The sequence below is a fragment of the Novosphingobium aquiterrae genome (assembly GCF_042434435.1).
In the GTDB taxonomy this organism is placed as follows: Bacteria; Pseudomonadota; Alphaproteobacteria; order Sphingomonadales; family Sphingomonadaceae; genus Novosphingobium; species Novosphingobium aquiterrae.
Window position 1 is genome coordinate 387,313 of sequence record NZ_JBHLTL010000001.1, and the last position, 57,671, is coordinate 444,983.

At 64.7% G+C, this 57,671-nt stretch carries 42 protein-coding genes, 1 tRNA gene and 1 pseudogene (2 of these 44 only partly in view); 22 read left to right on the forward strand and 22 right to left on the reverse strand.

Annotation, left to right across the window (positions count from 1 at the left end):
• The 11 genes from ACFFF7_RS01955 to ACFFF7_RS02005 all read left to right on the forward strand — a co-directional run.
• On the forward strand, positions 1–1,855 hold the 3' portion of the coding sequence (locus ACFFF7_RS01955) for a putative bifunctional diguanylate cyclase/phosphodiesterase (RefSeq protein WP_379479677.1). It extends 68 nt beyond the left edge of the window; only the last 1,855 of its 1,923 coding nucleotides appear in the window; the start codon falls outside the window, past its left edge; the stop codon is at positions 1,853–1,855.
• A 211-nt stretch (positions 1,856–2,066) separates the two neighbouring features.
• On the forward strand, positions 2,067–3,029 hold the full coding sequence (mdh, locus tag ACFFF7_RS01960; protein ID WP_379479678.1) for a malate dehydrogenase: 963 nt from the start codon (positions 2,067–2,069) through the stop codon (positions 3,027–3,029).
• Between the two features lie 92 nt (positions 3,030–3,121).
• Positions 3,122–4,006, forward strand: coding sequence for a succinate--CoA ligase subunit alpha (gene sucD / locus ACFFF7_RS01965; protein WP_379479679.1), 885 nt, complete (start codon positions 3,122–3,124; stop codon positions 4,004–4,006).
• A gap of 70 nt (positions 4,007–4,076) precedes the next feature.
• Positions 4,077–6,890, forward strand: a complete 2,814-nt coding sequence (locus ACFFF7_RS01970) for a 2-oxoglutarate dehydrogenase E1 component (protein ID WP_379479680.1) — start codon at positions 4,077–4,079, stop codon at positions 6,888–6,890.
• Positions 6,891–6,900: 10 nt separating this feature from the next.
• On the forward strand, positions 6,901–8,157 hold the full coding sequence (gene odhB / locus ACFFF7_RS01975) for a 2-oxoglutarate dehydrogenase complex dihydrolipoyllysine-residue succinyltransferase (RefSeq protein WP_379479681.1): 1,257 nt from the start codon (positions 6,901–6,903) through the stop codon (positions 8,155–8,157).
• Positions 8,157–8,417, forward strand: coding sequence for a hypothetical protein (locus tag ACFFF7_RS01980; protein ID WP_379479682.1), 261 nt, complete (start codon positions 8,157–8,159; stop codon positions 8,415–8,417). Before odhB ends, ACFFF7_RS01980 begins: the two co-directional genes overlap by 1 nt.
• 18 nt (positions 8,418–8,435) lie before the next feature.
• Positions 8,436–9,827 carry a dihydrolipoyl dehydrogenase gene (gene lpdA, locus ACFFF7_RS01985; protein WP_379479683.1) on the forward strand — a complete coding sequence of 464 codons (1,392 nt, stop codon included), beginning with the start codon at positions 8,436–8,438 and terminating at the stop codon, positions 9,825–9,827.
• Between the two features lie 75 nt (positions 9,828–9,902).
• Positions 9,903–11,393 (forward strand): DUF4403 family protein, encoded by a 1,491-nt coding sequence (locus ACFFF7_RS01990; protein ID WP_379479684.1) that lies wholly within the window; start codon positions 9,903–9,905, stop codon positions 11,391–11,393.
• A 92-nt stretch (positions 11,394–11,485) separates the two neighbouring features.
• Complete coding sequence (locus ACFFF7_RS01995) at positions 11,486–11,689, forward strand: hypothetical protein (RefSeq protein ID WP_379479685.1); 204 nt, start codon at positions 11,486–11,488, stop codon at positions 11,687–11,689.
• Positions 11,690–11,691: 2 nt separating this feature from the next.
• A complete protein-coding gene (locus ACFFF7_RS02000; RefSeq protein WP_379479686.1) occupies positions 11,692–12,318 on the forward strand; it encodes a trimeric intracellular cation channel family protein in 627 nt (208 codons plus the stop codon).
• 98 nt (positions 12,319–12,416) lie between these two features.
• A complete protein-coding gene (locus tag ACFFF7_RS02005) occupies positions 12,417–13,013 on the forward strand; it encodes a hypothetical protein (protein ID WP_379479687.1) in 597 nt (198 codons plus the stop codon).
• Positions 13,014–13,104: 91 nt separating this feature from the next.
• Here ACFFF7_RS02005 and ACFFF7_RS02010 read toward each other — a convergent pair whose 3' ends face one another.
• Positions 13,105–14,328, reverse strand: a complete 1,224-nt coding sequence (locus tag ACFFF7_RS02010) for an NAD(P)/FAD-dependent oxidoreductase (protein ID WP_379479688.1) — start codon at positions 14,326–14,328, stop codon at positions 13,105–13,107.
• Between the two features lie 180 nt (positions 14,329–14,508).
• Between ACFFF7_RS02010 and ACFFF7_RS02015 the strand changes: the two genes are divergently transcribed.
• From ACFFF7_RS02015 to ACFFF7_RS02025, 3 genes are all read left to right on the forward strand, one after another.
• Positions 14,509–16,056, forward strand: a complete 1,548-nt coding sequence (locus tag ACFFF7_RS02015; RefSeq protein ID WP_379479689.1) for an acetolactate synthase large subunit — start codon at positions 14,509–14,511, stop codon at positions 16,054–16,056.
• 1 nt (position 16,057) lies between these two features.
• On the forward strand, positions 16,058–17,224 hold the full coding sequence (locus ACFFF7_RS02020) for an L-lactate dehydrogenase (protein ID WP_379479690.1): 1,167 nt from the start codon (positions 16,058–16,060) through the stop codon (positions 17,222–17,224).
• A 108-nt stretch (positions 17,225–17,332) separates the two neighbouring features.
• Positions 17,333–17,746, forward strand: coding sequence for a hypothetical protein (locus ACFFF7_RS02025; RefSeq protein ID WP_379479691.1), 414 nt, complete (start codon positions 17,333–17,335; stop codon positions 17,744–17,746).
• A 65-nt stretch (positions 17,747–17,811) separates the two neighbouring features.
• Here ACFFF7_RS02025 and ACFFF7_RS02030 read toward each other — a convergent pair whose 3' ends face one another.
• From ACFFF7_RS02030 to ACFFF7_RS02055, 6 genes are all read right to left on the reverse strand, one after another.
• Positions 17,812–18,600, reverse strand: a complete 789-nt coding sequence (locus tag ACFFF7_RS02030) for an enoyl-CoA hydratase/isomerase family protein (RefSeq protein WP_379479692.1) — start codon at positions 18,598–18,600, stop codon at positions 17,812–17,814.
• A gap of 74 nt (positions 18,601–18,674) precedes the next feature.
• Positions 18,675–19,922 (reverse strand): acetyl-CoA C-acetyltransferase, encoded by a 1,248-nt coding sequence (locus ACFFF7_RS02035; protein WP_379479693.1) that lies wholly within the window; start codon positions 19,920–19,922, stop codon positions 18,675–18,677.
• Between the two features lie 13 nt (positions 19,923–19,935).
• Complete coding sequence (locus tag ACFFF7_RS02040; protein ID WP_379479694.1) at positions 19,936–20,913, reverse strand: NAD(P)H-dependent flavin oxidoreductase; 978 nt, start codon at positions 20,911–20,913, stop codon at positions 19,936–19,938.
• Positions 20,914–21,036: 123 nt separating this feature from the next.
• Positions 21,037–21,112, reverse strand: a tRNA-Val gene (locus ACFFF7_RS02045).
• Positions 21,113–21,173: 61 nt separating this feature from the next.
• Positions 21,174–22,184: a winged helix DNA-binding protein gene (locus tag ACFFF7_RS02050; protein ID WP_379479695.1), complete on the reverse strand. Its 1,011-nt coding sequence runs from the start codon at positions 22,182–22,184 to the stop codon at positions 21,174–21,176.
• A gap of 43 nt (positions 22,185–22,227) precedes the next feature.
• Entirely contained in the window at positions 22,228–23,517 is a 1,290-nt protein-coding gene (locus ACFFF7_RS02055) for an adenylosuccinate synthase (protein WP_379479696.1), read from the reverse strand.
• Between the two features lie 160 nt (positions 23,518–23,677).
• On the opposite strand from ACFFF7_RS02055, the gene ACFFF7_RS02060 reads away from it, so the two are divergent.
• Together ACFFF7_RS02060 and ACFFF7_RS02065 are read left to right on the forward strand one after the other, a co-directional pair.
• Positions 23,678–24,607: an alpha/beta hydrolase gene (locus tag ACFFF7_RS02060; protein WP_379479697.1), complete on the forward strand. Its 930-nt coding sequence runs from the start codon at positions 23,678–23,680 to the stop codon at positions 24,605–24,607.
• A 97-nt stretch (positions 24,608–24,704) separates the two neighbouring features.
• Positions 24,705–25,520 (forward strand): hypothetical protein, encoded by an 816-nt coding sequence (locus ACFFF7_RS02065; protein WP_379479698.1) that lies wholly within the window; start codon positions 24,705–24,707, stop codon positions 25,518–25,520.
• Here ACFFF7_RS02065 and ACFFF7_RS02070 read toward each other — a convergent pair.
• The 3 genes from ACFFF7_RS02070 to ACFFF7_RS02080 form a co-directional block, all read right to left on the reverse strand.
• A complete protein-coding gene (locus ACFFF7_RS02070) occupies positions 25,517–26,641 on the reverse strand; it encodes an ATP phosphoribosyltransferase regulatory subunit (protein ID WP_379479699.1) in 1,125 nt (374 codons plus the stop codon). The genes ACFFF7_RS02065 and ACFFF7_RS02070 overlap by 4 nt on opposite strands.
• Positions 26,642–26,806: 165 nt before the next feature.
• Positions 26,807–28,390 (reverse strand): phosphoglycerate dehydrogenase, encoded by a 1,584-nt coding sequence (serA, locus tag ACFFF7_RS02075; protein ID WP_379479700.1) that lies wholly within the window; start codon positions 28,388–28,390, stop codon positions 26,807–26,809.
• A 96-nt stretch (positions 28,391–28,486) separates the two neighbouring features.
• A complete protein-coding gene (locus ACFFF7_RS02080; RefSeq protein WP_379479701.1) occupies positions 28,487–29,608 on the reverse strand; it encodes a phosphoserine transaminase in 1,122 nt (373 codons plus the stop codon).
• A gap of 162 nt (positions 29,609–29,770) precedes the next feature.
• Between ACFFF7_RS02080 and ACFFF7_RS02085 the strand changes: the two genes are divergently transcribed.
• Positions 29,771–30,439 carry an extensin family protein gene (locus ACFFF7_RS02085; protein WP_379479702.1) on the forward strand — a complete coding sequence of 223 codons (669 nt, stop codon included), beginning with the start codon at positions 29,771–29,773 and terminating at the stop codon, positions 30,437–30,439.
• A 219-nt stretch (positions 30,440–30,658) separates the two neighbouring features.
• Here the strand turns inward: ACFFF7_RS02085 and ACFFF7_RS02090 are convergent, their stop codons facing one another.
• The 6 genes from ACFFF7_RS02090 to ACFFF7_RS02115 all read right to left on the reverse strand — a co-directional run bounded on the left by ACFFF7_RS02090 (position 30,659) and on the right by ACFFF7_RS02115 (position 36,011).
• A complete protein-coding gene (locus tag ACFFF7_RS02090) occupies positions 30,659–31,402 on the reverse strand; it encodes a proteasome-type protease (protein ID WP_379479703.1) in 744 nt (247 codons plus the stop codon).
• Positions 31,403–31,430: 28 nt separating this feature from the next.
• Positions 31,431–32,246: a transglutaminase family protein gene (locus tag ACFFF7_RS02095; protein ID WP_379479704.1), complete on the reverse strand. Its 816-nt coding sequence runs from the start codon at positions 32,244–32,246 to the stop codon at positions 31,431–31,433.
• Positions 32,246–33,190: an alpha-E domain-containing protein gene (locus ACFFF7_RS02100; protein WP_379479705.1), complete on the reverse strand. Its 945-nt coding sequence runs from the start codon at positions 33,188–33,190 to the stop codon at positions 32,246–32,248. The genes ACFFF7_RS02095 and ACFFF7_RS02100 overlap by 1 nt, the downstream gene beginning before the upstream one ends.
• A gap of 16 nt (positions 33,191–33,206) precedes the next feature.
• Positions 33,207–34,643: a circularly permuted type 2 ATP-grasp protein gene (locus ACFFF7_RS02105; RefSeq protein WP_379479706.1), complete on the reverse strand. Its 1,437-nt coding sequence runs from the start codon at positions 34,641–34,643 to the stop codon at positions 33,207–33,209.
• An 82-nt stretch (positions 34,644–34,725) separates the two neighbouring features.
• Positions 34,726–35,466 carry a lipase family alpha/beta hydrolase gene (locus ACFFF7_RS02110; RefSeq protein WP_379479707.1) on the reverse strand — a complete coding sequence of 247 codons (741 nt, stop codon included), beginning with the start codon at positions 35,464–35,466 and terminating at the stop codon, positions 34,726–34,728.
• Between the two features lie 11 nt (positions 35,467–35,477).
• A complete protein-coding gene (locus ACFFF7_RS02115; RefSeq protein WP_379479708.1) occupies positions 35,478–36,011 on the reverse strand; it encodes a DUF3617 domain-containing protein in 534 nt (177 codons plus the stop codon).
• A gap of 285 nt (positions 36,012–36,296) precedes the next feature.
• Here ACFFF7_RS02115 and ACFFF7_RS02120 point away from each other — a divergent pair, with 285 nt between their 5' ends.
• Together ACFFF7_RS02120 and ACFFF7_RS02125 are read left to right on the forward strand one after the other, a co-directional pair.
• The gene (locus ACFFF7_RS02120) at positions 36,297–37,490 is read left to right on the forward strand and encodes an acyl-CoA dehydrogenase family protein (RefSeq protein WP_379479709.1); all 1,194 of its coding nucleotides are present in this window, start codon (positions 36,297–36,299) and stop codon (positions 37,488–37,490) included.
• 127 nt (positions 37,491–37,617) lie between these two features.
• Positions 37,618–38,748, forward strand: coding sequence for an acyl-CoA dehydrogenase family protein (locus ACFFF7_RS02125; protein WP_379479710.1), 1,131 nt, complete (start codon positions 37,618–37,620; stop codon positions 38,746–38,748).
• Positions 38,749–38,754: 6 nt separating this feature from the next.
• Here ACFFF7_RS02125 and ACFFF7_RS02130 read toward each other — a convergent pair whose 3' ends face one another.
• Positions 38,755–39,123, reverse strand: a complete 369-nt coding sequence (locus ACFFF7_RS02130) for a response regulator (protein WP_379479711.1) — start codon at positions 39,121–39,123, stop codon at positions 38,755–38,757.
• 141 nt (positions 39,124–39,264) lie between these two features.
• On the opposite strand from ACFFF7_RS02130, the gene ACFFF7_RS02135 reads away from it, so the two are divergent.
• A complete protein-coding gene (locus tag ACFFF7_RS02135; protein WP_379479712.1) occupies positions 39,265–39,975 on the forward strand; it encodes a Crp/Fnr family transcriptional regulator in 711 nt (236 codons plus the stop codon).
• Positions 39,976–39,979: 4 nt separating this feature from the next.
• Here ACFFF7_RS02135 and ACFFF7_RS02140 read toward each other — a convergent pair whose 3' ends face one another.
• Positions 39,980–43,096, reverse strand: a complete 3,117-nt coding sequence (locus tag ACFFF7_RS02140; protein WP_379479713.1) for a TIR domain-containing protein — start codon at positions 43,094–43,096, stop codon at positions 39,980–39,982.
• Positions 43,097–43,358: 262 nt separating this feature from the next.
• Between ACFFF7_RS02140 and uvrB the strand changes: the two genes are divergently transcribed.
• Positions 43,359–45,548, forward strand: a complete 2,190-nt coding sequence (gene uvrB / locus ACFFF7_RS02145; protein ID WP_379479714.1) for an excinuclease ABC subunit UvrB — start codon at positions 43,359–43,361, stop codon at positions 45,546–45,548.
• Between the two features lie 274 nt (positions 45,549–45,822).
• Here the strand turns inward: uvrB and ACFFF7_RS02150 are convergent, their stop codons facing one another.
• The 4 genes and pseudogenes from ACFFF7_RS02150 to ACFFF7_RS02165 all read right to left on the reverse strand — a co-directional run bounded on the left by ACFFF7_RS02150 (position 45,823) and on the right by ACFFF7_RS02165 (position 55,589).
• Positions 45,823–51,153, reverse strand: coding sequence for a putative Ig domain-containing protein (locus ACFFF7_RS02150; RefSeq protein WP_379479715.1), 5,331 nt, complete (start codon positions 51,151–51,153; stop codon positions 45,823–45,825).
• 722 nt (positions 51,154–51,875) lie between these two features.
• Positions 51,876–52,112 (reverse strand): annotated as a pseudogene (locus ACFFF7_RS16135) (IS6 family transposase); the annotation flags it as partial.
• 57 nt (positions 52,113–52,169) lie between these two features.
• Entirely contained in the window at positions 52,170–53,906 is a 1,737-nt protein-coding gene (locus ACFFF7_RS02160; RefSeq protein ID WP_379479717.1) for an N-acyl-D-amino-acid deacylase family protein, read from the reverse strand.
• 105 nt (positions 53,907–54,011) lie between these two features.
• Positions 54,012–55,589, reverse strand: a complete 1,578-nt coding sequence (locus ACFFF7_RS02165) for a methyltransferase regulatory domain-containing protein (RefSeq protein ID WP_379479718.1) — start codon at positions 55,587–55,589, stop codon at positions 54,012–54,014.
• A gap of 307 nt (positions 55,590–55,896) precedes the next feature.
• Between ACFFF7_RS02165 and ACFFF7_RS02170 the strand changes: the two genes are divergently transcribed.
• Positions 55,897–57,671: the beginning of a type VI secretion system tube protein Hcp gene (locus ACFFF7_RS02170; RefSeq protein ID WP_379479719.1), read on the forward strand. 3,316 nt of this gene lie beyond the right edge of the window; only the first 1,775 of its 5,091 coding nucleotides appear in the window; it begins with the start codon at positions 55,897–55,899; its stop codon lies beyond the right edge, outside the window.

Sequence of the window (57,671 nt, forward strand, 5' to 3'; positions counted from 1 at the left end):
TACCAAGCCGGGCGCCCTGTTCCTTGGCGCTGCCAACGGCATCATCGCCGCCCTGATCGCCGCATCCTATTCCGATGTACCGTTGCTGCGCAACACGGCAATTCTGCTGTCGGTGATCGGCATGGGCCGGGTCATCATGGCGCTGGCCCTGCCGCGGCTGGTCAAGCGTGACACGGCCTGGCTGGAAACGGCCTATCAGATCGGCGCCTTCTCGTTCTGCCTTGTCGTTGGCGTCCTTGGCGGGATGACCGTCATGTACCAGCTGCCAGGCGCGGCGCAGATGCTGATCATCTGCTATGCCATCGGCTATGGTAGCGGAATGTCGTCGCGCAATGCCGGGCGTCCATCGATTGCCATCGGCGGCATGGTGCTTACTTTCGCGCCGATCTGCTATGCCTTGCTGCAGCAGCCCAGCCTGGCCCATCGCGCTTTGGCCGTGGCTATCATAATCGCGTTTCTCGGCATGATGACGATCGCAACACAGATTTTCCGCACGCTGCGGGATTCGGTTGCCGCAGCGGAAACCAGCGCGCGACTGGCCGAGAAGATGCAGGTCCTCGCCCGCAGCGATGTGGTCACCGGACTGCTCAACCGGGCCGGTCTCAACCACTTTCTGGTCGAGCATCTGGCCCGCTGGCGCAATTCGTCCAGCATTGCGCTGTTCTGGTTCGACCTCGACAAGTTCAAGGAAGTCAACGACGCGCTGGGCCACCAGACCGGCGACAAGGTGCTGTGCGAGGTTGCCCAGCGGCTGCGCAGTCAGGCCAAGCTCGACGCCGTGATCGGCCGCTTTGGCGGGGACGAGTTCATCCTCGCCTGCGATGTTCGCGACCGGCGTGAGGCCGAAACGATCGCGCTATCGCTGCTGGGCGAAGTCAGCCGCCCGCTGCGGATCGACGAAAACCGCCTGGAAGTGGCCTGCTCGATGGGCATCGCGCTGTACCCCGATGACGGGACCGATATCGAGACGATGATGCAGGGCGCCGACCTGGCGCTCTATCATGCCAAGGTCAACGGCCGGAACCAGGCCAGCTTCTTCGACCCGTCGATGACCCGCGACCTGGTCCGCCGCCGCGAGATCGAGGCCGAATTGCGCCTGGCGGTGCAGCGCGACGAACTGTCGATATTCTTTCAGCCAATCGTCGATCTCAAGAGCGGTAAGATCCGCGCCTTCGAGGCGCTGGTCCGCTGGTTCCATCCCGAAAAGGGCGAGCTGCGGCCCGACGAATTCATTCCGGTGGCCGAGGAAACCGGCGCGATCATTACCCTGGGCAACTGGATCACCGCCCAGGCCGCCCGCGCCGCGGCGCAGTGGCCTGACGATGTCACCGTGGCGGTCAACCTTTCACCCTTGCAGATCAAGGCGCCCGGCGCGGCGCTGGGTATTCTCAACGCCCTGCGCGAGGCGCGACTGCCGCCGCACCGGCTGGAACTGGAAATCACCGAGACCGTGCTGCTCGACCATTCGAAGCAGACCGAGGACTTCATGGCGGAACTGTCCGCCGCCGGGGTGCGCTTTGCCCTCGACGATTTCGGCACAGGCTATTCCTCGCTCAGCTACATAAACAAGTATCCGTTCGGCAAGATCAAGGTCGATCGCAGCTTCGTCTCGGGCGTCAATGCCGGCAAGAAGAGCGAGGCGATCATCCGCGCGGTTTCGGAAATGGCGCTAACGCTCGACATGCAGATCGTTGCCGAAGGACTGGAAACGATCGAGCAGGTCGACGCAGTGCGCAAGGCCGGCTGTACTCTGGGCCAAGGCTACTACTTCAGTCGCGCCGTGCCGGATTACCTGGCCGGAATGCTGCTGGCGCAAGAACGCGAAAAGCTCAATCCGATGCAGGCGATTGGCTGAGCGCGACGCGCTCCGCCGCAATTTTTGCAATTGCGAACCATTATCATAAATTAGTTGACGTTACGGCCCTTTAGCACCTTGCAATCGCGAGTTCTGCGGCTTAGGGCACCCCGGTTAGCCGGGTCGTCCGCTTTTCCAGCGGGATGGAATGGACGTTGCCCCCTTTGGCCGGATGCTGATCCCGCTTTTCAGGGAAGGACATCGTCGCACTATGGCTCGCAAGAAGATTGCCCTTATCGGCGCCGGTAATATCGGCGGAACGCTGGCACACCTCGCCGCGCAGAAGGAACTGGGCGACATCGTCCTGTTCGACGTGGTCGAAGGCGTGCCCCAGGGCAAGGCGCTCGACCTGTCGCAGTGCGGCCCGGTCGAAGGCTTCGACGCCAAGATCACGGGCAGCAACGACTACAAGGACATCGCCGGGGCCGACGTGATCATCGTCACCGCCGGGGTCGCCCGCAAGCCGGGGATGAGCCGCGACGACCTGCTCGGCATCAACCTCAAGGTGATGAAGGCGGTCGGCGAAGGGATCAAGGCCAACGCGCCGAACGCCTTCGTGATCTGCATCACCAACCCGCTCGACGCGATGGTCTGGGCGCTGCGCGAGTTTTCAGGCCTTCCCCACCACATGGTCGTCGGCATGGCCGGCGTGCTCGATTCGGCGCGCTTCAGCCACTTCATCGCCGACGAGTTCAAGGTCTCGGTCCGCGACGTGAACACCTTCGTGCTCGGCGGCCACGGCGATACGATGGTCCCGGTGGTGCGCTACTCCACCATCAACGGCATCCCGGTGCCCGACCTGGTCAAGATGGGGCTGAGTTCGCAGGACAAGATCGACGCGATCGTCAAGCGGACCCGCGGCGGCGGCGGCGAGATCGTCGCGCTGCTCGGTACCGGCTCGGCGTTCTACGCCCCCGCCGCCAGCGGCATCGCGATGGCCGAAGCCTACTTGGGCGACCAGAAGCGCATCCTGCCCTGCGCCGCCTATGTCGACGGCCAGTACGGCCAGAACGGCCTCTACGTCGGCGTCCCGGTGCAGATTGGTGCCGGCGGGGTCGAGAAGGTGATCGAGATCGAACTCGACGAAGCCGACAAGGCCGGCCTCCAGGTCAGCGTCGATGCGGTCAAGGAACTGCTGGCGGCGTGCAAAGGCATCGAACCTAGCCTCGCATAACGGGCGTCCCCGCGCAGGCGGGGAGCGCAGGCAGGGTCGCGCCAAGTCGACCGAGGTGCCCGTCTTCGCGGGGACACAAGAAAGAGATTTGCATGTCGATCCTCATCAACAAGAACACCAAGGTCATCACCCAGGGGATGACCGGTGCCACCGGCACCTTCCACACCGAACAGGCGCTGGCCTATGGCACGCAGATGGTCGCTGGCGTGACCCCCGGCAAGGGCGGGACCGTCCACGTCGGGCTGCCGCAGTTCGACAGCGTTGCCGAAGCCAAGGCCGTGACCGGCGCGACCGCTTCGTGCATCTACGTGCCGCCCCCGGGCGCGGCCGACGCCATCCTTGAAGCGATCGACGCTGGAATCGAGCTGATCGTCTGCATCACCGAGGGCATTCCGGTGCTCGACATGGTCCGGGTCAAGCGCGCGCTGACTGGCACCAAGAGCCGCCTGATCGGCCCCAACTGCCCCGGCGTGCTGACCCCCAATGAATGCAAGATCGGGATCATGCCCGGTTCGATCTTCAAGCAGGGCAGCGTCGGCGTTGTCTCGCGCTCGGGCACGCTGACCTATGAAGCCGTGTTCCAGACCACCAACATCGGCCTGGGCCAGACCACCGCGGTCGGCATCGGCGGCGATCCGGTCAACGGCACCAACTTCATCGACGTGCTCGAACTGTTCCTGGCCGACGACGCGACCAAGTCGATCATCATGATCGGCGAGATCGGCGGCGATGCCGAGGAAGAGGCGGCGCAGTTCCTGATCGACGAGGCCAAGCGCGGCCGCAAGAAGCCGATGGCCGGCTTCATCGCCGGGCGCACCGCCCCTCCGGGCCGCCGCATGGGCCACGCCGGGGCGATCGTTTCGGGCGGCAAGGGCGATGCCGAAAGCAAGATCGCGGCGATGGAAGCCGCCGGGATCCGCGTCTCGGCCTCGCCCAGCCTGCTGGGTGAAACCCTGGCCGAAGCGCTCAAGGGCTGAATGCAATAGGGTTTTGCGCGGGGGCGCGATTGCGCCCCCGCTCTAACCTTTCCTCCCCAGGATAGGCAGCATGGGTAACGAAGCACACGATTTCCTCCCAGAGGATCCGCAACCCGGCCCGAGCTGGGGCCGTGCCGACTGGCGCGGCATGTCGGACGATCTGACCGCGGCGCTCGACCCGACGCAGATGCAGGTGGCGATCAAGGCCGCCGCGGCAAAAGCCGGTGCGCCGCTCGACGGCAAGGCGATCGAGGAAGCCGCGGGCGATTCGATCCGGGCAATGATGCTGGTGCGGACCTACCGCGTGCGCGGCCACCTGGGGGCCGATCTCGATCCGCTCGGCCTGTCCAAGCAGGACTTGCCCGCCGATCTTTCGCCCGAATATCACGGCTTCACCGGCGCGGCGCTGGACCGCAAGGTCTACCTTGGCGGCACGCTGGGGCTGCAATGGGCAAGCGTGCGCGAACTGGTCGACGTGCTGAAGCGCAATTACTGCGGCAAGGTCGGCTATGAATACATGCACATCAACGATGTGGAGGAACGCCGCTTCATCCAGGACCGGATCGAGGGCGGCGACAAGGCGATCGACTTCACCCCCGAGGGCAAAAAGGCGATCCTCCAGGCGGTGATCCGCGGCGAGCAGTACGAGAAGTTCCTCGGCAAGAAGTACGTCGGGACCAAGCGCTTCGGGCTCGACGGCGGGGAATCGATGATCCCGGCGCTGGAAGCGGTGATCAAGTACGGCGGCCAGCGCGGGGTGCGCGAGATCGTTTACGGCATGGCCCACCGCGGCCGGCTCAACGTCCTCGCCAACGTGCTGGCCAAGCCCTACCGCGTGATCTTCCACGAATTTTCGGGCGGCACCGCCAATCCCGAGGACGTCGGCGGATCGGGCGACGTCAAGTATCACCTCGGCACCAGCACCGACCGTGAATTCGACGGGATCAAGGTGCACATGAGCCTGGTCCCCAACCCCAGCCACCTCGAAACGGTCGACCCGATCGTGCTGGGCAAGGCCCGCGCCCAGCAAGTCGTGCGCGATGACATCGGACCGGGCAAGCACAAGCAGGTGCTCCCCGTACTGATCCACGGCGACGCCGCCTTTGCCGGGCAGGGCATCGTTTGGGAATGCTTCGGCTTTTCCGGGGTGCGCGGCTACAACACCGGCGGCTGCATCCACTTCGTCATCAACAACCAGATCGGGTTCACCACCAGCCCGCAGTTCTCGCGCGGATCGCCCTACCCCTCGGATGTCGCCAAGGGCATCCAGGCCCCGATCCTTCACGTCAACGGCGACGATCCCGAAGCGGTGACCTTCGCCTGCAAGCTGGCGATCGATTACCGCCAGACCTTCGGCCGCGACATCGTGGTCGACATGTGGTGCTATCGCCGCTTCGGCCACAACGAAGGTGACGAGCCGGGCTTCACCCAGCCGCTGATGTACCAGAAGATCCGCGCCCATCCTGCGGTCAGCAAGCTCTATGCCGATCGCCTGGCCAAGGCCGGAACGATCGACGGCAGCTATGCCGCGGAAGTCGAGACCCGCTTCACCGCCGCGCTGGAGGCAGAGTTCGACGCCTCGAAAAGTTACAAGTCGAACCAGGCCGACTGGTTCGCCGGACGCTGGACCGGGCTGCACGCCCCGGCCGATCCGGAAACCGCCCGGCGCAACGTGCCGACGGGGATCGAATCCAAACTGTTCGACAGCCTGGGCCGCACCCTGACCACGGTTCCTGAAGGGCTGACGATCCACAAGACGCTGGCCCGCGTGCTCGACGCCAAGCGCGAGATGTTCACCAGCGGGGTCGGGTTTGACTGGGCCACCGGCGAAGCGCTGGCCTTTGGCAGCCTTGCCTCGGAAGGCTACAACGTGCGCCTCTCGGGCCAGGATTCGGGCCGCGGTACCTTCAGCCAGCGCCACGCGGTGTGGGTCGATCAGACCGACGAGCACAAGTACGTGCCGCTGTCGACAGTGCCCCATGGCAAGTTCGAAGTCCACGACAGCCCGCTGAGCGAATACGGCGTGCTGGGCTTCGAATATGGCTATGCCAGCGCCGATCCCAAATCGCTGGTGCTGTGGGAAGCGCAGTTCGGCGATTTCGCCAACGGGGCGCAGATCGTCATCGACCAGTACATCGCCAGCTCGGAATCGAAGTGGCTGCGCGCCAACGGCCTGGTCATGCTGCTTCCCCATGGCTACGAAGGCCAGGGCCCGGAACACAGTTCGGCGCGGCTCGAACGCTATCTGCAGCTCTGCGCCCAGGACAATATCCAGGTCTGCAACATCACCAGCCCGGCCAACTATTTCCATGTCCTGCGCCGGCAGATGCACCGCCCGTTCCGCAAGCCGCTGATCATCATGACACCCAAGTCGCTGCTGCGCCATCCGATGGCCAAGAGCGAGGCGAGCGAGTTCATCGGCGAAGCGCACTTCAAGCGGATCCTGTCAGACCGCAACGGCGCGCCGGACAAGGATACCCGCAAGGTCATCCTGTGTTCGGGCAAGGTCGCCTATGACCTGATGGAGGCGCGTGACGCCGCCGAAATCACCGACACCCAGATCATCCGTCTGGAGCAGCTTTACCCGTTCCCGGGCGAGCCGCTGGCCCTGCGCTTCTCGCGCATGCCCAATCTGGAAGACGTCGTCTGGTGCCAGGAAGAACCGAAGAACAATGGATCATGGTTCTTCGTCGAGCCGTTTATCGAGGAAGCCCTGATCGCCGCCAAGCGTGCGGTGACCCGCCCGCGCTATGCCGGCCGCGTTGCCAGCGCCTCACCCGCCACGGGCCTGGCCAAGCGCCACGAGGCCGAACAGGGCGCGCTGATCGGCAACGCCCTTGGCACCTCCGTCCGCTCCGAAATCCGCCGCCGCAAGAAGGCCTGAGGAAACACGCATGTCCACCGAAGTCAAAGTCCCGACCCTGGGCGAGTCCGTATCCGAAGCGACGATCGGGGAATGGCTGAAGAAGCCCGGCGAGGCCGTGGCGCTTGATGAGCCGATTGCCAGCCTGGAAACCGACAAGGTCGCGATCGAAGTCGGCGCGCCGGTCGCCGGGGTGATGGGCCAGTACGTGGTCAACGTTGGGGACAACGTTGCGGTCGGCGCGGTGATCGCGACGATCGAGGATGGCGCGCCCTCGGCCGGGGCAGAGCCGGTGGCCGAGCGCAAGGAAACCGCGGTTGCACCCGCTTCCGACAGCGCTGCCTCGCCCGCGGCGCCCACGCCCGCGCCAACTCCGGTCGCTGCCGCGGTTGCATCCGATGCCGCGGCATTGTCCCCGGCGGTGCGCCGCGCGGTGCTGGAACATGGCATCGATCCCGCGACGATCAAGGGATCGGGCAAGGACGGCCGGATCACCAAGGACGATGTCGTCGCCGCCGCCGAAGCCAAGAGCGCCGCCCCGGCCCCCGCGGCCCCGGTCGCTGCCGCACCGGCTGCCCCGGCCGGTGAGCGCGGAGAGGAACGGGTCAAGATGACCCGCCTGCGCCAGACCATCGCCCGCCGCTTGAAGGACGCGCAGGACACGGCGGCGCTGCTGACCACCTTCAATGACTGCGACATGTCGGCGGTGATGTCCGCGCGCGAGAAGTTCAAGGATAGCTTCGAGAAGAAGCACGGGGTCAAGCTGGGCTTCATGAGCTTCTTCGCCAAGGCGGCGTGCCTGGCGCTGAAGGACATCCCCGCGGTCAACGCCCAGATCCAGGGCGACGAGATCGTCTACTTCCCCTACGTCGATCTGTCGGTTGCGGTCTCAGCCCCCAACGGGCTGGTCGTGCCGGTGGTCCGCAATGTCGACCAGATGGGCTTTGCCGAGATCGAAAAGGCGATCGGCGCGTTGGGCAAGAAGGCCAAGGACGGTACGCTGACCATGGCCGACATGCAGGGCGGCACCTTCACTATTTCCAACGGCGGGATCTTCGGTGGGCTGATGTCCACCCCGATCATCAACCCCCCGCAGAGCGCGGTGCTCGGCCTCCACCGGATCGAGGACCGCCCCGTGGTCCGCGACGGCCAGATCGTGATCCGCCCGATGATGTACCTGGCGCTGTCCTACGACCACCGCCTGATCGATGGGCGCGAGGCGGTGACCGCATTGAAGACGATCAAGGAAGCGATCGAGGATCCCACCCGCCTGCTGATTGATCTCTAATGCCCGGATGGACGCTCGAAGGTTTGAAGTCGGCGCTAATTCGTGCCGGAGTCGATAACGGCAGATGGGCAATTGCCTACTCAAAGGTCGATCTCGCCCCCGCCAACGAATGCTATTGCCTCTACGACGATGGCGCGCTCTGGACAGTGTCATACATAGAGCGTGGCAAGTGGAATCTTATTGCGCAGTTCGATTCCAAATTTGAAGCGATGCGTTATTTTTGGTGGTCACTGACTGAGGCGCCAACCCCATTTGATTGATCCGGCAGGAAATGAAACATGGCTGACTACGACTACGACGTCCTCATCATCGGTGCCGGTCCCGGCGGCTATGTCGCGGCGATTCGCGCGGCGCAGCTGGGGCTCAAGACCGCCTGCGTCGAAAGGCGCGAGACTCTGGGCGGGACCTGCCTCAACGTCGGCTGCATTCCATCGAAGGCGATGCTCCACGCGAGCGAGTATTTCGATGCCGCGAAGAACGGCGCGATGGCGGAAATGGGGATCGAGGTCACCCCCAAGCTCAATCTCGCCAAGATGCACGCCCAGCGGCTCGACGCGGTCGGCGGGCTGACCAAGGGGATCGAGTTCCTGTTCAAGAAGAACAAGGTCGACTGGCTGAAGGGCTACGCCGCGTTCGAAAGCGCCGACACCGTCGCGGTCGGCGGCAAGTCATACCGCGCGAAGAACATCGTCATCGCTACCGGGTCGTCGGTCACTCCCCTGCCCGGCGTGACCATCGACCAGAAGGTCGTGGTCGACAGCACCGGCGCGCTCGAACTGCCCAAAGTGCCCAAGCGGATGGTGGTGATCGGCGGCGGGGTGATCGGGCTTGAGCTCGGCTCGGTCTGGCGGCGGCTCGGCTCCGAGGTGACCGTGGTCGAATTCCTCGACCAACTGCTCCCCGGCATGGACATGGACGTCCGCAAGGAAGCGGCGAAGATCTTCAAGAAGCAGGGCATGACCATCAAGCTGGGCACCAAGGTGACCGGCGTTGCGGTCAAGGGCAGCAAAGCCACGCTCACGCTGGAACCCGCCGCCGGCGGTGCCGCCGAAACGCTCGAGGCCGATTGCGTGCTGGTCTCGATCGGGCGCCGTCCCAACACCGAAGGGCTGGCGATCGACAAGGCGGGCCTTGAACTCAACGCACGCGGCCAGATCGAAACCGATCACGAGCTGCGCACCAAGGTCCCCGGCGTCTGGGCGATCGGCGATGTCATTCCCGGCCCGATGCTGGCCCACAAGGCCGAGGACGAAGGCATTGCCGTGGCTGAGAACATTGCCGGGCTGACCGGGATCATCAATCACGCGGTGATCCCCGGGGTGGTCTATACCTGGCCGGAAATCGCCGGGGTCGGCCTGACCGAGGACCAGGCCAAGGAAAAGGGCGAGATCAAGGTTGGCAAGTTCCCGATGCTCGCCAACAGTCGCGCCAAGACCAACCACGAGCCTGACGGCTTCGTCAAGATCATCGCCGATGCCAAGACCGACCGCGTGCTCGGCGTCTGGGCGATTGCCTCTGTCGCGGGGACGATGATCGCCGAGGCCTGCCTGGGCATGGAATTCGGCGCGACGAGCGAAGACATCGCCTATACCTGCCACGCCCACCCGACCCATTCGGAAGCGATCAAGGAAGCGGCGATGGGCGTGCGCGGCAAGGCCATCCACATCTGACCCTGCCGTAGCCAGCGGGAACCCAAGCCGCCTGCCCGGCGTTATTGACGCCAAGGGCACACAGGGCAGCACACCATGGGGTTTTCGATCATACGGCTGCGCGGCGCGGCACTGCTTGCGGCGGCAGGGGCAAGCCTGCTGGTCGCGGGATGCAATCGCGGCAGTGCTGGCGGGGCACCGCCGCGCTCTGCCGAGCAGATCGAGACCCCGGCGCAGACATCGCTGATCGCGGTGCCGATCGAGGCCGATCTGGCCGCCTTGTCGGCCGTGCTTGAACGCGAAATTCCGCGCCAGCTGTGGACCATCGATCAGGACGGCCAGACCTGCGTACCGTCGAAAAAGGTCAAGGTCCTGATCGTCAAGGTCAAGACCCCGACGCTGAAGTGCCGGCTGGTCGGCCAGGTCACCCGCGGCGGGCTGGCGTTGTCGGGCCGGGGCAGCGACATTGTTGTGACCATGCCGATCAGCGCGGTGATCCACGCCCGCGACATCGGCGGCGTGCTCAAGCAGGAAACCGCCACGGCGCGCGCGCAGGTCCATGCGGTGATCCGCATGGCGCTCAATCCCGACTGGTCGCCGCGCGCCAGCATCGATCTGGACTATGACTGGGCGCAGCAGCCGACGGTCGAATTCCTCGGCAAGAAGATCATGCTGACCGACAAGGCCGACCAAAAGCTGAAGGGCGTAATTGCCAGGCTGGAGCGCACCCTGCCCGGCGAGATCGCCAAGCTCGATTTTCGCGGACAGGTCGAACGCTCGTGGCGCAAGGCCTTCACGTCGCTGCTGCTCAACCGCGACAACCCCCCAGTGTGGATGCGGATCACCCCGCAGGAATTGCAGTTCGGCGGCTATGCGGTGCAAGGGCGCAAGCTGGTGCTGCGGCTGGGGATGAAGGCGCGGACCGAGACTTTCGTCGGCGCGCGCCCGCAGGATCCGGCGCCGATCGCCCTGCCCCCGGTCCGCCCGCTCCAGGCCAATGCCGGTCACCTCGAATTCTTCATCCCGGTGCTGGCCGACTATGCCGAGCTGGAACCGGTGATCCTGAAAGCCTTGGTCAAGCGTTCAGCCCGGCCATTCGATGTCCCCGGGATCGGCCCGGTGGCGGCGCAGTTCGGCAAGGTCACCACCTATGGCACCGACAAGGGCCGGATCGCAGTGGGGCTGCAGTTCACCGCGGTCGATCCCTCGGCAAAAACGAAGCGCGCCGCGGGGACGATCTGGTTCACCGGCCTGCCGGTCAATCCGCCCAACACCCAGCAAGTGCTGTTCCAGGACGTCACAGTTGACGGGGTGACCGACAGCACCGGCACCAACCTGCTGCTCAAGCTGGCCAACACGCCCGCCGTTTCGGAGACGATTGCCGAGGCGCTCGCCCAGAACTTCACCAACGATTACAACGAACTGATCGGCAAGATCAGCCGTGCGATCGACGACAAGCGCGAAGGCGACCTGCTGATCCAGGCGCGGATCGACAACCTGCGCACCGGATCGCTGAAAGCCGCTGGCAACGGGCTGTACCTGCCGGTCTGGGGCACCGGCACCGCGGCGATCCGGCTAGTCCGCTAGAGCGCACTTTCCCCGCCGCAACGCGGTTTCGGCCTTTTCGCAGGCGCTCCAGGCACTATGAAGGGCGGCCAAGCCCAACAAAGGAACGACCCGTGGCCGACAAGCATACCATTACCCTGACCAGCGATGAGATCGAGATCCTGGTCGACGCGCTCGAAGCCGACATGGAAGGCTATGTCGAAGCGGCCAAGGAAGCCCGCGGCAACAGCCGGCGCGAGGAAGTGGCGACCTTCACCGAAGCGGCGCAGCGGATCCTGGCGGTCAAGACCCGGCTGGAAGAGCTGGTCGAAGACTGAACGTGACACCCGCCGTCCTGCCTACGCTGCCGCCGCTGCTCGACCTGGCCGGGACCGCGGTTTTCGCGCTGAGCGGGGCGCTGCTGGCGGCGCGGCTCAAGCAGACCTTCGTGACGATGACCTTCTTCGCGCTGATCACCGGGGTTGGTGGCGGCACGGTGCGCGATCTGCTGATCGGCGCGCCGGTGTTCTGGGTGCGCGATCCGTGGGTCGCCCCGGTGTGCCTCGGCACGGCCCTGCTCGCCTGGTTCACCCCGCGCAGCTGGTGGGAAGGATTGTTGCTCGAATGGGCCGATGCGCTGGGCCTTGCCGCCTATGCGGTACTCGGCACCGCCAAGGCGCTGGCCTTCGGCGTGGCCCCGGTTCCGGCGATGATGATGGGGGTGATCACCGGCTGCGTCGGCGGGGTGATCCGCGACGTGCTGGCGGCGCGCCCCTCGATCATCATGCGCCCCGAAATCTACGTCACTGCCGCCGCGCTGACCTCGGCGCTGGTCGTCGCCGGCAGCATGGCCGACCTGCCCCGCCCCCCGGTGTGGATCGCCGCCGCGCTGGCCGGCTTCGCCCTGCGCGGCCTGGCCATCACCCGCGGACTGGCCCTGCCGAGCTACAAGCGCAGCGAGGGGTAGGGCTTGGCGAAGTGAAGTCAGACATCAAGTGTTCGTAGATCTTTTTAGCGAGATTTTTTGAGCTTGCGGGAGTTTGATAGCACAACTATTTTCTCAAGATGTTTAGCAATTCCAGATTCGATCGGGTTCGACAACTTTTTGTCGATCAGTTTACCCCTGACGGCAACGGTTATTTCTACAGAAAAAGCTATAAAGGTGCGCAATTCCGCGTCAGCAAGGCTGAACGGGATAGTTTCATCGCAGATTTTAACAGACGCATTCGTTATTCGAGTTGGTCGACTGTCGCTGCGACCATCATCCTGGTCCTACTTGTAGTCTGGCTCGTTCCTGACAGCGACAGCACTGCGGCAAAAGTAGCAGTCTGGATCGGGGTGGGTGCGATCTTATGCCCGTTCTTGCTATTTTACTACTGGGCGTGGAACGCCCCGGCCCGAGAGCTTCAGCATCGGATGCCTGCTGGCGCTGCATTGACTAAGATCGAGGCACGTGCGCTCGCGTTTTCAAAAATCACGTACGGACAACTAGTTTTGGCTGCGGCGTTCGGCGTCTGGTTGGTTTGGAGTCAATCGCTGAAAACGGATGTGTTCCACGGCTTGGGATTGATCTGGCTTGCGATGGGAGGCGGATTGATTTTGCTTTCCACCGTTCAGGCTTTCCGAAAATGGCATTTCAGTCACAGACAAGCTGGCGACTAATTTTACGTATGAGATGTTGTCGTAGCTGAAACGTCTGCATCTAAACCGAAGTGGCAGATAGCGGACGCATTGTCCGCGATTGCAATCCCTCCTAAAGCCGGTCCAGCTCCTTCAGCGGCCTCCCGGCATCGGCCAGGTCTGCCTCGGCAATCACCGCGCCTTCCTCGACCAGCTTGCGCGCCTGGACGTAGTCCTTGATCATGTTCACCGCATCGACCGCGATGATCTGCCCCTGCCGCAGGTAAATCACCGAGAAGCTGCGCGTCGCCGGATCGCCGCGGACGATCTCGGCATCGTAGCCGGTCGACACGCCGACGGTCTGCAGTTTGAGGTCGTACTGGTTCGACCAGAACCACGGGGTCGCCTTGTAGGGATCGCTGCCGCCGAGGATCGCCTTGACCGCGGTGGTGGCCTGGTCGTTGGCGTTCTGGACCGATTCCAGGCGGATTATCGCGCCGTCGGCAAAGGCATTGGTGTGCGCCGCGCAGTCGCCGATCGCATAGACATGGGGCAGGCTGGTGCGGCACAGTTCGTCGACATCGACCCCGTTGCCCCCCGCCGCCCCGGCGCTGAGCAGCGGGCCGACCGCGGGGATCACGCCGATCCCGACGATGACCATCTGGCAGGCGATCTCGCTGCCGTCGGCCAGCCGCACGCCGCTGACCGTGCCCACACCCAGGATCGCCTCGACCCCGGTCTCGGTGCGCAGGTCGACCCCGTGGGCGCGGTGCTCGGCCTCGTAGAACGCGGAAAGCTGCGGCCCGGCAACCCGCGCCAGCACCCGCGGCAGCACTTCGAGCAAGGTCACTTCCTTGCCCAGCTTGCGCAGCACCGCGGCGGCTTCCAGCCCGATATAGCCGCCGCCGATCACCACCACGCGCTCGACGCCCGGCAGCTCGCCCAGGATCGCGTCGGCATCGGCGCGGGTGCGCACGGCGTGGACCCCGGCCAGCTCGGCCCCCGGGATCATCACCCGCCGCGGATCGCCCCCGGTCGCCCAGATCAAGTCGCCATAGCCGACGCTCCGCCCATCGTGCAGCGTCACGCACTGCGCCTTGGGATCGAGCGCGGTGACCTCGCAGCCGAGCAGCAGATCGATCTGCTTGCTCGCCCAGAATTCGGGCGGGCGGATGTACAGCCGCTCAAAGGTCTTTTCGCCGAGCAGGTATTCCTTGGACAATGGCGGGCGTTCATAGGGCGGCTCGCTCTCGCGCCCGATCATCGCCACGGTTCCCGTGAAACCCTGCTGGCGGAGCTGGATCGCTGCGGCACCGCCGCCCTGCCCCGCCCCGACAATCACCACATCATACTGCATCGCCGCGCCGCCTCCCTGCGAATGTCCCGGCATTAGCCCACCCGCGCCGTCCGGCAAGCCCGTTACGCAGATTCATATCGATCATCAGCCGAACGGACGCTTGGCAAGGCCCGGCGGGGTCCATAAGCTGGCCGCAACAAGACGCGCCGCGCGGGCGCCGGGGGTATGAGGAGCATGACAATGAACGGGGCCGAAGCCTTTATCCAGACCCTCAAGGATTGCGGGGTCAACACCTGCTTCGCCAACCCCGGAACCTCGGAAATGCAGCTGGTTGCCGCGGTCGACCGGACCCACGGGATGCGCGCGATCCTGGGGCTGTTCGAAGGCGTCGTGACCGGCGCGGCCGACGGCTATGGCCGCATGGCCGACAAGCCGGCGGTGACGCTGCTGCATCTTGGCCCGGGCCTGGGCAACGGCCTCGCCAATCTGCACAATGCCCGCCGCGCCGGCAGCCCGGTGATCAACATGGTCGGCGATCACGCGACCTATCACCTGCACTATGACGCGCCCTTGACCTCCGACGCGGCCGGCGTGGCGCGGCCGATGTCCGACTGGGTCCGCGTTTCGCGCAGCGAGCGCGACCTGGCTCAGGCCGGCGCCGAAGCCTTCGCCGTGGCGCAAAGCTATCCGGGCAAGATCGCCACGGTGATCGTGCCCGCCGATCACGCCTGGACCGAAGGTTCTGCAACGGTTTCCGTGCCCGCTGCCACCACCCCGGCCCGCGCGCCGGCCGAAGCGATCGCAGCCGCCGCCGCTGCCCTGCGTGCGTGCACAGGTCCGAAGTGCCTGTTTCTGGGTGGCCGCGCGCTGCGCGAGGATGCCCTGATCGAAGCCGGGCGTATCGCCGCTGCCACCGGGGCGCGGCTGGTCTGCGAAACCTTCGCAACCCGCCATCAGCGCGGCGCGGGCCGGGTCGCGGTGGAGAAGCTGCCCTATTTCGGCGAAATGGCCGAAGCCTACCTCAAGGATTTCGAGGCGATCGTGTTCTGCGGGACCGAACCGCCGGTGTCGTTCTTCGCCTATCCCGGCAAGCCCAGCTTCCTCTCCCCGCCGGGTGCCACGCTGGTGCGTCTGGCCTCGCTGCGCGAGGATGCGCTGGCGGCGCTGGGCGACTTGGCCGCCGCTTTGGACGCCCCCGCGCAGCCGGCACTGGTTCAGGCCCCGACCAGCTTCGCTGCCGAGCCGGGCAAGCTGACCAGCGCCAGCCTGGGCGCGGTTCTGGCCGAGCTGCTGCCCGATCAGGCGATCGTTTCCGACGAAAGCGCGACCAACGGCGCGGCCGCGTTCGGGATGTGCGCCGGGGCGAAACCGCACGACTGGCTGCAACTGACCGGCGGCGCAATCGGCCAGGGCCTGCCGCTTGCGGTCGGCGCGGCGGTCGCCTGTCCGCAGCGCAAGGTGATTGCGCTCCAGGCCGACGGCGGCGGCATGTACACCTGCCAGGCGCTGTGGACGATGGCGCGCGAGCAGCTCGACGTGGTCACGGTGATCCTCAACAACGGCTCCTACGCGATCCTCAATATCGAGCTGATGCGGGTCGGCGTGCAGAACGCCGGGCCCAAGGCGCTGTCGATGCTCGACCTGACCAACCCGGCGATCCAGTGGACGCAGATCAGCGAAGGCATGGGCGTGCCGGCGGTGCGGGTCGAAACGGCCGAGGCGTTCCGCGAGGAGTTGGCGAGTGCAATTGCCGCCAAGGGGCCCAGGTTGATCGAGGCGATGCTCTGACATGGCCGGTACCCTCAACCTGCTCGACGTCACTTATGCCGATTTCCGCCGCAAGGCCGAACGCCGCCTGCCGCGCTTCCTGTTCGACTACATCGACGGCGGATCCGGGACCGAGACCACCCTGCGCCGCAACACGGCCGATTGGGAGGCGCTGCAGCTGACCCAGAAGGTCCTCGTCGACGCCTCGAAAATGGACTGCTCGGTCGAGCTGTTTGGCGAAAAGCTGGCCCTGCCGCTGGTCCTCGCGCCGATCGGCATGGGCGGCATGACCAGCCGCCGCGGCGAGGTCCAGGCCAAGCGCGCCGCCGACAAGGCCGGCATTCCGTTCTGCCTTTCCACCGTCGGGGTCTGCCCGATGGAGGAAGTGGCCAAGGTTTCAGGCACGCCGTTCTGGTTCCAGCTCTATATGCTGAAGGATCGCGGGATCGTGCAGGACGTGCTCAGCCGCGCCGCCGCGCAGGGGGTGACGACGCTGGCCTTCACGATCGATCTGGCCGTGCTCGGCACCCGCTACCGCGATTTTCGCAACGGCATGCAGGGCGGGCTCAGTCCGTGGGGCCGCGCACGCAGCGGGCTGATCGACTATGCCCTGCACCCCGGCTGGCTGTGGGATGTCGGGATCAGGGGCGCGCCGCACGGCTTCGGCAACCTGGCCCCTTACGTGAAGCAATCGGCGAACCCGCGCGATTACCTGCACTGGACCGGCAGCCAGTTCGATCCTTCGGTAACCTGGCAGGACATCGAATGGCTGCGCAAGGTGTGGCCGGGCAAGCTCGTGCTCAAGGGCATTCTCGACCTTGACGATGCGCGCGCTGCGGTGGCGATCGGCGCGGACGGCCTGATCGTTTCCAACCACGGCGGACGCCAGCTTGACGGCGCCGCCTCGACCGCGGCCATGCTGCCGCGCATCGCCGATGCGGTGGGCGACCGGACTACGCTGCTGGTCGACGGCGGCGTGCGCACCGGGCAGGATCTGGTCAAGGCGCTGGCGCTCGGCGCCAAGGCCGCGCTGGTCGGGCGTCCGTGGGTGATGGCCCTGGCCGCCGGCGGCGAAGCCGCGCTGACCCGCTACCTCGCCATGGTCAAACAGGACATGCGCACCGCACTTGGGCTGAGCGGCGCGGTTAATGCACGGAATGTCGGGCGCGGGGTGCTGCTGGGGAAATAAGGAGAGACAATGAATTCAGCGTAGCGAATATTGCAATTTATTGCTCGAAGTTGTCATACTGAAACCTGAGCCATTGCGAAAATCCGCACTTTCTGCAATTTGAAGCCCATGTTTCGCAGCCGCCTACTCAAACGTCTCCGTTCTCCGTTGGTTGGGGAACGTATCGCTGCGACCTACGAACTGGATTATAAACACTTTCTGGACGAGAACATCAGGAATGCTGTCAGAGAAAATCTGAATTCTAATGATGACGATCTTGTAGAAATTTCCGTCATGCGGATCTTAATCCGTGGGCGAGATGTTCCTTCAGTTCACAAAGTACGTGCGATTTTAAATGAAACTAATAACAATTTAGTTTTTAACGTATCCGTGTCTTCATTAGAATGCCTTGCTGAGAATTGCCCCGAAACAGCGCCCTATACTTTACGTGAATTTGAGCGATTGGCTGCCGCAAACGTGCCAGCAGAATTCAAGGAAAGGCTTGAGAAAGGCATTCGCGAAATTCAGCGCATCTTTGTCTGAGCTCCTTAGCTCCACTACAGCAATGCCAAGTCAATCTGGCTGAATTGCCCGCGCAGTATCGATTCTCAACGCCCGGCAAACGCAGCGGGCCGCTTTTCCAGGAACGAGGCCACGCCTTCCTTGAAGTCATCGCTGGCGAACAGCGGGAGCAGCTGCAGGTAGACGTGCTGGACGTGGGTGTCGAAAGTCTCGTTCAGCCCCATCCGCATCAGCCGCTTGGCCCCCTGCACCGCCAGCGGGGCGTTGGCGGCGATCTCGCGGGCCATGGCCAGCGCCACGGCAGCGACCTGGTCGGTCGGGACGACCTTGTTGGCCAGCCCTTCCTCGAGGCACTGCGCCGCGCTCAGCGTGCGGCCGGTGAAGATGATCTCCGCCGCCTTGGCCCAGCCGAGCATTCGCGGCAGGAACCAGGTGCCGCCGCTTTCGGGCAGGACCCCGCGCTTGACGAAGGCCGCGGCGAGCTTGGCATCCTCGGCCATGATGCGGATGTCGCAGCCCAGCGCCAGGTCCATGCCATAGCCCGCAGCCGATCCGTTGAGCGCGCAGATCACCGGCTTGTCCATGGCGAACAGCACGGTCGGCGGGGTGTTGCGCAGGTCGATCGTCGCCGGGGCCTTGCGCGTGCCGCCGCCGATCCCCTGCCCGCTCGACGCTTCGTTGAGGTCGAGCCCGGCGCAGAAGGCACGGCCGGTCCCGGTCAGGATCACCACCCGCACCGCCTCGTCCTCGTTGGCCCTGACCAGCGTGGCGGTCAGTTCGTCGAGCATCGCCGAGGAAATCGTGTTCATCCGCTCGGGCCGGTTGAGCGTGATCGTCGCCACGTGATCGGCAACGGCATAGGTCATGGCGCTCATGTCGCGGGCTCCTTTGGTCAATGCCGTCAGGGGTGACCAGGTCCCTTCCCCTGACAGGAAGGGACCTGTCGGCCTCAGATCCGTTCGATGATGATCGCAGGGGCCATGCCGCCCGCAGCGCACATCGTGACCAGGCCATACCGGCCGCCGGTCCGTTCCAGCTCGTCCAGCGCCGTGCCGATCAGGATCGATCCGGTCGCGCCGATCGGGTGGCCCAGCGCCATCGCACCGCCGTTGGGGTTGACCTTGCTGCGGTCGAGATCGAGGTCGCGGATGAACTTTTCGGCGACCACGGCAAAGGCCTCGTTGATTTCCCAGACGTCAATATCGTCCTTGGTCAGCCTGGCCTTCTCCAGCACCTTCTTGGCCGCCGGAACCGGGGCGTTGAGCATCAGCGTCGGATCGTCGCCCTGGTTGGCATAGGCAACGATCCGGGCCCGCGGCTTGAGATCGTGGGCCTTGGCATATTCGGGCGAAGTGATCAGGATTGCTGCCGCGCCATCGACCACGCCCGAGCTGTTGCCGGCATGGTGGAAATGCTGGATCTCGAGATCCGGATAGCGCCGGTTGATCTGCTTGCGGAAAGTGGTGCCGCCAATGTCGAAATCGGCAATGCCGGTGAAGCTGGGCTTCAGCGCGGCCAGACCTTCGGCCGTGGTTTCGGGCCGGGGAAACTCCTCACGGTCCAGCGCGACCGTGCCATCGGGGTTCTTGACCGGGACCACCGACTTGTTGAAGCGGCCTTCCTTGATCGCCACGTCGGCGCGCTGCTGGCTGACCAGAGCCAGCGCGTCGAGCGCTTCGCGGCTGATCCCTTCCATTGTCGCGATGGCATCGCCGCAAACGCCCTGGTGGCTTTGCGGATGAAGCGCATCGAGCTCCTCATTGCCCGAGCCCATCAGCCGCGGCGGCAGGCCGGCATTGGCCTGCTCGGCCCCGTGCGCAGCGACATAGCTCATCATCTCGGTGCCGCCGGCAATCACGCAGTCTTCCATGCCCGACATGACCGAAGCCGCCGCCATGTTGACCGAGGTGATCCCGCCGCCGCAGAACCGGTCGAGCGTGGTGCCACTGGCGGAAATGTCATAGCCCGCCGCAAGCGCGGCCATGCGGCCAAGATCGCCGCCCTGCTTGCCGACCTGCGAACTGGTCGACCAGACGATGTCATCGACGGTCTTGGTGTCGAGGTGGTTGCGCTCTTTCAGCGCCCCCAGCACGGTTGCAGCCAGATGCTGCGGGTGAAGGTGCGACAGCGCGCCCTTGCCGGGCTTGCCCACCCCGCGCGGGGTGCGAACGGCGTCGATGATATAGGCTTCGGGCATTGATGATCTCCTTTCAGGCCAGCATGCCGGTCAGGCGCTGGCGGATGATGGCTTCGGCATCGGCTACGATGCGGGTGATGAGGACTTCGCAGGTCGGAATGTCGTGGATCAGACCCTGGATCATACCGGCCGACCAGATCCCGTGGTTGGTATCGCCGCTTTGCAGACCTTCGCGGCCGCGCACGCCCTTGACCAGATCGGCCACCGCGGCGAAATCCTTGCCCTCGGCCTCGGCCGCGACAACGGCCTGACTGATTTCGTTCTTCGCCACGCGCGCGGTGTTGCGGAAGGTGCGGAAGATCAGGTCGGTGCCGCGCTCGTCATTGGCGACCATCGCGTCCTTGAAGCTCTGGTGGATCGGCGCTTCGACCGTGGCGGTAAAGCGCGTGCCCATGTTGATCCCGTCGGCACCCAGCGCCAGCGCCGCGACCAGGCCGCGACCATCGCCGAAGCCGCCACTGGCCAGCATCGGGATCTTGACCTTGTCGGCAGCGGCCGGGATCAGGATCAGCCCCGGGATATCGTCTTCGCCGGGGTGGCCGGCGCATTCGAAACCGTCGATCGAAATCACGTCGACCCCGGCCCGTTCGGCCGACAGCGCGTGGCGCACCGCGGTGCACTTGTGCAGAATCAGGATGCCGTGGGGCTTCATCATCTCCCACAATTCGCGCACGGCAGGGGTGCCGGCGGTTTCGACGATCTTGACCCCGCTATCGATGATCGCCTGGGCATAGGCCTTGTAATCGGGCGGATTGATCGTCGGAAACACGGTCATGTTCACGCCGAAAGGCTTGTCGGTCATCGACCGGCACCGCTCGATCTCGGCAGCCAGGGCAGCGGCATTGGGCTGGGTCAGGCCGGTCAGAATACCCAGGCCCCCGGCGTTGGAAACGGCGCTGGCCATTTCCGCCACGCCAACCCACTGCATCCCGCCCTGGACGATCGGATGTTCGATTCCGAGCATTTCGGTGATGCGGGTCTTTATCGCCATGTCTCTCTCCCAGCCAACGCTTTGCGACTCGTTTAATCGCTCAATTAAATTTGGCAACGGCAATGACGATCGGCAAGCGGAATACGCAGCCGGGCAGGTGTCGGACGCTGTGACGGGGAAACGTGGTGGGCGCTGACGGGCTCGAACCGCCGACCCTCTCGGTGTAAACGAGATGCTCTACCAACTGAGCTAAGCGCCCCTCGCGGGAAGCGGCGCTTTAGGCTGGGCGGACTGCAGCGTCAATCACTCGCCGCGCACATTCAGAGCGCACGCGCCGCGTTGGTCCCAAGTTCTGCGAAATAGCGGGCCATGCAGTCGGCGGCCTTGTCGGTCAGGGTGATGAAGGCGCGGCGGCGGTCGCTGTCATCCTCGACCCGCTGGAACAGTCCGGCATCGGTCAACTGCCCGATCCAGCGCAGCGCGGTGGTCGGCGGGACACCGCTGGCGATGCACAGGCTGGTGACCGATACCCGGGTGTGTTCGGCCCGCGCTGCGGTCAGATCAAGCAGCATGTCCCAGGCCGGATCGCCGAACAGATCGCCATCGAAAAAGCGCGCGCGCATCTGACGCTGGCGGATAATGCGGCGGACCAGCCGCGGATCGGGCAAAGGCGGCCGCGCGGCGCGAACCAGCCGGTCGCTCGCCTCGGCTTCATTCTGGGCAAAGGCGGGGCGCGGGCTTTCGAAGCGAAAGGCACCTTCGCGGTCCTGCGCCTCGACCGCGCGCAGTGGCGCTTCAAGCCGCTCAAGCCGCTGGGCGATCTGGCCAACCTGCTCGGTCAGGCGCAGTAGCACCAAACGGTCCTCCTCGCTCAGCTCGCGAAGCCGTGCGCCCGAAACCTGGCCCAGTACGCGGCCAAGTGCGATCACGCGGTCGGCCCGGGTGGGTTCGACCAGAATCTGCGGGCCCGACTGGTCAAGACAGCCGAACACGTCCTCCAGCCCTGCGACATTGGTTGAGACGATCAGGTGGGCACCGGTGTGGGCAGCGCGCAGATCGATCCGGGTCAGGGCGGCGAGCGCCGCGCCGTCGGGCTGCGGGCAATCGACCAGGACCACGTCGCCCAGCGCCCGCGCCTCGTCATCGAGAAGCGCGGCAACCTTGCCCCCGGCAACCAGCCGGAAACCCGCTGCCTCGGCATCGTCGCGCACCTGCGCGGCGACATGATCGCGATCGGCAAACACGCTGATGGTCAAAGGCAGCCCCGCGGCGTCATTGGCTGCGCTGGTGTAGACGAAATTGGCCTGGCCCATGTGTTCCGACTCCTGCATTGCGAACAGGAGTAGAACAAACAGAGACTATGTCAAGAATGGATCAATCGACGAATGGATCCCGCACCAGGATCGTGTCTTCCCGTTCCGGGCTGGTGCTGACCAGTGCCACCGGGGTTTCGATCAGTTCCTGGACGCGCTGGATGTACTTGATCGCCTGGGCGGGCAGGTCGGCCCAGCTGCGGGCGCCAGCGGTGGTGCCGCTCCAGCCTTCGATTTCCTCGTAGATCGGTTCGACCGCAGCCTGGTCGGCGGCATGGCTGGGGAAATAGTCCAGAACCTTGCCGTTGAGGCGATAGCCGGTGCAGATCTTGACCGTCTCGAACCCGTCGAGCACGTCGAGCTTGGTCAGGGCAATGCCGGTGACGCCCGAAATCGCGCAGGACTGGCGCACCAGTACCGCGTCGAACCAGCCGCAGCGGCGCTTGCGCCCGGTGACGGTGCCGAATTCATGCCCGCGTTCGCCCAGCTGCTGGCCAGTGGCATCGTCGAGTTCGGTCGGAAACGGGCCCGAGCCGACCCGGGTGGTATAGGCCTTGACGATACCGAGCACGAAGCCGGTGCTCGACGGCCCCAGCCCCGATCCGCTGGCGGCGGTGCCGCTGACCGTGTTGGAGCTGGTGACGAACGGATAGGTGCCGTGATCGACGTCGAGCAGCACGCCCTGCGCGCCTTCGAACAGGATCCGCGCCCCGGCCTTGCGCACGGTGTTCAGCCGCTTCCACACCGGCTGGGCATATTGCAGGACCGAGGGAGCAATGTCCCTCAGCTGTTCAAGCAGGGCAGCGCGGTCGACCGGTGGCTGGCCAAAGCCGGCGCGCAGGGCATCGTGGTGCGCACAGAGCCGGTCGAGCTGGCTGTCGAGTGCATCGAGGTGAGCCAGATCGCAGACCCGGATCGCACGGCGCCCGACCTTATCCTCATAGGCCGGGCCGATCCCGCGCCCGGTCGTGCCGATCTTGCCCGATCCGGCGGCGGCTTCGCGCAGGCCGTCCAGATCGCGGTGGAGCGGCAGGATCAGGGGGCAATTGTCGGCGATCGCGAAATTGTCGGTGTTGATGACCACGCCCTGGCCTTCGAGCTTTTCGATCTCGCTCTTGAGATGCCACGGATCGAGCACCACGCCGTTGCCGATGATCGACAGCGTGCCGGTGACGATCCCCGACGGCAGCAGGCTAAGCTTGTAGACCTGATCGCCGACCACCAGGGTATGCCCGGCGTTGTGGCCACCCTGGAAGCGGACCACGGCATCGGCGCGGCTGGCCAGCCAATCGACGATCTTGCCCTTGCCTTCATCGCCCCACTGGGCGCCGATCACGGTTACGTTGGCCAACTGAAGGCCTTTCTGTGCTGCTGCAAACCGTGCCGCGCCCTAGGGGAAGGCGCGGCCAAGGGCAAGGCGCAGGGTCCAACAATGTGGTTACAGCGCGCGACAATTCGCGACTGGACCGGCAAGGCTCGATCAATAGTCTGTGTGCGAAAGGGAGCACATGATGAAAAAGTCCGCACTACTCTCGCTCGCTGCCATGGCGCTGATCGCTGGCTCCATGGCGGAAGCGCGCCAAGACAGCATGCGCGAACGCCTGGCCGAACGTCTTGCCGCGAAGCGCGGGCAGCGCGGCGATGTGCCGACGGCACCGGCCAAGCAGACGCTGGCCTATGGCCGCGATCCCCTGCAGCGGCTGGACTTCTATCCGGCGCAGAACGCCAAGGGCCCCGCCCCGTTGATCGTCTTCGTCCACGGCGGCGGGTGGAAGCGTGGCAGCAAGGACACTGCCGACGGCGGCTGGAAGGCCCCGCATTACACTGCGACCGGCTATGCCTATGCCGCGATCAACTATCGGCTGGTGCCCGATGCGACAGTCGAACAGCAAGGCGCCGATATTGCCGCGGCGCTCAAGCTGCTGCGCGAGCGGGCGCGGACACTGGGCATCGACAGCAGCAAGGTGGTGCTGATGGGCCACAGCGCCGGGGCCCACCTGGTCGCGCTGGTCGGGACAGACGAGCGCTATCTCAAGGGTGCGGGGCTGTCGTTCCGCGATCTGTCCGGCGTCCTGCCGATCGACGGCGCGGCCTATGACGTACCGCGGCAAATGACCGAGGGGCCGAAAATGATGCAGCAGACCTATGCCCAGGCCTTCGGCAGCGATCCGGAACGACAGCGCGCACTGTCGCCGACACTGCAGGCCGCCGCGCCCAATGCCCCGCGCTTTCTGATCATCCACGTCCAGCGCCCCGACGGGATCGCGCAGTCGAAGGAACTGGAAGCCGCGCTGCGTCGGGGCGGGACGACCACCGAGCGGCGGGACTTTCCTGGGACCGGCCTGTCCGGCCACGGCGAGATCAACCGCCAGCTTGGCAATCCCGCCTATGCCGCGACGCCGGTGGTCGATGCCTGGCTGAAATCGGTGTTCGGGCGTTAAGGACAAGCCTTAAGCCGGGCGTGCATTGCTGTCCGATCCAAAGACAGTGGCGCGAATTGCCTAGGAACGCGCAGTTGTTTTCGGTTAGACAACGGCCATGGGGCACGTAGCACAAACCGAGGCAGCCTATGTCATCAAGGCGGAAGAGATTTCCGCGTTGAATTACCTTGACCCCGATCATCCCCGCCCGCTGCTGACCGAATGGATCAATCGCGGCACCGACCAGAAGATGCGCCGCACCTCGATCGACCTGCTGCTGCGCACCATGACCGAGGACAGCCCCTCGCCTTCGGTCGCGCGGCTGCACCAATCGTCCGGGCTGCGGGTGATCTTTGCCACCGCGAAAGATCGCGATGCCTTTGCCAACGCCTTTGCCGGTGCGCGCACCCAGCTGGCGTTGCGCCGCGACTTCATCATCGCCACGATCTTCGACAGTCTGGACAGTGCGCAACACGCGGTCGGCGAACTGACCGCAGCGGGCATTCCCGAAGAATCGATTTCGCTGCTCCACCGCGCCGGCGATTTTTCGGTAAATGGCGATGAAAGCTGGAAGGGCCACAGCAAGATGAGCGTCGCCGCCGCAGTGGCGGGCGGCGGCATTGCCGGGGCCTTGCTGGGCATCGGGATGATGGTCATTGTCCCCGGCCTTGGCGCGGTTGCTGCGGCCGGGGCGATTGCGTCGAGCCTGACCTCGGTCGCCTCGCTCAGCGGGATCTTCGGCGCCACCGGCGGGGCTATGGCCAAGATGCTGACCGACCACGACGTCGACGGGCGCGAGGCGAATTATTATGAACGCCAGATCCGCCGCGGGCGCGTGTTCGTTTCGGTCGACACCCGGCTTGCGCCTGGCCAGGAAGAACTGGCGCGCCGCATCCTCAAGGATCGCGGCGGACAAACCGCCAAGGCAGCCTAAAGCCTGATCGCTTCGCCGTTCTCAAGCCGGTGCGTGCAGCCCAGCGCGCGCGCATCGCAGCTGTCGCACAGCGCCGCCACCGTACGCCAGCCGATCGCGCGCAACCGCGCGGCGTGGACCGGATCGTGGTCCAGCGGCAGGAACAGGGTGTCGCGCACCGGTTCTGTTCCGGCCAATGCATCGATCAGTGCGTCGGGATAGAGCGAAAAGCCTACCGCTGGCTCGTCCGGGCCGCCCGGCGCATTCGACTTGATCGTGTAACTGCCGCCGCGGCCCAGCACGCCGCCAAGGCCGTCGGCGTAGATCGAGAAGCCGAACCAGGTCTGGTATTCAAAGCCATGACGCTCCGACGGATCGAGCGTGACCCGCGCTGCATCGCCGACCCGCGCCGCGATGGTGCGCAGCGCGGCAATGCGTTCGGCCAGGGCACCGCCGGCATCGATCTCGGCCAGCCGCTCGATGGCGTCTTCGAAAGGTCCGATCGCGGTCAGCAGCGGCAAGTAGGCCTCACCCCCGGCCGCGACCAGGCCGCCGGCATCCTTGGCGTCAAGCTCGCGCCGGACCGCCTCGATACGGTCGCTGGGCAGCGGCAGTGCCTTGACCGCCAGAGTATCGACCAAGTCGGGCAGGGTGAAATCGACCGACAGCCCGGTCGCCCCGGCACTGCGCAGCGCCTCGATCGCCACCGCGACCACTTCGCCAACCGCAGCAACGCTCTCCAGCCCGATCAGCTCTGCACCCAGCTGCAGCCGCTCACGCGTCGGGTCGAGCCCGTCGCCCTTGATCGTCACAACCTGCCCGGCATAGCACATCCGCAGCGGCCGCGGCGCGGCGGCCAGGCTGGTCGAGGCGATCCGGCCAAGCTGCGGCGTCATGTCGCTGCGCAGCGCCAGGGTGCGCAGGCTGGCGGGATCGACGAAGCGGAACATCCGCCGCGGCTGAACCCCGGCCATCCGGCTGGCCAGCGACTTCTCGAATTCGATGCTCGGCGGCTGGACCCGGTCATAGCCGTGGGCGTCGAGCACGTCGATCACCGCACGCGTGACCCGCGCCGCTGCCGCCGCGGCGGGCGGCAGCCGGTCTTCAAGCCCCTCGGGCAATAGATCGCGATCGGTTTCCATAGCTCAAGCCCTGAAAGTGGCTTCCACCAATCTCCCCTCCCGCACACGGGAGGGGTCGGGGGAGGGTCTGTTAGGCATGGTTGCCCAGCAAAGCAACAGGCCCTCCCCTAGCCCCTCCCGCAAGCGGAAGGGGGACCATGATGCGCCGACTTCACAGCGCGCCGGTCAGAACCCCAGCGCCATCACCCGCTTGACCCCGGGGAGCGCGCGGGCCTTTTCGACCACCGCGGCCGGCACGGGCTCGTCGACCGAAAGCAGCAGCACGGCTTCCCCGCCGGCTTCGCGGCGGCCGAGGTTGAACGTGCCGATGTTGATGGCGTTTTCGCCCAGCAGGGTGCCGATCCGGCCGATGAAGCCCGGGGCGTCCTCGTTGACGATGTACATCATCGGCCCGTCGAGCTCGGCCTCGACCTTGATCCCGAACAGTTCGACCAGGCGCGGCTCGCTGTTGGAAAACAGCGTGCCTGCAACCGAACGTTCGCCGCTGTCGGTCTTGACCGAGACGCGGATCAGGGTGTGGTAATCGCCGGCCTTCTCGGTCTTGACCTCGCGCACTTCAAGGCCGCGCTCCTTGGCCAGGAACGGCGCGTTGACCATGTTGACCGTGTCCGACTGGGTACGCAGGAAGCCCGCCAGCACTGCCGCCACGATCGGCTTGGCATTGAGTTCGGCTGCGGCGCCTTCGGTGTGGATCGAGATCCGCGCCAGGCTGCCGGTGGTCAGCTGGCCGACCAGGCTGCCCAGCCGCTGCGCCAGCGCCATGTAAGGCTTGAGCTTGGGCGCTTCCTCGGCGCTGAGGCTTGGCATGTTGAGCGCATTGGTAACGCCGCCGTTGACCAGGAAGTCGGCGATCTGTTCGGCCACCTGTAGCGCCACGTTGACCTGGGCTTCGTTGGTCGAGGCACCCAGGTGTGGGGTACAGATAAAGCCGGGGGTGCCGAAGAGCGGCGATTCCTTGGCCGGTTCGGTCTGGAACACGTCGAGCGCGGCGCCCGCGACCTGGCCCGAATCCAGTGCATCCTTGAGCGCCGCTTCGTCGATCAGCCCGCCGCGCGCGCAATTGACGATGCGCACGCCCTTCTTGGTCTTGGCCAGGTTTTCGCGGGACAGGATGTTGCGTGTCTGATCGGTCAGCGGGGTGTGCAGCGTGATGAAGTCGGCGCGGGCGAGCAGGTCATCCAATTCGACCTTTTCGATCCCCAGTTCGACCGCGCGTTCGGGGCTGAGGAACGGATCGAAGGCAACGACCTTCATCCGCAGACCCAGCGCGCGGCTGGCGACGATCGAGCCGATATTGCCCGCGCCGATCAGGCCCAGGGTTTTGCCGGTCACCTCGATCCCCATGAAGCCGTTCTTGGGCCACAGGCCCTGCTGGGTCTGGGCATTGGCTTCGGGGATCTGGCGGGCCAGCGCGAACATCATCGCGATGGCATGTTCGGCGGTGGTGATCGAGTTGCCGAACGGGGTGTTCATCACCACCACGCCCTTGGCCGAAGCATAGGGGATATCGACATTGTCCACGCCGATCCCGGCGCGGCCGATGACCTTGAGGTTCTTCGCGGCGTCGATGATCTCCTTCGTCACCTTGGTCGAGGAACGGATGGCCAGGCCGTCGTAATCGCCGATCCGGGCGATCAGCTGTTCAGGGGTTTCACCGGTGATGACATCGACGTCGCAGCCGCCTTCGCGCAGCAGGCGCTCGGCATTGGGGTCCATCTTGTCGGAAATGAGTACACGGGGCTTGGTCATTCTATCCTCGTCATTCCCGCGAAAGCGGAAACCCAGTTCCCGCATTCGCGATTTGAGATGTCACGTGATGGGTCCCCGCATTCGCGGGGAAGACGGTCAGTTTTTGAGCGTTGCCCAGGCCCAGTCGAACCACGGTCCGAGAGCTTCGATATCGGCGGAATCGACGGTCGCGCCGCACCAGATCCTGAGGCCCGGCGGAGCATCGCGGTACCCTGCGATGTCAAAGGCCGCGCCTTCCTTCTCGAGCGCGCCGGCGAAGGCCTTGATAAAGGCTTCGTCCGCGCCTTCGACCGTCAGGCAGACCGAGGTCTTCGAGCGGCTGGCCTCATCCCCGGCAAGGTTTCCGAGCCAGTCGCGCTCCGCGACGATCTTCTGCAGCGCTGCGGCATTGGCATCGCTGCGCGCCTGCAGGCCCTTGAGGCCGCCAAGGCCCCTGGCCCATTCGAGCGCGAAGATGGCGTCTTCGACCGCGAGCATCGAGGGGGTGTTGATTGTCTCGCCCTTGAACACGCCTTCGGCAAGCTGGCCCTTGGAGACCAGGCGGAACACCTTGGGCAGCGGCCAGGCCGGGGCATACGTTTCCAGCCGTTCGACCGCGCGCGGGCCGAGGATCAGCACGCCATGGCCGCCCTCGCCGCCCAGCACCTTTTGCCAGGAGAATGTGGCAACGTCGATTTTCGACCAGTCGATGTCATAGGCAAACACCGCGCTGGTCGCGTCGGCGAAGGTCAGCCCCTCGCGGTCGGCCGGGATCCAGTCCGCGTTCGGTACGCGCACGCCGCTGGTGGTGCCGTTCCAGGTGAACAGCACGTCGTCGGCGAAGTTGACCTGGCTGAGATCGGGCAGCTGGCCGTAGTCGGCGCGGATCACCGTAGGGTCGAGCTTCAATTGCTTGGCGGCGTCGGTTACCCAGCCTTCGCCGAAGCTTTCCCAGGCCAGCGTGGTCACGCCGCGCGCGCCGAGCATGGTCCACATCGCCATTTCGAACGCGCCGGTGTCCGATCCGGGGACAATGCCGATGCGGTGGCTCTCAGGAAGTTGCAGCACTTCGCGCATCAGATCGATGCAGTACTGCAGGCGCGTCTTGCCGATCTTGGCGCGGTGCGAGCGGCCAAGCGATTCGGTGGCGAGTTTGGCGGGGGCATAGCCCGGAGGCTTGGCGCAGGGGCCCGAGGAAAAATACGGGCGCGCCGGCAGCGCCGGCTTGGTATCAGTCATGTATTCTCTCCTTGCAGAGAGCACGCGCGGCGTTGGGACCGCGTGGCCCGGAGCCGCACCTAGTGGCGGCTGGTCGCATGTCAAGCGAATGCTGGCGCGCAGTCGCTCCATTCGCCGCGCCGGTTACTTTCCGTTAACCATATCGGCCTTAGCCTGGCGGACGTGACCAAGCCCTATGCCTTGCTTCCCCTTGTGGCCCTGCTTGCAGCCTGCAATTCGATGATTCCGCAGGGCAATGAGGCTGTGCGCGCGCCGATCAAACGATCGACCACCATTTATACACCGCGCCCCGAAGTGGGGCGGTGTCTGGCGACGCTGGGCGCATCCCGGGCCAATTTCACCCCCCTGCCCGATCAGTATTACGGCGCCGGCTGTTCGACCCTGGGCACCGTGCGCCTCGCCAGCCTGCGCAGCGACGAAGCGAATCTGGCCTTGTCCAATCTCGGCCCGGTCACTTGCCCGCTGGCCGAAACCTTTGCCGGCTGGGCTCGCTTCGGGGTCGACCGGGCGGCGCAGCAGGTACTGGGCAGCCCGCTGGTGCGGATCGAGACGATGGGCAGCTACAATTGCCGCAATGTCGCGGGATCGGCCCGGCGCAGCGCCCATGCCACGGCCAGCGCGATCGACGTGTCGGGCTTTGTTTTGGCCGACGGGCGGCGGATCACCGTCTCGGGCAACTGGAACGACCAGTCACCGCGCGTTCGCCAGTTCTTCACCGCGATCCACACCAGCGCCTGCAAGCGCTTTGGCACGGTGCTGGGTCCGGCTTACAACGCCGCGCACCGCGATCATTTGCATCTGGAACTGAGCGGCAGCGCTTACTGCCGCTAATGCTCGATCGATCGAGGCCGGCCCGACGCAACAGCTGCGACCTGCAGACGACCCGAAAGGCGGGCCGGGCCTCGATCAACCAGTCGCGCGCCGCGGAGGGGGTATTGAACAGCGCGCCGCCGCAGCAATCGGAGTGCGGCCGACCATATCAATGCGCCGCCCTGCCGACCTGCACGAGATGGCTTTAGGTGCAGGTCGCCGCAGTCGCGGCAGACCGGGCTATTTGCTGTAGAGGCTGTAGTCAGGCAGGGCGTGGAACGCGTTCTTGAGCGCCTCGCTCCAACCCGCCGATACCGCCAGAAAATACGGATCCTGCGCATCGACCCGGCGCTGGTGCAGCGGTTCGAAGCGATCCTTCTCGATCACCATCAGATCGAGCGGCGGCCCGACCGAGAGGTTGGCCTTGATCGTCGAATCGAAGCTGACCATCAGCAGCTTGACCGCATCTTCGAAGCTCATCGCCGGATCATAGCCGCGCAGGATGATCGGGCGGCCGTACTTCGTTTCGCCGATCTGGAAGAAAGGCGTATCCGCGCTGGCCTCGATGAAATTGCCTTCGGGATAGACCAGGAACAGCCGTGGCTGCATGCCCTTGATCTGTCCGGCGACGATGATCGATGCGGTGAAGGTGCTGGCCGCCTGCTGACCATTTGTGGCATTGCTGCGGGCGATCGTCTCGCGCAGCAGCTTGCCCACCATTGATGCGACTTCGAACATGGTCGGCGCGGTAAGCAGCGAATTGAGCCGCTCTTCCGGGGCCTTGTTGCGCTCTTCGAGCAGGCCGATGACATTCTGCGTCGTGGCGAGGTTGCCCGCGGTCATCACCGTGATGATGCGCTCGTCCGGGACGGTCCACGAATGCATCTTGCGGAACACCGAGATGTTGTCGACGCCAGAATTGGTCCGGGTGTCGCTCATCAAGACGAGCCCCTGGTCAAGCAGCATTCCGACACAATACGTCACAGGCGAATCCCCCAGATTCGCTTCGGGCCTACTGTTCGGCGCGCTGTTGTTCAACTGCCAGGCGGACTTCGAGCGAGGTTTCCCCAGCTCCGTAGGACATTCCGGTCACAGGCGCCGCCTCGCGGTAATCGCGGCCCGTTGCCACGCGGACATAGCGTTCGTCCGGGCTGATCCCGTTGGAGACATCGAACCCGACCCAGCCGAGGTGGTCGACATGGGCCTCGACCCAGGCGTGTCCTGCCTGCTGCTCGATCCGGTCGGTCAGCATCAGGTAGCCCGAGACATAGCGCGTCGGCACGCCCAGCGACCGCGCTGCGCCGATGAAGATATGGGCATGGTCCTGGCACACCCCCTTGCCCAGCGCTGCGGCTTCCTCGCCCGAGGTGTGCACTCCGGTTTCGCCGGTGGCATAGGCGACATGGGACAGCACAAGCGACGACAGGCGGTGCAGCATGGCCAGCGTATCGCCGCGCGGCACGTCAAGCTCGCTCACGATCGCCCGCACGTTCTGTCCGGGACGGGTCAGCGGGGTCTGGGTCAGAAAGGCCCATTGCGGCATATGCCCGGAAATCTGCCCGATCACCCCGTGGTTGTCGGCAGTGGCGACCGTGCCGATGCAGCGGATTTCCACTTCGGTCGCGCCGGGCTCGACTGAAACCAGCGTTGTCCGATTGTGGTGATGATCGTCGTATTCCACCTCGCGCCGCGCGCCGCTCAGCTCCATCTGCCAGTCGAGCACACGCTGACCCTGGGTGTGCTTGGGGATCAGCCGCAGGCGCTGCAGGCCGTGCCGCACCGGCTGCGAAAAGCTGTAGCGGGTAAGATGTTCGATCCGCAGCCGCATCAGGCGTAGAACCTGTAATCGCGCTCGATCGCCTGGGCGACCTGGCGGTTGCACGACACGAAGTGGGTCAGGAATTCGTGCAGGCCTTCATCGAAAATCCCGTCGATGGTCAGCTGGTGCAATCGCGCGCCCAGATCGCGGACCTGCTCGTGCGCACTCGATTCACAGCCGTACTGATGCGCCAGGCCGCGCAGGTTGGAACGGACCTTGTCGATGCAGAAGGCCAGGCTGCGCGGGAACCGCTGGTCGAGGATCATGAACTGCGCAATCCCGCGCGGGTCCATCGCCCCGGCGTTGAGCCAGCGGTAGGCCCGTTCACCCGAGACCGAGCGCAACACCGATTCCCACTGCACGTTGTCCAGGCTCGACCCGACCCAGGCCAGCGAGGGCAGCAGGACATAGTATTTGACGTCGAGAATCCGCGCGGTGTTGTCGGCGCGTTCGATGTGGGTGCCGATGCGGAAGAAGTTGTAGTTCTCGTTGCGCAGCATCGACCCTTCGACCGCGCCGCGCACCAGGGTCGATTGCCGCCGGATCGTGGCCAGAACTTCGCCCAGCGACACTTCGCGGACCGGCTTGGCCAGCACCTCGCGCAGATTCATCCAGCTTTCGTTGATCGCTTCCCACACCTCACGGGTCAGCGCGGTGCGGACCGAGCGGGCGTTGGTGCGGGCATTCTCGACCATCGCCAGCACCGATTGCGGATTGCCCTTTTCGCGCAGCAGGAAGTTCCACACCTGGATGCCGGTGTAGGTGCCGTGACTGCGCTGATACGATGCGGTCTGGCCGACCGTCTCAACCACCGAGCGCCATTCCTCCTGGCTGGTCGCGGCATCGCGGGTCAGCGCCATGCGGTGCCCGGCGTCGAGCAGGCGCGCCGTATTCTCCGCCCGCTCAAGGTTGCGGGCCATCCAGAACACCCCGTTGGCAGTCCGCCCTAGCATGAGGAACCGTGGCCCATCAGTCTTGCAGCACCCAGGAATCCTTGGTCCCCCCGCCTTGCGAGGAATTGACCACCAGCGATCCCTGTTTCAGCGCGACGCGGGTCAGGCCGCCCGGCGTGATCTCGATCCCCTGCGGCGAAACCAGCACGAAGGGCCGCAGGTCAACGTGGCGCGGAGCGAGGCCCGCCTTGGTCAGGATCGGCACCGTCGACAGCGCCAGGGTCGGCTGGGCGATGTAGTTGTCCGGCTTGGCCCGCAGCTTGGCAGCGAAGGCGGCAATTTCCTTCTTCGAGCTGGTCGGGCCGATCAGCATGCCATAGCCGCCCGAACCGTGGACTTCCTTGACCACCAGATCGGCCAGGTTGTCGAGCACATAAGCGAGGCTATCGGCCTCGCTGCAGCGCCAGGTCGGCACGTTCTGCAGCAGCGGCTTCTCGCCGGTATAGAATTCGACGATCTCGGGCATGAACGAATAGATCGCCTTGTCGTCGGCAATCCCGGTGCCCGGCGCGTTGGCAATGGTGATGCCTCCGGCGCGGTAGATGTCCATGATTCCCGGTACGCCCAGCACCGAAGTGGGGTTGAAGGTCAATGGATCGAGGAAATCGTCGTCGACCCGCCGATAGAGCACGTCGATCGGCTGGAAGCCCTGGGTGGTGCGCATGCCCACCCGCCCGTCGACCACGCGCAAGTCGCTGCCCTCGACCAGTTCGGCGCCCATCTGGTCGGCAAGGAAGGCGTGTTCGAAATAGGCCGAATTGTAGATTCCCGGGGTCAACACCGCGACCACCGGCCGCGATCCCGCGCAGGCCGGGGCGCAGGCGGCGAGGCTCTTGGCCAGGCGGCGCGGATAGTCCTGCACCGGGCAGACCTGCAGGCGGCTGAACAGTTCCGGGAACATCGCCATCATCGTCTCGCGGTTCTCCAGCATATAGGAGACGCCGGAGGGCGTGCGGGCATTGTCTTCCAGCACCATGAACTCGTCCGGGCCGGTGCGGACCAGATCGATCCCGACGATGTGGGTATAGACTCCGCCCGGCGGGACCAGCCCGACCATCTGCGGCAGGAAGGCGGCGTTGCGCGCGATCAGCCGTTCGGGCAGCCGACCTGAACGCACGATTTCCTGGCGGTGGTAGATATCGTGGAGAAAAGCGTTGAGCGCGCGCACCCGCTGCTCGATCCCGCGTGACAGCTTGCGCCACTCCTGCGCGGTGATGATCCGCGGGACCATGTCGAAGGGGATCAGCCGTTCTTCCCCGGCATTGTCGCCATAGACGTTGAAGGTGATCCCGGTCTTGCGAAAGAACTGCTCAGCCTCCTGGCCCTTGCGCCGCAAAGTGGCGGGATCCTGCTGCGCGTACCATTCATTGTAACCGGCATAGCCTGGCCGCACGGTGCCGTCGGAACCGTACATCTCGTCATAGCAGGGGGGTGGCGCGCGTCCGTCGTTCATTCCGGAACACATGACTGCCCGATGACGGCGCGGAGTCAAGCGCTTGCTGCACCTGCGAACACGACGGGACGTGTCGCTAGGCCTAGTCCTGACCGCCGTCGAGCAGTTCGAGGACCACGCCGATCGAGCGCGGATCGGCCGAGAAGCCGATATGGGTGCAGCGCAGCCCGATTGCGCGGTCGCGCTCCTCTGGCTTGCCCCTGGCCGAGCGCGGCGCGACGATGCCGTCGCGGCTGCTCCACAGTGCCACTGTCGGAACCGGCGGCTTGGCGGCGAAATCAGCCTTGACCGGCGGGTCGGCAACGTCGTGACCGGTAACCAGATGATAGGCGCGCCAGGCGTTGTTGGCGTGGCGGTCGCCCGAAAAAGGCGTGCCCATGGTGATCACCCCGCCGACTGCATCGGGCATGCGGTGTGCCAGCTCGCGCGCGAACAGCCCGCCTAGGCTCCACCCGACCAGGATCACCTTTTGCCCGGTCTCGGCATGCAGGTCGGCGATCCGTGCACTAAGTCGGGCCAGGTTCTCGCTATCGGGCCCAAGGTTGAAGCCCTCGCCCCAATCGCTCACGGCATGGCCGGCATCGCCCAGCGCGCGGCGCAGATGGCGCATGGCGCGGGGGTGCGCGCCAAAACCCGGCAGCAGCATGACCGTGCGGGTCTGCGCGGCTTGGGGCACGCTTTGCTGGCGCAAGGCCAGCGGCGGCACCACGCGCAGCCCCTCGCCCAGCCACAGCCGCAACGACGGGCCCTTGACGCCCGGCGGTGCGGGCATCGTCGCCAGTCGCAGGCGCCGCGCCAGGGGTCCGTTCATTGCCAGGTTCATCGCTCGTATCCTCAGGAACAGTCCCCGATCCGCTCGTTGTTGACCTCGGCCTCGATGTGCATGCCCTTCATCGGCATGCCCGGCATCGAGGCGTCGGACTTCATGGACATTTTTGAACCGGTCGAGCTGAACGTACCATGCATCTCATAGGTCATGGTCATCCCGCGCCCTGTCTTGCAGGTCATCTTGGCATCGATCCTGCCACCGCTGGCGTTGAAATTGTCATAGCTGCAATCGCCCTGGGCGGCGCGCTTGTTCAGTTCTTCGAACCCCTTGTCGGCGTCGGCCTTGGTCAGGCAGAACTCGGTCGACTTGCCGGTTGTCCCGAACATGTTTTTCATCTGTGCCGCCCGGTCGGCCGGCATGCCGGGGATCGTGACATCAATGATCTTCATCGTTGTGCGGTATTTGCCGGGTTCGGGCCGATCGAGCTTGGCGACTTCGGCCTTCACCTCCTCTGCCGTCTTGGGGGTGTCGGACGACTTGCCGCAGGCGCCAAGCGTCAGCCCAAGGCCCAGCAAAGGCAGGAAGATAATTGCACGCATCGCATGGTCCTTTCACGGCCAGTTGAAAGGTCAGACTATCAAGCCGGTCTGAGCGTGCCAATGCCCATGGCTGCGGGCCGATTCGCCCGATTTGTCGCAAGCGGCTCTCAGCAGAGCAGCGCACTGCTTAACCGATCGATTAGTTTCGGGCTCGAGGCTGACGTTACGGCACCCTGCACTGCCTGCGAATCCTGTCCGAAAGTGCAGCGTGCCGCGCAACGGATTGCTTGCAGCAAGCCTGTTCCTGCGCCACTCTGTCCGCCAAGAGTTTAGCGGAGAGAGCCCATGGACCTCGAATTCAGCCCCGAAGAAATCGCCTTCCGCGACGAAGTGCGCACTTTCATCGCCGAAAACTATCCAGCCCAGCTACGCGGCAAGCAGGATGAAGGGGACGAACTGACCAAGGAAGACTTTCTTTCGTGGCACCGCGTCCTCGCCAAGAAGGGCTGGGTCGCCCCGGCCTGGCCGGTCGAATATGGCGGCACCGGATGGACCGTGACCCAGCGCTTCATCTTCTCGGAAGAAACCGCCCGCGCCGACTGCATCCGCCTGATGCCGTTCGGCCTGACCATGGTCGGCCCGGTGATCTACACCTTCGGCACGCCCGAACAGAAGGCCCACTACCTGCCCCGCATCCTGTCGGGCGAGGACTGGTGGTGCCAGGGCTATTCCGAACCGGGTTCGGGCTCTGACCTCGCCTCGCTGCGGACCAAGGCCGAACGCGACGGCGATCACTACGTGGTCAACGGCCAGAAGACCTGGACCACCATGGCCCAGCACGCCGACTGGGGCTTCTTCCTGGTCCGCACCGATCCCGACGCCAAGATGCAGGAAGGCATCTCGTTCCTGCTGATCGACATGAAGAGCCCGGGGATCGAAGTGCGCCCGATCATCACCCTGGGCGGCGAGCACGAAGTCAACGAGGTGTTCCTCGACAACGTCAAGGTGCCGGTTTCCAACCGCGTCTATGAAGAGAACAAGGGCTGGACCTGCGCCAAGTTCCTGCTCGCGCATGAGCGTGTCGGGATCGCCGGGGTCGCCTCGTCCAAGCGCGGCATCGAAAAGGTCAAGGAAATCGCCGCGACCGAAATCGACGGCGACAAGCCACTGCTGGCCAACCCGTTCTACCGCCGCAAGGTGGCCGAGCTGGAAATGGACCTGACCGCGCTGGAATTCACAGAGCTGCGCACCCTGGCCGGCGAAGCCGCGGGCAAGGGACCGGGGCCGGAAAGCTCGGTGCTCAAGATCAAGGGTTCGGAAATCCAGCAGCGCCTGACCGAACTGGCGCTCGAAGCGGCGGGGCATTACGGCGCGCCCTATTTCCGCGGTTTCGGCGAAGGCGACAACGAGCATCCGATCGGCCCCGACTGGGCCCACCGCACCGCGCCCAGCTATTACAACATGCGCAAGACCACGATCTATGGCGGGTCGAACGAGATCCAGCGCAACATCATCGCCAAAATGGTGCTGGGGCTTTGATTCAGTAATTCACCGTCACCCCCGCGAAAGCGGGGGCCCATCTCCAACGCCTGTAAATTCGGCGCAACCGCGAGATGGATCTCTGCTTTCGCGGGGATGATGGACAAGGGATGGAAGAGGACAATCGATGGACCTGAGCTACACCGAAACGCAGGACATGCTGCGCGACACCCTCGCGCGGTTCCTGGCCGACACCTATGACTTCGAAACCCGCAAGAAGATGATCGCCAGCCCCGATGGGCGCGATCCGGGGATCTGGCGCGCGCTATCGAGCGAGCTGGGCCTAACCAGCGCTCCCTTTGCCGAGGAATACGGCGGGATGGGTGGCGGTCACCTGGAAAACCTGATCATGATGGAAGAGCTGGGCAAGGTCATCGCGGTCGAACCGTGGCTGCAGACCGTCGTCATCGGCGGCGGCGCGCTGACCGCGGTTGGCGGCGCCCTGGCGGCAGAGGTCATCCCGCAGATCATCGCTGGCGACTGCGTGATCGCCTGGGCCTATGCCGAACCGACCGGGCGCTATGACCTGGCCAATGTTGCGACCACGGCTAAGAAAGACGGAGCCGGCTATGTCCTGAATGGCCACAAGGCGGTGGTCTATGCTGCGCCGTGGGCGAGCCACCTGCTGGTCACCGCGCGCACTGGCGGATCGCAGCGCGAGCGCGCCGGGGTTGACCTGTTCCTGATCGACGCCAAGGCCGCCGGAATAACCCGCCGTGACTATCCCACGGTTGATGGCTTCCGCGCATCCGAAGTCTATTTCGAGAACGTCGCCGTCCCGGCCGAGGCGCTGCTGCCCGGCGGGATCGACCTGATCGAGCAGATCGCCGACCAGGCGACCATGGGGATCTGCGCCGAAGGCACCGGGATCGCCCGCAAGCTGCTCGACGGAACGGTCGAATATACCAAGCAGCGCAAGCAGTTCGGCCAGCCGATCGGCAAGTTCCAGGCATTGCAGCACCGCATGGCCGACATGCTGGTCGAGGCCGAGCAGATCGCCTCGATGACGCTGATGGGCACACTCAAGCTGGATCTTCCCGCGGCCGAACGCAAGGCTGCGGTCAGCTTGGCCAAGGCCAAGGTGGCGCGCTCGATCAAGTTCGTCGGACAGGCCGCGATCCAGACCCATGGCGGGATCGGCATCACCATGGAACTGGCGATCGGGCATTATTTCAAGCGCGCAACGATGATCGAGAACCAGTTCGGCAGCGCCGACGCCCACCTCGACCGGTATGAGGCGCTGACCTTGGCGGCCTGATCCGCCTTAACCGGCGGAGTTCAGCACCGCAGCGAGATCGCCTGGACCATAGGGCCGCGTCAGAAAGGCGCGGTCGGTCCAGCGCGGATCGATGTCCGATCCGTCGGGGCGGCTGCTGACCAGCACGACTGTCGCGCCCACGGCATCGAGTGCTGCCATGACCGGGGCCAGGTCGTCTGCGCCCAGTCGCGCGTCGATCAGGCTCCAGTCCGGCGCGCGAACTGCAATCGTGTCGAGTGCGGTGTCGACCCGCGCCAAGGCCGCGACCTCGGCAAAGCCAAGCTCGAGCAGCATTTCACGCGTGTCCAGCGCGACGAGGCCGTTCGCCTCGATCACCAAGGCCCGGCCCATCGCCCGCTCCGTCGCCTTCTGCATCGAGTATCCACGACCTCCGGGGCCGCGATGTAGACAAGTCTACACAAGCCGTCTGCCCACTAGTGCGCGCAGGTCGGGAACAATCCCACCTGACGTCGATTTACAGCGTTACTGATCCTTTTCACTTTCTCGGGCTGCCTGATGACCATCGATGGAAATGACCTGCTGAGCGCGCTGTTTGAAGACCATCGGACGCGGCTTTCAAGCCGCGTTTCAAGCCAGCAACTGGCCAAGGGCCAGCTACTATACGATCCGGGCGATTCCATCGAATACTGCTATTTCCCCTGCGGCGCGGCGATGGCGACCTACTATGTCGTCATGGACGACGGGATGGCCGTGGAAACCGCCACGGTCGGGCGCGAAGGCGCACTGGGAGGCATTGTCAGCCACGGTCGGCTGCCCGCCTTTGCGCGATCCACGGTCCTGCAGGGCGGCACGTTCCTGCGCCTGCCGCTGAGGGAACTGGAACAGCTTAAGGACGACGTGCCCTCGATTGGCCGGCTATTCGATCGCTATGCCGACTGCTTCGTCGCCCAGGTGTTCCAGTCGGTCGCCTGCAACGCTTCGCACACCATCGAACAGCGCGTCGCCCGCTGGCTTAGTGCGGCGATCGTCCGCACCGGCGGCAACGATATGGCCATAACCCAGGAACAGCTTGGCGAACTGCTGGGCGTCGGGCGCACCTATGCCAGCCGCGTGCTGCAGCGCTTCAAGGAGCGCGGCGTGATCGAAATCCGCCGCGGCCGCCTGGTGGTGCGTGACGAAAAGGCACTGCACGACACCGCCTGCACCTGCAATGCCGTGATCGCTCACCACTTCAAGGTCGTGCTGGGCGGGATCTACCCCGACTGAGCGGCTATTTCTTTGGCGTCTCGGTTGCCTTCGGATCGGGCGCGCTGGCAGCAGACTTGAGCGCAGCCGTTGACGATGCCAGCAAGGTGCTGGCCTGACTGCGCAGGCCCCGGACCCGGGCGAGGCTGGCGCTGAGCGCGTTGGCGTCCTGCATGGCCTTGGCCTGAGCTGCGATCTGATCGGCTTCTGACGCCAAGGCTCGCGCGCGGTCGGCATTGTCCTTGCGCAGTTTCATCGACTGCCGCTTGGTCCCCGATGCGAACAGCCCCGGCTTTTCAAGCTGGGTCAGTCCGGCGATCTGGCTGCTGAGCCGCGCCACCTCGGTCCGCGCGGTGTCGATATCGACGCGCGCCAGCGAAAGCCGGTTCTGCATCTTCGCACTGTCGGCCGCCGCCGCTGCGCTGGCGCTGGCGGCCGCACTGGCGACATTCACGGCGCTGGCCTTGGCACTGGCCACAGCCGCGGCAACTGGAACCGATTGCAGGCGAACATAGGCCGCAACCGCGCCGCGCTGGGCTACCAGGGCCGTCACGGCATCGCCGGCCTGCTGCGCGGTTGCCAGTGCCGTCGCGATTTCGCCACGCGCACTGCGGGCCCGGCCCAAAGCGCGCTCCACTTTCGCCGCAGCGTCGCCCGACAGGCCCCTGCCCGCAGCGGCGGCCTGCTGCTGGGAACGCAGCACCCGGTCGGCATCGGCGCTGAGCGCCGGGCCTTGCTGTTGCACCAGTCCCAGCGCCAGCGTCTTGAGCTGGTCGGCCACGGCCTGATTGTCAGGCGCGACCTGAAGCTGCACCAGCAGCGGCGCCATCGACCGTTGCCCAGCTTCGAGCGCTGCCAGTTCCCCCGCAGATCGGCCGGCCGAACGCGATACGGCCAGCAAGGCGTCGATCGCCCCGCCCAGGGCAGGCACACCGGGCGCGGCAGCGCTGCCTTCGCTCAGCGGAGCGGCAACGCCCGATATAGCAGCCGGCGCGGCTGCCAGCGTAAATGAGGGGCCCTTCGTTTCGGGCGATCCAACCAGGCCACCCATCCAGGCGGCGGCTCCGCCGCCGACCAGCAGCAAGGCGCCGCCCAGCATCGCAAATTTCGGCACATTCGAGTGCCGCGCAGGTGTGGCGACACTATCGTCGTTGTCGGGACGCGACGCCGCCTTGGCCGGCTTGCCCAGCTTGCCCGGCTTGGGGACTGCAGCAGCGGTCAGGTAATCCGCCTCGCCGGGCGCTTCCAGTTCGCCTTGTGCAAACATCACCGGCTGCGCGGCAGGATCGCGATCGGGCACGTTTTGGATGTCGCTGCGCGCGGTCTCGACTGGAACCGACTCGCCCAGCGGCACTGCGGCCTTGGCCACCGGTACGTCCAGGACCGTGACTTGATCGTGCCCTGCACCGCTGTTTGCGGCGGCGGACTTGCGGGCAACAGGCATTTCGGCGATTTCGGCGCTGTCCGCAGATTCGGCCCCGGCTGCTCGCCAAAGGCGGCGCAGCGTGGTGATGTGCGGCTCGGTCCGTTCGCGCAGCAGCGCGTTGCGCTCGATCTCCCAGACATGGCGATCAAGCGGCACCGCCGCTTCGGAGCTGCGGATCTGGCGCATCGTCTCCAGCGCGACCTGGTGCTTGCCCAGGGTTTCGGCAGTGATCGCCTTCCATTCCAGCGCCACCGGATATTCGGGGTCTAGCATCAGCGCGCGGTCAAGCGCATCCTCGGCCGCTTCGGCCTGCCCTTCCAGCAGCAGGCACATGCCCAGATTGCTCAGCGCGACATTGCGGCCGCTGTCGAACGGTGAGAGCCGGTCCTGCTTGCGATAGGCTTCGACCGCTTCAGCCGTGCGCCCCAGCATCCGGTAGGAATCGCCCAGGATGCGGTGCGAGGCCGGCGAACTGGGCGCCAGGTCGACGGTCCGCTTGGCCAGACGCAGGCAGATCTCATACTCGCCCAGCCCCTGATAGGCCCCGGCCAGTTCCATCAGCACGGTCGGATTGTTGCCGTCGAGCCGCATTGCCTGGCGAGTTTGCGCCTGGATATCGCGGATCTGGTCCTCGTCGGGCCGCAGCCCCTTGCTTTCCGGGACCGCCGCCATCGCCGAGGCAAGCATGGCGTGGGCCAGCCCGACATCGGGCGCAGCCTCAACCGCCAGCCTGGCTTCCTCGACCGCCTGAAGCGCCCGCGGCTCATCGGCGCGCTGCGCCAATGCTGCGGCGCGCAGGATATGATCCCACGCCGAAAGCGGCGCGGTGCGGGCCATGGCCAGCGCCTGCTCGCGCTGGATGATCTGTTCGGAAAATTGCGCGGCGACGGCCACGGACAACCGGTCGCTGGAGAAATCGTCATCGCCGGTCGCGGCGTTCATCCGCATCGACCACAAGACGTTGCCCGATCCGCCATCGATCAACTGCGCGGTCAGGCGGTTGTCGGCGCCGCTGCGCTGCAGCCGTCCCTCGACCAGATAGCGCGCCTGCAGCTTCTGGCTCAGCTCCTTGTGATCGATCGCCTTGCCGCGCCCCGCCGCCATGGTTCGCGCGGCGACAACCTTGAAGAAACCGTTGGAAGACAGTTCGCGGGTCAGATCGTCGGTCAGATCCTCGGCCAGCGATTCGAAATCGGCGTCGCTGCCGCGCCAGCCGAAGGGCAGGATGGCCACGGCCGCACGGCCCAGATTGCCCGGCGCAGCCGCAGCCGTTTCCGGCGCTGCAGTTGCAGGTGCGGGTGCAGGCGGCTCCACTTCGGCGATGCCAGCCTTGCGTTTGACATCCGAAACCAGGGCCAGCCAGGCCTTGTCGGTGACGTCGCCGCGCCAGTGACTCATCTCGGCGGTTTGCTTCAGCTCGAACATGACGGGACGATCGCATGGCTCGATCATGACCGGCATCAGCGTCTGGCCGCGATCGGCGATCGTCGCTTCGGCCCGGACCCAGCGCGAAATGACCGAGCGCGGCGACCACAGCACCACAACCGCCTTGGCCGTGCGCAGCGAATGTTCGGTAACCGCGTCATAGTCCTCGCCGGAGCGCAGCGTCGCGTCCCACCAGACCTTCAGGCCGGCCGCCGTAAAGGCGTCGGCATACAGACGCGCTATCGCCGCATCCTCGCGATTGTAAGAAATAAATATATCCGGACCGCTCATTTCACCCTCACAAAGGCGTGCGAGACCTGATCCCATAAGGCCGTCCGCACCACCCATTACGGTAACTTGCGCATTATCAATTGCGCTGGAATCGGCGACCCAAGCCCGAAGAGTGTTGCAAGATTGGCCGGAATGCAAGCGTTGCGAAGCGCAACTGTCCCCCTGAGAGACAGTGTTACAGTCTATGCTGTTGGCATGGCGCGAAAAATGCCTTGGCCGGCGCAGCTTGCGCGGACCTGCTTTGTTCCCCATATTCGCCGTTATGGCCGAACTTATCATCCGCCGCGGGCTGGAAGAGCCCGACACAACCGGTGCCTTCGTCCCCCACAAGCCTGCGCGCCCGGAGAAGAGCGACGGCGGCCGCCGCTTCAAGATCGTCTCCGACTATCAGCCGGCCGGCGACCAGCCGACGGCGATCGCCGATCTGGTGGCAGGGATCCAGTCGGATGATCGCACCCAGGTGTTGCTTGGCGTAACCGGCAGCGGCAAGACCTTCACCATGGCCCAGGTTATCGAGGCGACGCAGCGCCCGGCATTGATCCTGGCCCCTAACAAGATCCTCGCCGCGCAGCTCTATGGCGAAATGAAAAGCTTCTTTCCCGAAAACGCCGTCGAATATTTCGTCAGCTATTACGACTACTACCAGCCAGAGGCCTACGTGCCCCGATCGGATACCTACATCGAGAAGGAAAGCTCGGTGAACGAGGCGATCGACCGGATGCGCCATTCGGCCACCCGGGCGCTGCTCGAACGCGACGACGTGATCATCGTCGCCTCGGTTTCGTGCCTCTACGGTATCGGCTCGGTCGAGACCTATTCGGCGATGATCTTCGACATCAAGAAGGGCGAGACGGTCGACCAGCGCGAGCTGATCCGCAAGCTGGTGGCGCTGCAATATAAGCGCAACGACGCCGCCTTTGCCCGCGGCAATTTCCGCGTGCGTGGCGACAACCTCGAACTGTTCCCGTCACACTATGAGGACATGGCCTGGCGGGTCTCGTTCTTCGGCGACGAGATCGAATCGATCGTCGAGTTCGATCCGCTGACCGGCAAGGCCGGGGCGAGCCTCAACACCGTGCGGGTCTATGCCAATTCGCACTACGTCACCCCCGGCCCGACGATGAAGCAGGCGACCGAGGCGATCCGTTTCGAGCTGACCGAGCGGCTCAAGGAGCTCGAGGCCGAGGGCAAGCTGCTCGAGCATCAGCGGCTGGAGCAGCGGACCAATTTCGACCTCGAGATGATCGCCGCGACCGGCAGCTGTGCGGGAATCGAGAACTACAGCCGCTTCCTCACCGGGCGCCTGCCGGGCGAGCCTCCGCCGACGCTGTTCGAATACCTGCCCGACAATGCCCTGCTGTTCGTCGATGAAAGCCACCAGACCGTGCCACAGATCGGGGCAATGTCCAAGGGCGACCATCGCCGCAAGATCACCCTGGCAGAATACGGCTTTCGCCTGCCCAGCTGCATCGACAACCGCCCGTTGCGCTTCAACGAATGGGACGCGATGCGTCCGCAGACAGTTGCCGTCTCTGCCACCCCCGGTGGATGGGAGATGGAGCAATCGGGCGGAGTCTTCGCCGAGCAGGTGATCCGCCCGACCGGGCTGATCGACCCCCCGGTCGAAATCCGCCCGGTCGAGGACCAGGTCCAGGACTGCATCGAGCAGTGCCGCAAGACCGCGGCTGCGGGCTATCGCACCCTGGTCACCACACTCACCAAGCGCATGGCTGAGGACCTGACCGAATTCATGCACGAGGCCGGTCTGCGCGTGCGCTACATGCATTCCGACGTCGAAACGCTCGAGCGGATCGAACTGATCCGCGACCTGCGGCTCGGCGTCTATGATGTGCTGGTCGGGATCAACCTGCTGCGCGAGGGGCTCGACATTCCCGAATGCGGACTGGTGTGCATTCTCGATGCCGACAAAGAAGGCTTCCTGCGCAGCGAGACGTCACTCATCCAGACAATCGGCCGCGCCGCGCGCAACGTCGACGGGCGGGTGATCCTCTATGCCGACCGAATCACGGGATCAATGGAACGCGCGATGGCCGAAACCGACCGCCGCCGCGAAAAGCAGCACCAGTACAACCTTGAACACGGCATCACGCCAGAGACGATCAAGCGGGACATTCACAACATCGTCGCCGATACCGCCAGCCGCGACGGGGTGCTGGTCGAGATTGAGGCCGAAGGCGCCAACAACCTCGTCGGCCACAACCTGCGCGCCTACATCGAGGAACTGGAAAAGAAGATGCGCACCGCTGCAGCCGACCTTGAGTTCGAAGAGGCCGGACGACTGCGCGACGAGATCAGGCGGCTGGAAGCCGATGAGCTGGGCATTCCCGACGGCGAGAAGCGCGCGCCGATTGTGGGGCGCAGCAACGAGGGCAAGCCGGGAACGCGCAAAGGCCGGTTCGGACGGGAGAGCAAGCGCAAGTGGGGGCGGTAAGCGTCCGACATCGCTTGGTTGACGCAGGTTGCGTTTGTTAAGCGCCACGGATCCTTGTTCTCAAGCTCAGGGGACGATTCAACTCCGGTAAAGTCAGTTAATTGGCGGCTTGTTCGGGCCGGTTTGCGGCGGCGCGGCATGCGGCGCGGCCGGGTGCATCACCGACCTGCTGGTCGCGGCATTGCTCAGACAAGTCCAACGCTCACAATAGGGCAGCATTACCCCAGGCGGCCTGCGGCGCGAATTGAAGCGTCGCACCGCAGAGCCGCCAGGATCAGAACCGCACCTTCACTCCGAGGCGGATCGAGTTGTCACCAAGGCTGTCCGACCCGGTGCGATAGCCATATTCGGCGTCGATCGACCAGTTAGGAACCAGCACCAGTTCACCGCCGATCCCGATCATGAACCGGTCCCGGTCGAACCCATTCAGCGTGATGGTCGAGAACTGGCTGGTGGCCAAATCGGCATAGCCGACACGAGCCAGCGAGTCCGACTGCAAATCGCGCTGGTATTCGAAATGAACGAGCGGTGAAATCCGCCCGTTCTCAATCTGGAAGTGCTTTTCGAAGCGCGCACCCACGGCAAGTGTGGTGGTGTCCACCCGTTGATCGAGGAAGCGCAGGTCGAAAAGCGAACCACTGCTTTCGGCATAAGCGGCCAGATTGCCCCGGGTCATGTCAAGCTTGAGGTAAGGGGCAAAGCGCCATTCCTCGCGATCCAGGTCAGCCATCGCGCTGATCGAGCCGAACCACTGGTGGCCATCGCGGTTCGATTGGACAGTATCTTTGGTCGAAGTGACGTAGCGGCGGATGCCGAAATCGATCCACTGATAGCCGGTCAGCCAGTCGACGAATATCGCGGGAGCAATCCGGTGGCTGGCGTAAACCACCACCGACTTGCTGTTACCCCGGATACCCGATCCGTTATCACCAATGTCCTGGCGTTCGTGACTGAAGCCCAGTCCGATGCCGCCGGAGAAGCTGGGGCTGAAGCGATAGTCCATTCCCATCGAGACGCCTTGGGTCAGGAACGAATATGAAGGCCTGCCGGTGGTGGCATCACGATCACCAAAGCGGATCGTTCCCGAGGTCCAGATCCCGGTGCGTCCGCTTTCATCAGTTGTCGCTGGTTCGGCCTTGTCCGGCGAACCGTCGGCTGCATTCAAGGCCGGTCCGCGCCCATCGACGCTGCAGGCAGGCGTGCTGCGCTGGATCTGGATATCGCGGCACAGCGAAGAGGTTTGCGCCAGGCGCATGCCGTTGCTGAACCCGCTGGCATCGGCGCTGTGCAATTGTTGCAGCCGCTGGTGGAAGTTCTCGATCTGGGTCTGGGCTACACGGCGGGCGATCGCTGCCTGAGCCGCGACCAGACCACGCACTTCGGGATCGCTCGCCGGATCAGGCCGCGCGATCACATTGAAGGTATAGGCCCGCGATCCGCTGCCCGGGGTTCCCCCGGTGCTGTCGGTCGCGGTGACGGTCAGGTTGAACACCCCACCAACGCTTGGTGTGCCGGTAATCGCGCCCGTGTTCGGATTGAGCGACAGTCCGGTTGGCAGAGCGCCCACCGAGATGGCGAAGTGATAGGGCGCGATGCCGCCGCTGGCAGTCAAAGTCTGGCTATATGCGACACCGAAGTGCGCTGCAGGCAGGGTGGCTGGCGTAATTGTCAGGCCGGGTGCGTTGATCGTCAGGCTGTAGGCCTGCGCACCGGTCTGGCCATTGGCATCCGCCGCCGTGACGGTGAAGTTGAAGGTCCCCGAACTGGTCGGCGTACCGGAAAGCAACCCGGCAGTCGAAAGGGTCAGGCCCGGCGGTAGCGTCCCTGCGGTCACCGAGTAGGTGTAACTGGCGATGCCGCCGCTGGCAGTCAGCTGCTGATTGTAGGCCGCGCCACCGGCACCGGCAGTCAAAGTCGTCGGCGTGATGGCAATGGCTGGCGCCGGAACGCTGACGGTGTAGTTGGCCGAAGCAGTATAGGGCGCGCCCGGGCCGGTGGAGCCGGTGTCGGTTGCCGTCACTGTGATGGTATAGCTGCCCGGCGCAGTGGGGGTGCCCGAAATGGTGCCGGATCCAGCGGTGAAGGTCAGCCCGGTCGGCAAGGCGCCGGTGATGGCATAGCTGTAGGCGCCAATCCCGCCGCTGGCCGTGAAAGCCTGGGTGAACGGAGCGCCATAGGCTGCAGTGAAGGTCGTGGCCGCCGGGGTCAGCGACAGGGTCGGCGCAGCGATGTTGAGCACGAAGGCCTGACCCACGGAGAAGGGGCCGTTACCCGTGCTGGAATCGTTAGCCGATACGTTGAGGTTGAACGATCCTGCCGTGCTCGGCGTGCCCGATATGGTCACCGAACTGGCGGTGGTTCCGGTGATCGCCAGTCCTGCAGGCAGACCCGTCACCTGATATCCGGACCAGGGCGAGGCCCCTCCATTGAACGTGAAGGTGTTGGAATAGGGCGCCGCGACAGTGCCGCTGAACCCGCTGCCCGCGGTAATGGTGACAACCGGATTCTGCACCGTCACGCTGACGGTGGCCGGAGCCGAAGTGCCGGTTGCGTTGGTGGCGGTATAGGCAAAGCTGTCAGGCCCGGCATAGCCGCTCGAAGCCTGATAGGTGATCGTGGTGCCGCTGACCACCGCGCTGCCATGAGAGGGAGCCGTGGTTATCGCGAGGCTGGCGGCAGGACCGCCCGACAGGCTGAGCGGGACATTCGTGGACGCCGCGTTGTAGGCCACGGTCAAGTTGCTGTTGCCGGCAACTGGTGCGGCAATGGCAATCGCGATCGAATAGGACTGGGTGGCGGTATAGGGCCCGCTCCCAGTGCTGCTGTCGGTTGCGCTGACCGAGAAGTTGAAAGTGTCGGTTGCCGTCGGCGTCCCGGTGATCGCGCCACTTGACGGGCTGAGCGCGAGTCCGCCCGGCAACGCCCCGGCAGTAATCGCATAAGAATACGGTGCGGTGCCACCGCTGGCCGGGGTGATGCTGGCCGAATAGGACACACCATCGGTCCCGCCCGGCAGACTGGTCGGAGGCAACGTGACTGTCGCGCCGGCAATCGTCAGGCTATAGTTCTGGCTACCCGAGAACGGACCGGGTGCGCCCGAACTGTCGGTAGCGGTAACAGTGAAGTTGAAGGTGCCCCCCGCAGTCGGCGTACCCGATAGGGTGCCGCCGCTCGACAGAGTCAGGCCTGCCGGGAGCGCACCCGCCGTGATCGAGAAACTGTAGGGGCTGGTGCCGCCCGAAGGGGTGATGGTCTGGCTGTAGGCCGTGCCCACGGTGCCGCCCGGGATCGAACCCGGTGTCAGGGTGACCGGGACATCGTCGTTGGTGATGGTCCCCAGGCCCTGGTTGTCGGCAATCGTGGCGTTTGTCGCACCTGAAATGTTGACGAAGTAGGTCTCGTTCGCTTCGGGCGCGGTTTCACCAATCACCGGAACGGTGATGGTGCGCGTGGTCTGGCCCGGGGCGAAGGTCAAGGTGCCGCTGGTGCTTGTGTAGTCAGCGGGCTGCGTTGCCGTGCCATCGGCGGTGGCATAATTCACGCCGACGCTCTGCCCGCTCGCCGCGCTGAGCGTGACGGTGAACACCGCATTGGTGGTGCCGCTGTCGCCCTCGATCACGGTGACGTCATTGATCGAGAGGCTGGGCAGCGCATCATCGTTGGTGATCGTGCCAACGCCCTGACCATCCACCACGACAGCGTTGGTGACGTTGGTAACATTGACGAAGAAGGTCTCGCTGGGTTCGTTGAGCGTGTCGCCGTTGACCTGCACGGTGAAGGTGTAGGTCGACGAACCCGCGGGGATGGTCTGGCTGGTCAGTGTCTGGGACACATAGTCAACGCCGCCTGTTGCCGAACCGTTGGCCGTGGCAATGTCAAAGCCTACCCCACCCGGGCCGGCCGGTGCCGAAAGCGCTACCGTGAAGGTATAGTTGGTCGTGCCGGCATTGCCTTCGGCGACGGTAACGTCGTTGATCGACAGGTTGGGCAGATCGTCATTCAGGATCGTGCCGACTGCGGAACCGGGAACCCCGACAGTATAGCCGGTGCCCGCGCCAAGGGTCAGCGAAACGGTCTCATCGGATTCGATGGTCGCATCGGCGGTAGGGTTCACAGTGATCGTGCCACTGGTCGAACCCGCCGGAATGGTCAGCGGCGAGGCGATCGTGGCGTAATCCGTGCCGTTGATGGCCGTTCCGCCAATCGTGTAGTTAACCACGATCGCGTTGAACGCCGCCTGGTTGAGCGCAACGGTATAAACCAGATTGGGCGCACCGTCTTCCGCAACCGCCGCCGGTGTTGCGCTGATTGTCACCTGCGGCACATCGTCGTTGATAATGGTGCCGGTCGCCGCCGCGGGCGCTCCAACCGTGTAGCCGCTACCGGCGGCAACGCTCAGGGTTACGGTCTCGTCTGGCTCGATCGTGCCATCAACGGTGGGATTGATCGTGATCGTCGCGCTGGTCGAGCCAGCCGGAATCGTCACCGAGGTTACATTGCCGCTGTAGTCGGTGCCCGCCGTCGCCGTACCCGCGGTGGTGATGTTGACCGTTGTCGGCGAAGCTACCGCTGAGCTCAGCGACACGGTGTAGGTCAGGTTGGATGCGCCGTCCTCGGAAACGGTGGCCGGGCTGACCGCGATTGAAGCGGTTGGCGCGCTGATCACGTTGATGGTCAGGTTTTCCAACTCGAAATACTGACCCGGCCCGGTGCTGGCGTCGGTAACGCGCAGCTGCACTGTGGCGCTGCCGGTGGTGGTCGGCGTGCCGGTAATCAGCCCTCCAGTCGACAGACTGAGCCCGAAGGGCATCGGTGCACCGGGCGGTTCTGTGGCATAGATATAGGGAGATACTCCGCCCACGGTCGCCAGTTGGGTCGACGCAGGACTGTTCGCAACCAGAGTGATCGTGCCGGATGCCAGCGCCAAACTGGGATTGGCGACGTTTCCGGTATAGCCCTTGTCAGTGAACTGGGCAGTGGGCGCAGTCGAATCGGTTGAGCGGACACTAAAAGAGTAGGCACCGCGTTGTTTCGGAGTGCCGCTGATGATGCCGCTGCCGGACAGCGTCAAGCCGACAGGCAATGCGCCATTCTGCAGCGTGTAGCTGTAAGGTCCGGCTCCGCCGGTGGAAGTCAGCGTCTGCGAAAACGAAGTACCTGCTGTCATTGATGGCAGGGAGCCGGGCGTGACGATGATCGGTGATGTCGGGCCTGTTATGGTGATGGTGACGCCGACCGTATCAGGTCCGAAATTGCCAGAAGCGTCAGTGAATTCGAAATAATCCGATGTCGCGCTGTCACCGTTGTGGCTGTAGTCGACTACCCATTGGCTTCCCGAGATGCGCAGGTTTGCCGAACCGTGTTGCGGTTGGGCCGGACCATCCACCGGACCAACTCCGGCAAAGCCGATCCCCAAAGGTGTGCAGTCCGTGACATTGATGGTGACGGTACCGCCGGTGGTCACGGTCCCGGCTTTGGCAGTACAGGCTACTGAATTGTGTGCTGCGAAGGCTGGTTGAGCGGTTAGCGCCAACATGGCGGCCAGCATCAGCGCGAAAGCCCAGACAGCACGCACCAAATGAAGCCGGTCAAAGGTAGAATACATACAGGATTTCCCACTCAATCCGTTTGCATATCGCAAGAGCAGCAAAGGCTCAGGCAATCAAAAACATACCGGCAACCCGGTACCGGGCGCGACCCCTGCGGGGCGTGATCTATGGTCGGCGATGGAGGGATGCCTAGTCGGTATTTTGTACCAGTGCGCATTTGTCTGGCATCGCGACTTCAATCATGTTGACAGGCGTGAAAGCCCGCAAAGTCCGGCATAGATTACGAAGCCTGATCGCCATTCGCAGCGAATTGGCGGATCGATGACATTGATCGCAACGCTTCAATCCATGAAGCTCTGCCGCTGGGCCTGTTCGTCCTAGCGTCGAGCATTACCGTTCTGCAGGTCGCCGCCAACCCGCTCGGCAACGTCTGGGAAGTGACTGCGGACTTCGAACGCGCCGGGCTCGATCCGCAAGACCGCAACAGTACCCGCGGCCCGCCACGGGCGTGATCCAGGTCTGGGATCGCGCAATGTCAGATTCCGACTGGTCCATGACAATTGGCCGGTCCGCTGATGCCCGGCTTGAACCTTGCGCGCCGCGCGCTGCTGCATGGCACACTGGCTACAGCAACTGCGGATGCTGGAGGCGGCACTCAAGCGCGGCGTCCCGATCGACGCGCCGGGATCCACAGTCACCTCGGCAACACGCCGGGACGGCCAATCGACGAGCCGGCCTGGCGCAACTTCCTCGAGCAGGTGGAAGGCATGGGGCTCGCCATCCTGGGTACCCGCTGGCGCCGGATGTCGCCGGCGAACATCGGCCCGAACCGGTTCCACCAATGCCATACGGTCTCATGGCATAGGTCGAGCCAGCGTTCGTACAGCAGGTCCTCGACGTTCCGCAGCGACAGAGGAAATCACACGTACATCATCACGACCAGGCGAATCACCTCGGGAGAGGAGTTGAAGTAGCGAAACGGACTCGGCGACTTGGCTCGGGATTTACGTGGCATCGGGCGCTGGTAGCAGGTGCCCGGTTAGTCTGAAAGTGCCCTGCCCTGCCCCCTCGTCTACGCTGCGGCAGCCAGGCCCTGGCGCCGGACCAGCCGCCCGGGCAGCGCCCCGGTGTGGAGCCCGTCGCGATAGGTCACCTTGCCGGACACCACCGTCGCGACGATACCTTCGGCGCGCTGGTGCATGCGCTTGCCGCCGGCCGGCAGATCGTACTGGATCGTGGGGACGTGGAGCGCCAGCCGCTCAAGATCGATCACATTGAGATCGGCCTTCATGCCCGGCGCGATCCGCCCGCGATCGGTCAGCCCGATCAGCGCCGCCGGGCGGCTGGTCAGTTCGGCAATCGCATCCGGCAAGTCGATCCGTTCATCCGCCGCGGCATCGCGCGACCAGCGCTGAAGGTAATAGACCGGGAAGCTGGCATCGCAGATTAGGCCATAATGCGCACCGCCATCGGCAAGCGCCATGACAGTGTGCGGGCTGCCAAGCATTTCGCGGACGGACTTCAAGTCGCCCTGCGTGTAATTGGCTGCGGGCAGGTAGAAGACTGCGTGTCCATCGTTTGCGAGCAGGGCGTCATAGGCATAATCGTCAAGCATGCGTCCGGCCGCTTCGGCGCGTGCGTCAACGCGGTCCTGCTTTGCCGGTTCGTAGTTCGGGCTGTCCGCCCACTGATAGGCAGCGCGGAACGCGGCTATCAGCATGAGGGTGGTGGGATTGGAATCCTCGGGCTGTTCGGCAAGCAATTTCTCGCGGAATGCCGGGTCGCGCATGATCGCCACCCGCTCTGCCAAGGGCAGTTGGGCAATGTCCTTGTAGCTCGGATGGCTGCTGAAGTGGTGGACCGACAGGTCCAGCCCGAAGAACATGCCGACCGGCCGCGGCGCGACCTGGCCACGCATTTCAAGCCCGTCCGCCGCCGCCTGTTTCAGCCCCTCCATGTGGTAGCGCCAGCCATCGCCGGGCTGGTTCGGCACGTCGAGCAAAGTGAAGGAAACCGGACGGCCCGATTGCTCGGCCACCTGGCGCAAGATGGGAAACTCGGTCTCGGCGGGCTCCATCGGCGCGGGGATGATCTGGAACACGCCCCCGTTTGCATCGGTCAGACCCCCCGCCAGGGCGCAAAGCTCGTCCACGTCCGAATAGAGGCTGGGCGCAAGATCGCCGGCCTTAGTGCGGTGCATGACATTGCGCGATGTGGTGACGCCAAAGGCGCCTGCCGCGATCCCTTCCGCCACCAGACTGCGCATCGCGGCAAGGTCCTCGGCCGTCGGCGCTTCCTTGCGCGCCGCCCGTTCACCCATGACATAGACCCGCACGGCCGAATGCGGGATTTGCGCGGCAATATCGATATCAAGTTCGCGCTGGTCGAGCGCGTCAAGATATTCGGGGAAGGTCTCCCAGTTCCACGGCAGACCTTCGACCATGACCACTTCGGGGATATCTTCGATCCCTTCCATCAGCTTCACCAGGGTATCGCGCTCAGCCGGGCGACAAGGCGCAAAGCCAACCCCGCAGTTCCCCATTACCGCCGTGGTCACGCCGTGGCCCGACGAAGGAGAGAGACGGTCTTCCCAGGTCACCTGACCATCGAAATGGGTGTGCACGTCGACGAAGCCTGGGGTGACGATCATGCCCTGGGCGTCGATCACCTGATCGGCTTCGGCATCGATGTCGCCCAGGGCGGCGATCTTCCCGTCCTTGACCGCGACATCGCAGCGACGCGGCGCGGCGCCGGTCCCATCGTGCATGGTCCCGCCACGAATGATCAAATCATAGTGCGCCACAGCCATTCTCTCCCAATTCAGTCAAAGCCGGATTCAGTCCCGTTTCGCAATTGATTCCACATGCGGCGGGCGGGAGCAAAGGGATTCGCGCGACCGCGCAATTCCTGCTGCTCAATTCGGTTCGAGAAGCGCCAGCTGTTCGAGTTGCAACAAGGCCCGGTCGATCAGCTGCCGCGCCTTGGCAGTCCGGTCGCCCCCCGGTGCTGCAGCGATCAGCGCTGCATCAAGCCTGCCGGCCTCGATCAGCCTGAGCAGGTGGCTGACAAGCGCAGCGCGATCGTTGCTGCCGTCGAGCATCGGGACAAGCACTGCGGAGACGGCATCGAGACGCAGCGGCGCGTGGCGCTGGCTGGTTGTCCACGTTTGCCCGGCGTGCAATTCGCTGCGCGCGATCGGCCATGCCGACGGCTTATCGGCCGCCGCCTTGCCGACTTTCAGTGGAACCGCCGACATGCTGGCCAGCTTGGAAACGATCACCCGCAGCAGCGACCCTGTGATCCGCTCAGCCGCCCGGTCGCGCGGAATGCCTTGGATCACTGCTGGATCGTCAAGCAGATCGGCAAGGGGCAGTGTTTCCGGCCAGACTGCGCCCAACCGGTCAAGCGTGCGGGCGACGAGTGCGTCGTTGGTGGTGATCGTCCGCTTCTGCCGATCGCGCAGGATCAGCGCGTCGTCTCGACTTTCGCCCGGCACCAGCCGCAGCTCGCTGGCAAAGTGGAGTCCGGCGATCCGCTCCGGCCTGGCGTCGCGCCGGATCGCATCGGGGTTGTCGGTTCGGCACAACAGCGACTGGCGAAACTGCCGGCCGAGGACAAAGTCGAGCGTCTGGCCTGCGCTGACCGGATCGGATCCCGCCAGTTCCTTGACCAGTTGGTCCATGTCCGGGCTGACCAGTTGCGGCAGCGCGGTATGGAGGTCTGTGTCGCAGAGATAGTCGAGTCCTGCGCCCGAAGCGCGCGCCATGAAATCGCCGAAACTGCAGGGGGCGTTCTCTGCTGATAGAAACTCGCCGAGAATGTAGCTGTCGGGCATGGCGGCCAGCTGCTTTGCTTCGAGCCGCAGCAATTGGCCGTAGGGGGTCTCTTCACGACTGGCCGCGGCAAGCCGTTCCAGCAGGGCGCGCCCCTGCGCCACCTGTTCGAGCGGTCCACCTGCCTGGTCGGTGTGCAGGCAAAAAATGTCGCGGATAACCTGGCGCAAGCGCCAGCCAGGCAGGACATTGTAGCTGACATAGGCCAGGCCGGCGGGCGACAGGTTGCGGCCGAAGATCTTCAGGATGCCCTGCTGCGCCGCGGGCGGTGCCCAGCTGTAGACTCCATGACAGATGATGTAGTCGAACGTGCCGGTGACCAGGCCAGGCTCCGCAAGATCGCCCTGATCGAGGGTGATATTGGTCAGCCCGGCGGCCGCGATGCGCGCACGGCCGAGCGCGACGTGCCTGGCCGACAGGTCGATACCGGTAAACTGGGCTTCGGGAAACCGCGCGGCCAGGGGGATGATGTTACCGCCCGATGCGCAGCCCAGTTCGAGCACACGCGCGGTCTTGACGGGCGGCGGCGTCAGTCCGAACAAGGTCGCCAGTGCCGCCAGGTTGGCAGGCTGGGTGTGCGCGAACGGCATCGAATCATAAGGGACCGTCTCGTAATGTCCGCCAGGTCCGGCCGCAGATTCGATCTCGGTGTCGGTCACGTTCGGCGGCATGTTTGGTCGGCTTTCGCTGGCTACTCAGGGACCTGCCGGCCTGGCACGCCGATTGCGCCGCCCCCTTGCTGTGTGATCCTAGAACGCGGTGATTCCCAATGCAGCACATTTAATTGTCAGCAGTTTCAATGCAAAACTGTCGGACGCTCCATTCGGGGACGATAAACCGCCCAAAAGGCCTTCGCTTTTCAGCCCATTCAGTCAAACATGAGAACGCACCGAGTCGACTCGGGCATTTGGTCGGGCGCATTGTCGGCAAGCACTCTTGCCGTCCCAACAGACAGGGGAATGCGTCGTGGGCTTCAGGTACTTCATCAGAATCAACGGGATTTCGGGCGACTCGACCACGCAAGGTTTCGAGGGCTGGTTCAATTTGCTGGACTTCTCGTTTGGCGCTTCGAACTCCGGCGGACTGGTGTTCAGCGATCTGGTGGCCGGCAAGACCAACCTGCAAGACCTTTCGGTTGCCATCGACAATTCGACTTCGCTGACCGCGCTGCTGGCGGCGCTCAGCAGCGGTGCCGACCTCGGTTCGGTCGAGGTGCGGGCAATCAACGACGATGGCCAGGTGATATACGACCTGACCCTCAACGATGTCCGCCTCAGTTCGATCACCGAAGGCGAAAGCGAGGGCGGCAATGCCGCCCCGATCGCCTCGTTCAATTTCGGCACCTTCGGCCTGGTTACCCACGAGCAGAACCCAGACGGCACGCTCGCACCGCCCGAGTCGGTCGGCTGGAGCGTATTGACCAATACGCCGGTCGATCCCGCCAGCCTCGACCATCCAACGAGCACCAGCACCGCCCCCAGTGCCGAACCCGTTGCCTATTTCCTGCGGATCGACGGCATCGATGGCAATTCGACCAGCAAGGGCCACGAAGGCTGGTTCGAGCTGCCCTCGTTCAGTTTCGGTGGGTTCAACGCCGTCAGCGCGTCAGCCGGCGGCGGCGGCGGCGATGTCAGCAAGACGGTATTCAGCGACCTGTCGTTGCTGTTGTCGGACAACCTGGCACTGTCCGCCCTGTTCACCCAAAGCGTCAGCGGTGCCTCCATTGCGGCACTTGAAATCGAGGGCGTGTCGGCATTGGGCCACACGGTCTACGATCTGACGCTTAATGACGTGCTGGTCACTTCGGTCCAGCAAGGCGATACGCGTGGCGGCATTTCGGAGACATCCGCGACGTTCAGCTACGGCCAGATCGGCCTGGTCACCAATGCCGAGCTGCCTTCAGGCGCGCTTGGCCCAGACCGCGCGTTCGGCTGGGATCTTACCACAAGCAAGGCGATTGCCCCGGCAGATCTGATCGAACCAAGTGCCGGGTCGGCCGATCCGGTGCTCGATCCCGTGTCCTATTTCTTGCGCATCGACGGCATCGATGGGGATTCGTCGGCCAAGGGCTTTTCCGAATGGATCGAACTCGAATCCTTCAGCTTCGGTGAATCGATCTCCGGTGCGATCAGCGGCGGATCAGGACTGCCTTCGTTCTCGGATATCGCGCTGGTCTTGCGTGGCAGCACTGCGCTGACTGCGCTGATGTCTGCCAGCGCCACCGGGGTCCACATCCTGTCAGCGGAGATTCGCGGCGTTGCTGGCACCGGGATATCGGGGACCAGCGTGGTCTACGACCTGACGCTCAACCACGTGCTCGTCTCGTCCGTGCAACAGAGCGACGCCAGCGACGGCGACAGCGTGGACTACAGCTTCATTAACCTCAACTATGGCCAGATTGGCCTGGTCACCACCAGCCTCAATCCCGATGGTTCGGCGGGCACGCAGCACAGCTTCGGCTGGGATCTGACCACCAGCAAGGCGATCGAGCCGGCAGATCTGCTGACTCCCGACAGCGGTCATGTCGATCCGGCGGGCAGTGCGGTCACCTACTTCCTCAAGATCGACGGCGTTGCCGGCGATTCGCTCGATACCAATCACAAGGGCTGGTTCGAGATTTCATCGTTCAGCCTGGGCGAAAGCAACAGCGGTTCGGCCGCATTGGGCGGCGGCGCTGGTGCGGGCATTGTCAATTTCGGTGATCTAAACGTCAACCTGCAAAACAACGGCCTGCTCGCTGC

What these genes read in the sequence shown, in the direction of transcription:
- ACFFF7_RS02065 (WP_379479698.1), top strand. Translation starts at nt 24,705, where the DNA reads ATGGGGCACGTAGCACAAACCGAGGCAGCCTATGTCATCAAGGCGGAA.
- ACFFF7_RS02140 (WP_379479713.1), bottom strand. Translation starts at nt 43,096, where the DNA reads ATGAGCGGTCCGGATATATTTATTTCTTACAATCGCGAGGATGCGGCG.
- ACFFF7_RS02105 (WP_379479706.1), bottom strand. Translation starts at nt 34,643, where the DNA reads ATGAACGACGGACGCGCGCCACCCCCCTGCTATGACGAGATGTACGGT.
- ACFFF7_RS02070 (WP_379479699.1), bottom strand. Translation starts at nt 26,641, where the DNA reads ATGGAAACCGATCGCGATCTATTGCCCGAGGGGCTTGAAGACCGGCTG.
- ACFFF7_RS02020 (WP_379479690.1), top strand. Translation starts at nt 16,058, where the DNA reads ATGGCCGGTACCCTCAACCTGCTCGACGTCACTTATGCCGATTTCCGC.
- ACFFF7_RS01970 (WP_379479680.1), top strand. Translation starts at nt 4,077, where the DNA reads ATGGGTAACGAAGCACACGATTTCCTCCCAGAGGATCCGCAACCCGGC.
- ACFFF7_RS02050 (WP_379479695.1), bottom strand. Translation starts at nt 22,184, where the DNA reads ATGCAGGAGTCGGAACACATGGGCCAGGCCAATTTCGTCTACACCAGC.
- odhB (WP_379479681.1), top strand. Translation starts at nt 6,901, where the DNA reads ATGTCCACCGAAGTCAAAGTCCCGACCCTGGGCGAGTCCGTATCCGAA.
- ACFFF7_RS02005 (WP_379479687.1), top strand. Translation starts at nt 12,417, where the DNA reads ATGTTTAGCAATTCCAGATTCGATCGGGTTCGACAACTTTTTGTCGAT.
- sucD (WP_379479679.1), top strand. Translation starts at nt 3,122, where the DNA reads ATGTCGATCCTCATCAACAAGAACACCAAGGTCATCACCCAGGGGATG.
- ACFFF7_RS02110 (WP_379479707.1), bottom strand. Translation starts at nt 35,466, where the DNA reads ATGAACCTGGCAATGAACGGACCCCTGGCGCGGCGCCTGCGACTGGCG.
- ACFFF7_RS02025 (WP_379479691.1), top strand. Translation starts at nt 17,333, where the DNA reads ATGTTTCGCAGCCGCCTACTCAAACGTCTCCGTTCTCCGTTGGTTGGG.
- ACFFF7_RS02115 (WP_379479708.1), bottom strand. Translation starts at nt 36,011, where the DNA reads ATGCGTGCAATTATCTTCCTGCCTTTGCTGGGCCTTGGGCTGACGCTT.
- ACFFF7_RS02030 (WP_379479692.1), bottom strand. Translation starts at nt 18,600, where the DNA reads ATGAGCGCCATGACCTATGCCGTTGCCGATCACGTGGCGACGATCACG.
- ACFFF7_RS01980 (WP_379479682.1), top strand. Translation starts at nt 8,157, where the DNA reads ATGCCCGGATGGACGCTCGAAGGTTTGAAGTCGGCGCTAATTCGTGCC.
- ACFFF7_RS02150 (WP_379479715.1), bottom strand. Translation starts at nt 51,153, where the DNA reads ATGTATTCTACCTTTGACCGGCTTCATTTGGTGCGTGCTGTCTGGGCT.
- ACFFF7_RS02130 (WP_379479711.1), bottom strand. Translation starts at nt 39,123, where the DNA reads ATGCAGAAGGCGACGGAGCGGGCGATGGGCCGGGCCTTGGTGATCGAG.
- ACFFF7_RS02100 (WP_379479705.1), bottom strand. Translation starts at nt 33,190, where the DNA reads ATGCTAGGGCGGACTGCCAACGGGGTGTTCTGGATGGCCCGCAACCTT.
- ACFFF7_RS02095 (WP_379479704.1), bottom strand. Translation starts at nt 32,246, where the DNA reads ATGCGGCTGCGGATCGAACATCTTACCCGCTACAGCTTTTCGCAGCCG.
- ACFFF7_RS02040 (WP_379479694.1), bottom strand. Translation starts at nt 20,913, where the DNA reads ATGGCGATAAAGACCCGCATCACCGAAATGCTCGGAATCGAACATCCG.
- mdh (WP_379479678.1), top strand. Translation starts at nt 2,067, where the DNA reads ATGGCTCGCAAGAAGATTGCCCTTATCGGCGCCGGTAATATCGGCGGA.
- ACFFF7_RS02125 (WP_379479710.1), top strand. Translation starts at nt 37,618, where the DNA reads ATGGACCTGAGCTACACCGAAACGCAGGACATGCTGCGCGACACCCTC.
- ACFFF7_RS02135 (WP_379479712.1), top strand. Translation starts at nt 39,265, where the DNA reads ATGACCATCGATGGAAATGACCTGCTGAGCGCGCTGTTTGAAGACCAT.
- ACFFF7_RS02160 (WP_379479717.1), bottom strand. Translation starts at nt 53,906, where the DNA reads ATGGCTGTGGCGCACTATGATTTGATCATTCGTGGCGGGACCATGCAC.
- serA (WP_379479700.1), bottom strand. Translation starts at nt 28,390, where the DNA reads ATGACCAAGCCCCGTGTACTCATTTCCGACAAGATGGACCCCAATGCC.
- ACFFF7_RS02060 (WP_379479697.1), top strand. Translation starts at nt 23,678, where the DNA reads ATGAAAAAGTCCGCACTACTCTCGCTCGCTGCCATGGCGCTGATCGCT.
- ACFFF7_RS02120 (WP_379479709.1), top strand. Translation starts at nt 36,297, where the DNA reads ATGGACCTCGAATTCAGCCCCGAAGAAATCGCCTTCCGCGACGAAGTG.
- ACFFF7_RS02015 (WP_379479689.1), top strand. Translation starts at nt 14,509, where the DNA reads ATGAACGGGGCCGAAGCCTTTATCCAGACCCTCAAGGATTGCGGGGTC.
- ACFFF7_RS02080 (WP_379479701.1), bottom strand. Translation starts at nt 29,608, where the DNA reads ATGACTGATACCAAGCCGGCGCTGCCGGCGCGCCCGTATTTTTCCTCG.
- ACFFF7_RS02035 (WP_379479693.1), bottom strand. Translation starts at nt 19,922, where the DNA reads ATGCCCGAAGCCTATATCATCGACGCCGTTCGCACCCCGCGCGGGGTG.
- lpdA (WP_379479683.1), top strand. Translation starts at nt 8,436, where the DNA reads ATGGCTGACTACGACTACGACGTCCTCATCATCGGTGCCGGTCCCGGC.
- uvrB (WP_379479714.1), top strand. Translation starts at nt 43,359, where the DNA reads ATGGCCGAACTTATCATCCGCCGCGGGCTGGAAGAGCCCGACACAACC.
- ACFFF7_RS02010 (WP_379479688.1), bottom strand. Translation starts at nt 14,328, where the DNA reads ATGCAGTATGATGTGGTGATTGTCGGGGCGGGGCAGGGCGGCGGTGCC.
- ACFFF7_RS01990 (WP_379479684.1), top strand. Translation starts at nt 9,903, where the DNA reads ATGGGGTTTTCGATCATACGGCTGCGCGGCGCGGCACTGCTTGCGGCG.